The organism is Proteus sp. CD3 (assembly GCF_008808075.1).
Taxonomy (GTDB): domain Bacteria; phylum Pseudomonadota; class Gammaproteobacteria; order Enterobacterales; family Enterobacteriaceae; genus Proteus; species Proteus appendicitidis.
On the sequence record NZ_CP019686.1, the window covers coordinates 3,972,915 to 4,030,585 of the forward strand.

Sequence of the window (57,671 nt, forward strand, 5' to 3'; positions counted from 1 at the left end):
AGAAGGTCATTTAAAAGCCTATACCACGCCACAGCCAGCAGATGCTTACCTTATTGCTGTACCTACACCATTTAAAGGTGAGCATGAGCCTGATTTGGCTTATGTTGAAGCAGCAGCTCGCTCTATCGCACCTGTACTGAAGAAAGGTGATCTTATTATTCTAGAATCAACTTCACCAGTTGGCTCTACTGAAAAAATGGCAGAGTGGTTAGCAGAAGCTCGTCCAGACTTAACATTCCCTCATCAACAAGGTGAAGATGCTGATATCGATGTTGCTTACTGCCCTGAGCGCGTATTACCGGGTCAAGTGATGATTGAACTTATCCGCAATGACCGTGTTGTAGGTGGTATGAACCGTAAATCCTCAGAGCGTGCAAGTGAGTTATACAAGATTTTCCTTGAAGGTGAATGTGTTATCACTAATGCACGTACTGCGGAAATGTGTAAGCTGACTGAAAATAGTTTCCGTGATGTTAATATTGCGTTTGCTAATGAATTATCACTGATCTGTGCTGACCAAGATATTAATGTGTGGGAGCTAATTAGCTTGGCGAATCGCCATCCTCGCGTCAATATCTTACAACCAGGCCCTGGCGTTGGCGGACACTGTATCGCTGTTGACCCTTGGTTTATCGTGTCACAAAATCCAAAACAATCCCGTTTAATTCACACTGCGCGTTTAGTCAATGATGGCAAACCTGTGTGGGTTATCGATCAAGTGAAAGCCGCTGTTGCAGATTGCCTTACTGAAACAGGTAAACGAGCAAACGAAATTAAGATTGCCTGCTTTGGTTTAGCCTTTAAGCCTAATATTGATGACTTACGTGAAAGCCCAGCAATGAATATCACGAAACAAGTCGCTGATTGGCACAGCGGTACGACATTAGCTGTGGAGCCGAATATTCATGAGCTACCAACAAAACTGAAAGGGATCACAGAGTTAGTGTCAACAGAACAAGCACTGAAAGACGCTGATATTGTCTTAATGTTAGTTGATCACCAACAATTTAAGGCGATCCCTGGTAGTAAAGTGACTCAAAAATGGATTGTTGATACTAAAGGAGTATGGCGTTGAAACGCATTCTAGTTACAGGTGGAGCCGGTTTTATCGGCTCTGCTGTTGTTCGACATATTATTGAAAACACCAATGACAGCGTTGTTGTGGTGGATAAACTGACTTATGCCGGTAATTTAGAGTCATTAGCAACAGTGGCAGACAGTGAACGCTATGCCTTTGAGCAAGTCGATATCTGTGATAGAGCGGAGCTTGATCGCTTATTTGCTCAATATCAGCCAGATGTTGTTATGCACTTAGCGGCAGAAAGCCATGTTGACCGCTCTATTGATGGTCCAGCTGCATTTATTGAAACCAATATTGTGGGGACTTACACCTTATTGGAAGCCGCTCGCCATTTTTGGCAAGTTTTACCTGAAGAAAAGAAAACGGCATTTCGTTTTCACCATATCTCAACAGATGAAGTGTATGGCGATTTAGAAGGTACAGACGATTTCTTCACTGAAACCACACCTTATGCGCCAAGTAGCCCATATTCTGCTTCTAAAGCGTCAAGCGACCATTTAGTTCGCGCTTGGTTACGGACTTATGGTTTACCCACTGTAATAACCAATTGTTCAAATAACTATGGTCCTTATCATTTCCCTGAAAAATTAATCCCATTAATTATCTTAAATGCGATTTCAGGAAAACCATTACCTGTTTATGGTAAAGGTGAACAGATCCGTGATTGGCTCTATGTTGAAGATCATGCTCGTGCGCTCTATTTAGTCGCAACAACGGCAACACCGGGTAAAACCTACAATATTGGCGGTCATAATGAGCGTCGTAATATTGATGTTGTTAAAACGATTTGTGCGCTATTAGAAGAGTTATATCCAGCAAAACCGGAAGGCGTTGCTCAATATGTCGATCTCATTACTTATGTGAAAGACAGACCTGGTCATGACTTGCGCTATGCGATTGATGCGGCAAAAATTGAAGCTGAATTAGGCTGGAAACCAGAAGAGACATTTGAGTCTGGCATTCGTAAAACGGTTTTGTGGTATTTAAATAACGAAACTTGGTGGAAACGTGTGCTAGATGGCTCTTATGCTGGTGAACGTTTAGGGCTTGGGAACTGATTAAGTAAAGAAGGATAAATGATGAAAGGTATTATTTTAGCGGGTGGCTCTGGTACACGACTGCATCCGATAACCAAAGGGGTATCGAAGCAGTTATTGCCTATCTATGATAAGCCCATGATCTATTATCCGCTTTCAGTTCTGATGCTTGCTGGTATTCGAGATATTTTGATCATCACAACACCCGATGATATGACCTCATTTCAGCGCTTATTAGGTGATGGTTCTGCATTTGGTATTCGTCTTCAATATAAAATTCAGCCATCTCCTGATGGCTTAGCGCAAGCCTTTATTTTGGGTGAGGAGTTTATTGGTGATGACCATTGCTGTTTAGTTTTAGGCGATAATATCTATTTTGGTCAAGGGTTTAGTCCAAAACTGAAACAAGTTGCACAACGTGAACGTGGTGCAACTGTGTTTGGTTATCAAGTGATGGACCCTGAGCGATTTGGTGTCGTTGAATTTGACGATGATTTTAAAGTGTTATCGATTGAAGAAAAACCAGAGCAACCTAAATCTAATTGGGCGGTAACAGGGCTTTATTTCTACGATAACCGAGTGGTTGATTTTGCCAAACGCGTCAAACCTTCGATTCGTGGAGAATTAGAAATTACGTCGATTAATCAGATGTATCTTGAATGTGGGGAGCTTAACGTTGAATTACTGGGACGTGGTTTTGCGTGGTTAGATACCGGCACTCATGATAGTTTAATTGAAGCCAGTACCTTTGTTCAAACTGTTGAAAAACGCCAAGGATTTAAAGTGGCGTGTCTTGAAGAGATTGCTTGGCGCAATGGTTGGCTCAGTGATGACCAAGTAAGAGAAAGCGCAAAATCACTGTCTAAAACAGGTTATGGCCGCTATCTATTGGATTTATTACATGTCCGTCCTCGCCAATATTAATTATCTTGAGTGGGAAAGCGAGTATTTCTCCCTCAAAACAGGGCGTCTTGAGTTTGATATGCAAGCGCCCGCGTTAACAGACGAACAGCTTGATACTTTTGATGTGGTTCAAGCTAAAGTCGCATCTCATGAGCTTTCGCTCATCGATAAACTCAGCCAATTAGGTTTTCAATTTGCGGAAGGTGAAATTGATTTTAAACTTTCAATTGGCACAGAAAATGCTTGTAAGAAAGCGACGGAATACTGTTTTAGAAAAGCCAATGAAGATGATATCGATTTATTGATGACAACGGCCTCAGAAGTTTTTGTACAAAGTCGTTTTAGAGCGCCTTGGTATCAAGAAGGCGATAGTAGTCGTTTCTATGCATTATGGGCTAAAAAAGCGGTGCTAGGTACGTTCGATGATATCTGCTTACTGACTTATGATGCGGAAAATAATGTAAGTGGTTTCGTTACTTTACGCCAGCTATCTGAAAATGAAGCAAGAGTGGGATTACTCGCAGTAATGCCCAACAGAATAGGACAAGGCATTGGTAAACAACTGATGTCGGCCGCGAAGTTTTGGTGTCAACAACAAGGTATTTCAACCTTATATGTTGCAACACAGATCAGCAATATTGCAGCTTCGCGTTTATACACACACAGTGGAGGCTTAATAGAGAGCACCACTTATTGGTTATACAGGGGATAATATGATTCCGTTTAATAAACCACCGGTTGTCGGCACAGAATTAGAATATATGAAACAGGCTATGGAAAGTGGCAAGCTCTGTGGTGATGGCAATTTCACAAAGAAATGTGAAAAGTGGTTAGAAGAACAATTTCATTGTCATAAAACGCTGTTAACGCCTTCTTGTACAGCATCGCTTGAAATGGCTGCCATCTTATTAGATATCAAGCCTGGCGATGAAGTCATCATGCCAAGTTTTACCTTTGTTTCGACCTCTAATGCGTTTGTATTACGTGGCGCAACGATTGTTTTCGTTGATATTCGTCCAGATACTATGAATATTGATGAAACAAAAATAGAAGCAGCAATCACAAATAAAACGCGCGCGATAGTGCCTGTTCATTATGCGGGAGTTGCATGTGAAATGGGTACCATTATGGCGATTGCGAAAAGACATAATCTATTCGTGATTGAAGATGCTGCACAAGGTGTCATGTCAACTTACAAGGGCAAAGCGCTTGGCACGATTGGTCATATTGGTTGCTATAGCTTCCATGAAACTAAAAACTACTCATCAGGTGGTGAGGGTGGTGCAACGTTAATTAACGATCCTGATTTAATCAATCGCGCAGAAGTTATCCGTGAAAAAGGCACTAATCGTAGCCAATTTTTCCGTGGGCAGGTAGATAAATATACTTGGCGTGATATTGGTTCTAGCTACTTAATGTCAGACTTACAAGCAGCTTATCTGTGGGCGCAACTTGAAGAAGCTGAAAAAATTAATGAGCGTCGTTTAGCATTTTGGCAGATTTATTATGATGCATTGACTCCATTAGCGGAAAAAGGCTTATTGGCGCTTCCAATCGTTCCTGAAGGGTTAGAACACAATGCGCATATGTTCTATATCAAACTGAAAGATATCGAGCAACGTACCGCGTTTAATGACTATATGAAAGAGCATGGTGTCTTAACGGTATTCCACTATGTGTCATTACATACCAGCCCCGCAGGTATGAAGTTTGGTCGCTTTGACGGTGAAGATATTTTCACAACACGAGAAAGTGAGCGTTTAGTGCGTTTGCCTATGTTCTACAACATGACAGAAGAAGAGCAACAGACTGTTATTGGTCATATTCGCGACTTTTTTGCTTAATTATGTCATTAGCCAAAGCATCAATTTGGACAGCCGGATCAACCCTGATAAAAATTGGGGCTGGTCTGCTTGTCGTTAAGTTACTTGCTGTCTCTTTTGGCCCAACAGGGGTCGGGTTAGCGGGTAATTTTCGTCAATTAATCACCGTACTAGGCGTTTTGTCTGGTGCGGGTATTTTTAATGGTGTGACGAAATTAATCGCGCAATATCAAGATGATGGTATTCAACGTAAAAAAGTGTTGGGTACGTCATCATCCATGATTTTGCTGTTTTCCTCATTATTAGCTATTTTATTTCTTCTTTTTTCTGCCCCCATTAGCCAAGTGTTATTTGGTGATGATTATCATCAATATCAGGATATTGTAAGAGCCGTTGCTTTTATTCAAATGGGAATAGCATATAGCAACTATTTTCTTGCCATATTAAAAGGTTATCGTGATGCGGCTGGTAATGCCTTATCGGTGATTGCGGGTAGTATTATTGGTGTTGTTGCTTATTATTTATGCTATTTATTTGCGGGGTATCACGGTGCATTAATTGGACTAGCATTAGTACCTGCACTTATTTTATTTCCTGCTACATTTTTAGTAATAAAGCGTAGACGCTTCGCGTTAAGTGAGCTTAAACCTCATTGGGATAAGGCGATAGCAAGTCATCTTGGTAAGTTTACCATTATGGCAATACTGACATCGATTACATTACCTGTCGCTTATATCATGATGCGTAACTTACTGGCTGAGCGTTATAGCTGGGAAGACGTGGGAATTTGGCAAGGGGTGACCAGTATTTCAGATGCTTATTTGCAATTTATTACTGCATCTTTCTCCGTTTATTTATTGCCAACACTCTCCCGACTCACACAAAAGAGTGATATTACCAAAGAGATCGTTAAGTCACTGAAATTTGTATTACCTGTGGTAGCTGCTGCGAGTTTTATGGTGTGGTTATTACGTGATTTTGCGATTTGGTTACTGTTTTCAGATAAATTTGTCGCTATGCGTGATTTATTTGCATGGCAACTTGTCGGTGATGTTTTAAAAGTAGGCGCTTATGTCTTTGGCTATCTTGTCATTGCAAAAGCAGCACTACGTTTTTATATCCTTACAGAAGTAAGCCAGTTTGCCTTATTAACGCTATTTTCGCGTTGGCTTATTCCTGAGCATGGCGCACTGGGTGCAGCTCAAGCCTATATGGCAACGTATATTATTTACTTCCTTCTCTGTAGTTCTGTTTTCGTGATTTATTGCAGGCGCAAATGACAACTTTGATTTACGTACTAGGTTCAGACATTGTGCATCATAACAACACAATGTTACGGTTTTTTAACGACCACCTCGTGACTGAGGCGGGGTTAACGTATAAACCTCGTTTTATCGTTGCCAGTAAAAATACTTCACTGCAAGAAAGCTACCCAGCTTTAGATATTGAGTGTTTAGCTGATAAAAAGCAGGTTGCACAGAGAGTGGTTACATTAGCAAAAGCCGATACCCACCAGCGATTCCTTTTTTTAGGTCAGTTTAATGCACCTATTTGGTTGGCATTATTGACTGGCAAGATTAAACGTCATCAATTTTGGTGGCATATTTGGGGTGCTGATTTATATCAGGATTCTAAACAGCTAAAATTTAGACTCTTTTACCTTCTGCGTAAACTTGCTCAAAAGCGTGTGGGGAGAGTATTCGGTACACGGGGTGATCTGAATTACTTCGCGCAATTTAACGTTAATATTCCAGCGAGTTTGCTCTATTTCCCAACAAGAATGGATCCTGCGCTGACGGTGACAGAAAAAGCGCCTATTGATGAAAAGCAACTCACCATTATTGTAGGTAATTCAGGGGATAAATCTAACCGTCATATTGAAGCTTTACAGGCGATTGCAGAGCAATATGGAACACGCGCAAAAGTAATTATTCCAATGGGATATCCTGAAAATAATCACGTTTATATTGATGAAGTAGCCCAAGCCGCTAGCCAGTTGCTTCCATATAATCAGGTTGAAATATTACGTGATAAATTGGCATTTGATGATTATCTTACGTTATTGAAAACATGCGATTTAGGCTATTTCATTTTTCATCGTCAACAAGGTATCGGTACACTTTGTTTGCTGATCCAATTTGCGATCCCTTTTGTTATTAGCCGTCAAAACCCATTTTGGCAGGACTTAACTGAGCAAAATGTTCCTGTTTTTTTCTCGGGTGATAAATTAGATGTTGCGCTTATTGAAGAGGCTAAACGTCAATTGCTGATGCTTGACCGCCAAAATATTGCCTTCTTTGCACCTAATTTTACGGATGGCTGGAAAGAGCTAATTGAGATGAGTACAGGAGAGCCGCAATGACATTGGCGGAACTGGGTGGCTTAGCACTCGTTTATTTTATCTCTTTAAGTTTTATTTTATTGCTGACTTATCAAGAGTTTCGTCGGGTTCGTTTTAATTTTAATGTTTTTTTCTCAATGCTCTATTTACTGACATTTTATTTTGGTTTTCCACTGACGTGTATGTTGGTATTCCAATTTGATGTCGCAGTTGTACCCGTTGATTCATTATTATACGCGTTATTAGCCTCTACCAGCTTCTATGCCATCTATTATGTTACTTATAAGGTTAGGCTGAGAAAACCGGCTAGCGGTCCTTCTAGGTCGTTATTTACCATGAATAGGGTAGAAACTAATCTTACGTGGATCTTATTGGCATTAATTGCGTTTGTGACCGTGGGTATTTTCTTTCTACAAAATGGCTTTTTACTCTTTAAGCTCAAAACGTATAGCCAGATTTTCTCCAGCCAAGTCTCGGGTGTTGCGCTTAAGCGCTTTTTCTATTTCTTTATTCCCGCCATGCTGGTGGTTTATTTCTTAAAACCCACTCAACAACGCTGGATTTTCTTCCTTTGTGCGACGGTGGGTTTTGGGATCTTAACTTACATTATCGTGGGTGGAACTCGCGCTAATATTATCATCGCGTTCGCACTGTTTTTGTTTATCGGTATTGTTCGTGGTTGGATAACCTTGTGGATGCTGGTTGCTGCAGGGGTGATGAGTATCGTTGGAATGTTCTGGTTGGCATTAAAACGCTATGGTCTTGATGTGAGTGGTGCCGAGGCATTCTATACTTTCTTGTACCTTACTCGCGATACGTTTTCTCCTTGGGAAAACCTAGCTTTGTTACTTAATAATTATGACAAGATTGAGTTCCAAGGGCTTGCACCGATAATTCGTGATTTTTATGTCTTTATTCCTTCTTGGGTTTGGCCTGAACGCCCTGATGTTGTGCTGAATTCAGCAAATTACTTTACGTGGGAAGTGCTTAATTACCATGCGGGTCTTGCTATTTCACCGACCTTAATTGGCTCGTTGGTTGTGATGGGTGGCGTTGCCTTTATCCCATTAGGCGCTATCGTAGTCGGGTTGATTATTAAATGGTTTGATTGGCTATATCAGCAGGGGCTAAGTGAGAGCAATCGCTATAAGTCCGCTATCTTACAGGCTTTCTGCTTTGGGGCTATTTTTAATATGATTGTTTTAGCACGAGAGGGTGTTGATTCGTTCGTCTCTCGTGTTGTGTTCTTCTGTTTAATTTTTGGTTTATGTTTAGTGGCCGCAAAACTGCTTTATTGGTTATTTGAAAGTGCGGGATTAGTGCGTCATTACGTGACTCGCCAACTACAAAGTGAACCTCGTTTAGAGAAAAAGGAAAAGTAATGGGACCCAATTCAATTCCGAAGTATTCAATCCGCGGACATAATATCTGGGGATTTCGCGATATGGCTCATTTTCTGGATTATCTCTATGAAGGAGCACAAATAAAAAGTGGATCTTTGATTGCCATTAACGCAGAAAAAATTCTCACAGCAGAAACAGACTCAGCACTCAATGAGCTACTCAATGAAGCTGATTATCTTTATGCAGATGGTATTAGTGTGGTGCGAGGTATTCGTCGTAAATATCCTGATGCAAATGTTTCTCGTATTGCCGGTGCCGACCTATGGGAAGCATTAATGGAAAGGGCAGGTAAAGAGGAAACTCCTGTCTTTCTTGTTGGCGGTAAGCCGGAGATCCTTTCTCAAACCGAAGATAAACTAAAAGCACAGTGGAACGTAAATATTGTGGGTAGCCAGAACGGTTACTTCACACCACAAGATAGAGAGGCGTTATTTGAGCGTATAAAAGCCTCTGGTGCGAAGATAGTGACTATTGCCATGGGATCACCTAAGCAAGAGTTATTTATTCGTGCCTGCCGTGAAATTTATCCTGATGCTTTATACATGGGTGTTGGTGGAACGTATGACGTATTCACAGGCCATGTTAAAAGAGCACCGAAAGCATGGCAAAATCTTGGACTAGAGTGGTTATATCGTTTGTTATCACAACCAAGTCGAATTAAGCGTCAATTTAAGCTGTTAAAATTCGTTGGGTATTACTATTCCAATAAATTGTAATAGTAAAGTAATAGCAATAGCGCCTTTTTTTGTTAGGTGAGGCTGATTAAATGATTTATTCATGCTTTTACCTAGCATCTTACTTGTTTAATTATTATACTGATGGGGCGTTTAGCGTGTAAAAACGCTCCATTTATCGACGAAATGCACAAACTATCGTCAAACAAACTTTTTTTTTCAAAAAGCACTAGACAGACAGAGCGTAAATCCGTACTATCCTCTCCCGCAACGGCGTGAAGCGCCCGTAGCTCAGCTGGATAGAGCGCTGCCCTCCGGAGGCAGAGGTCTCAGGTTCGAATCCTGTCGGGCGCGCCATTAAAGCGTGCTAAGAGTTACGGTGAAGAACGTAGTTGTGAGAAGTAATAAGATAGCTGTTATGGTGGCTATAGCTCAGTTGGTAGAGCCCTGGATTGTGATTCCAGTTGTCGTGGGTTCGAGTCCCATTAGCCACCCCATCTTATCTTAGTTATTGTTTATGCGAGGGTGGCGGAATTGGTAGACGCGCTAGCTTCAGGTGTTAGTGTTCTAACGGACGTGGGGGTTCAAGTCCCCCCCTTCGCACCAATAAACAAGATAAGAGCAGTGATACAGACGGCGAGTAGCGCAGCCTGGTAGCGCAACTGGTTTGGGACCAGTGGGTCGGAGGTTCGAATCCTCTCTCGCCGACCAATAAGAAAAAGCCTCGATTATATCGAGGCTTTTTCGTATCTACGATTTACCGTTTTTAAAAACGGCTATACCATTTCTACTTCTACTTCTACTTCTACTTCTACTTCTACTTCTACTTCTACTTCTACTTCTACTTCTACAATTCATTACCCTTATCCATGCTTTTTATTTCTTGTTATATGTTCCAGATAAGAAAACCAAAATGATGTTTTTAACGGAAATGCCATCCTTGTCACTTAAGGGTTATTAATAATTTAATTTATTGCCGAATTTTAATCTTCATAAAAAGATGAGTTAAGTACGTAAAATAACTAACTTTATCTATATGAAATATAAGTCTTTTATTTTATTTGTCGGTAAATGCCAACACTCGCTATTTTTAATGTCTCCAATAGGAGACATCTAATCTATTGATTTCACATGATTAAATAGTTTATGTATTTTTCTTGTCGTGAAAAAGAGACGTATAACAGACCCTATATTTTCTTTTCTATTTAGCAATAGCGTGGTGAAAGCACAAACCATAGCTTCTTTATCATTGAAAATGAGTAAAGCCTGAAAGGAAAACCAAATTTCAATAAGTTATCTTATGCTTTTTAGCGAGAGGTGATTTTTTTCATAAAAAATGAAAAATTGGCACGCTAAATGCAACATGTATATTGTAGATGCTCATTCCACTCCTTATGACAGCATATGACTTCATAAACCTAGGAATGATGCAGAGCCGATTATTCGGTGCCTACGTCCACGTTAACGATGAACATCATTCATCATCAACAGGACGAAACGTTGAGTGAGGCACCATCCGTCTGTAGACCTGATTGTATATTTATACGCCTGTATAGTTTTATACGGGCGTTTTTTTATCTATCAATCACACCTCCATTTTGTATTCACGGCATTATCACGCTATTATCCAGCGCAAGAGTAGATTGGAGATAGCATCAATATGATAAATAAACAAAAAGCATATCTTGCACAAGAAAAACTCTTTCTTATAGAGAAGTTTGGCCCATTATTGTTTTTTTTGATCCCTCTTATCATGCTTATTATTGGAGGAAAATCGTGGGCTAAATATGTGGCTTTTCTTTGTCAGGGGATCGCACTGATTTATATCGTCGTGTTTTCTCAAGCGAGAAAACATTATTTGGCATTTAAGCAAGAAAATGAGAAGGGAATACCCACTCGCTTTTATCGTATCGCTTGGGTGTATGTGTTTTTGACGCTATGTGTAGAAGTGGTGTTGTTATTTCAACGAGGCTTTTAAATCACATCTAAAAACCCTCAATAAGAGGGTTTTTAGATCAGTTGATTAAACGATTTACGATCACGTTCTTATCGAATGTGTTTATTTACTTTTTTTTAGGCTCTTCAAAAATGACAGAGTCTTTTTTCAGTGTCATTAGTAAAGCATCTTTACGCACTTTCGCCGACTCTTCAGATTTTTTCTGTTTATCTAATGCATCAGCAAGCCACGCAAAGTCATGAACATCAGGACGTTGTTTTAACGCATTACGAAATGCTTCTTCAGCTTTAGCCCATTGTCCTTGTTGCATTGCTATCTGACCTAATGTGCTATTGAGTAATGGCGTTGGCCCATGTTGTTTAATTAATGTATTAAGCACTTTCATAATAACATTGGCATCTGTATTTTTTAAACGAGGCAATAGCAAGATCAAGCGCTCATCATATTGGCGTTTAATACCGTCTAAGATGATCGTTTGAGCGGTATCAGGATCGTTGCACTCAATAAGGTGTTCAGCCAAAACGACACGCAATGCATTATCGTGATGGACTTTACGCGGTTGTGCTTTCCACCAATTTTTCAGTCCATCACAGCCATTTTCGGACATCTTCTGTCCCATAATACCGATATAGGCTTTTTGGCGTAATTGCGCTAGTTCATCATCCGAGTGTAATGCAATTTTTTGCATGGAAGGAATGATATCAAGCAGTGCTTGCCAAGCTGCGGTTCGTGTATAAGCGACTTCTGCAAGACGTAATACTTCTGGATGGCGTGGTGCTTGGTTTAATAGCTCATCAACCCCAGTACGCGCCGCATGATTTTCGTTTTGTGCTAATAAAATACGCACTCGGGTGATATCAACAGGAAGCTGATTGGTATCGGCAAGCTCCGCTGCACGTTCAAGGTGTTGCTGAACTCGGAATTCATCACCACGTTGTTGTGCGGCTTCAGCGGCTAACAGGTAGTTTACAACAGGCTGTTCTGCATAATCTGCATTACGGCTCATGAGTTTTTCTACTTCTTTAAAATCACCTTCCGCTAATTTCATTAATGCCATGCCGGTTTGTTTGCGCGCACGATTACGTTTACGGAAAGAAAACCAACTATATGCTTTAGAGCCTGTACCAATAAAACGGCGATAACTCCAACCAATCAGTAACAATGCTAATTGTAGTAAAACAAACATAATAACAAGGCTGGTTACACTGGTTTCAATATCCCAATCATCAGTTTGTATAAGTACATAACCTTGATGGCCTGCCAATAGTGGACCAAAAATAATACCTGCAATAAGCACCACAAAAAGGAGCAGTATTTTTAACATAAGCTTATTCTCCTTGTTGTGTTACTGGTGTATCAACAGTTACGCTATCAGCTGCCGCATCTTTTACGCTTTCAGCTTCTACGGCTTGGGCATCTTGGGCTTCAACAGCTTGTGGCTCTGTATACTCATTCTGTGCCAGTAAATTGCGGATTTGTTTTTCTACACGTTTTTCTAGTAGTGTCTGGCTCTTCAACTCTGATGGCATAGCAAGCGTAATAGGTTGTTTCTCTAATTCAGAAACAGTATCTAAAAATGCGGTTGTACTTGGATCAGAGGTATCAAAATAAGCACGTACCCAAGTAGATACCGCTTCCAGTGATTGCTGATAAGTTTCAGTTTGGTGACGAGGTATGGCTTGAGAAGCAATTAATAAACGTGAGCGGATATTCTCACGTAAATAGATATCTTGATTCGGTGCTAATAAAGGAGCGGCGGCGGTATCACGGCGACGAATGGTAATAAAATCATCCATAAAGCTTTTCCAGCTTTTACTTAGATTTTCTTTCCAATCAGAAAGTGAACCTGAAATGGTTTCATCGCTCTTATCCATTGGGGAGCCATTACGCTCAAGATCAGCTAAACGGAGATTATCAATCTGATTTGCTAACTGGTTTAATTGTAAAATGATGCCATCATTATCAATCTTGGTGAGCGCCGCTAAATTGCTGATATCTTCATTAATCGCACGACGGATCTCAAGTAAACTCGGATCGTTCATTTCCGCTAAGCTACTATCAGCACCTTTTAGTAGACTCACAGCGGTCACAACATCTTGATCATTCCATAACTTACGACCTGCCATTTTTACCATAAAATCAGCTTGTGCTAATAGCCAACTTTTGACGTCTGCACTCGAAATAGCGGCAAAGCGTGTTTGTAGATCTTGAATTTGGCGCTCTGTTGTTTGGCGTTCGTTTTGTAATTTATCGATAGTTTGTTTTTGAGAGTTAAACATACTATCAATATTGTCAAAGCGCTGTTGATAGGTATTTTGGAGTTGTTGTAATTGGGTAAGCTCAGATTTGAGCGATTGATTTTCTACACCCAGCTTTGATGCTTGTTGATTGGTGTAATAGTAAAGGCTACCACCAATTGCCAAAATAACAAGGATAGCAACAGCACTTCCAATTAGACCTGAGCGCTTGTTATTAACAGGTTTGACTTCCTGATAGCGGACATTCTCATCAGCTTTGGCTGCATCTTTTGGCAAGTCATTATCATTTGTATTTTTCTGTTCCGTCATATCGGCGTCTCATTTAGGTTCTATATTAATGCATGAAATAAAGCATCATTATTGGCACTTTCAGCAACGGTGACAGTTTTCCACCCTAATGTTTTTGCTATTGTTGCTAATCGTTCACTGACCACAATTAAATGGCAGTTTAACAGCCATGCTTTTTTAGATTCAGCAACCAGATCAAAGAGTTGTTGTAACATTTCACCGCTAGTGACAACAAGCGTATCAACCTGTGCTTTTTCCCATTGAAGCGCAAAGTCTTCAGGAGAATAATGAATAAATAGGCGTTGGTAACATTCGCATTCATCAACAATTGCGCCTCGTTGACTCAATGTTGTTGCGAGTAAGTCACGACCACCGTTACCTCTAAGCAGTAATATTTGCTTGTTTTTCACCTGATTAAGTTCAGGAAGGTCAAGAAGATCTTCACTGGTTTCTCCTTGCTCAGGGTAGCAAATTGTAAGACTGCTTACATGTTGGAAATCTTTCGCTGTGCTTTGACCTATTCCATAATAGGATAGCGTATCTGGCCATGATTGTTGTAATTGATTTAGCTGCCAGTTTGCGTATGACACCGCATTTTTAGAAAGTAAAAATACACAATCACCCGCCCTTAATCCTTTTAGTTTAGCATCTAATAAAGAGAGTTCACGACCTGCGGTGATCTCTATCAAAGGTGCTTGAAAGGCTGTTTTCCCCGCCTCAATTAAACGCTGGGTTAATGCCTTTCCCGCAGGGTTGGGGCGAGTAACTAAAATACTCATGCCGGTGTGTTGCCTTGATACACTGCCGTTAAAATAGCTCGTGCACCTTTATCTAAAAGTTCTTCAGCCAATGAGATACCCGCGGTTTCAGCATTTTCTGGCGTAACTAAACGCTCGCCACGTAAAATAGTTTCACCATCAGGAGAACCGACTAAAGCACGTAACCAAATTTTGTCATCTTGCCAAATGGCATAGCTTCCAATCGGAACTTGGCAACCGCCTTCAAGACGAGTATTCATTGCACGCTCTGCTTTAACGCAAATTGCGGTGCGTGAGTGATTGAGAGCATCTAATAGCTGGCGAGTTTGATTGTCATCTAAGCGACATTCAATTCCCACCGCACCTTGCCCAACCGCGGGTAAAGATTGCTCAGCAGATAATGGTGTGCGAATACGTTCGTTAAGACCTAGGCGCTTTAAGCCAGCAACGGCAAGAATAATGGCATCATAATCACCATTATCTAATTTCCCTAAGCGAGTACCGACATTACCCCGTAAATCACGAATAATGAGATCTGGGCGCTGTGCTTTTAATTGGCATTGGCGGCGTAAACTGGATGTGCCTACAATACTACCCGCAGGAAGTTCTGCTAAAGAATCATAATGATTAGAGACAAAGGCATCACGAGGATCTTCGCGTTCACAGATAGTCACTAACCCTAAACCTTCAGGGAACTCAATAGGAACATCTTTCATAGAGTGAACGGCAATATCTGCGCGTGATTCAAGTAGAGCAAGTTCTAACTCTTTTACAAATAGCCCTTTGCCACCTACTTTAGCTAAAGGTGTATCTAAAATGATGTCACCTTTAGTGACCATCGGTACTAATTCGACGACTAAACCTGGATGAGCAAGTTGTAGTTGTTCTTTCACATAAAGTGCCTGCCACATAGCAAGAGGGCTTTGGCGGGTAGCAATACGGATGGTACTTTTTGACATAATAGTATTATCTCTTCCGAGCGATTAGCGATATTTTTGTTTAGAAATAAGGCATTGTTTTAACACTTTAAGGCTTCATTTTCCAGTTAAGGCGCTTTGCGTCGTAATAACAATGAAAGAAATGAGGTCATTATCGAAAAAGAAAAAAAGAAAGAGGAAATAAAAAATAAGTAATTTATTAATAGATACTATCGAGTTTAGTTATTTTCAGGATTTTATTCTTTTTATATCTATATAAAAAGTGTGGTTATTTACAAAATTAAAACATTACGTTGGTTTTATTAACATTTGATGCGCGAGAAGTGAAATAAATATTATGTTTAATCTGAACGTATTGATAAAACAACTATTATTTTAAATTTACTTACCTTTCTTATTATTTTCTAATATATAAAAACACGATAAATTTTAACAAAGTTATTATTAAATAAAAGAAAGAGAAATAATAAAAATAAAGAAAAGAATTTAGCCTTAAATTAAATAAATAATTAATAAAGATTGAATATTATTTTAAATATTATTATCGCAACATTAAAAATAAAACTCTTATTTTAAGTGTAAAAATAAAAAATAATCAAAAAGAAGAAATAACTCATGATTATCAATCAGTTGTTTTTATTTTTGCTTTTTTATCTGTTTTTTATGTTTTATCAGAATTTATTTTCAGTTTCATCATTAAGTAAACAGGGGTTTTTGTGGGGTAAAGGGAGGATTGAGAAATTTTTTTCATCATTTTTTCTGTAAATAAAATGATTTATCCTTATGATTATAAAGATATTTATTTGATGGCTTTACACGATTAAGCGCTTAAATACCATTTTTAGATCTTGGTGCTATATTTTGAGTTCCTCTTTACGCCTTGCGCTCAAGGTGTTAAATTGATCACGTTTCCGAGATTTTGTTAGTAAAGTTTTATCTATTAATATTACCTAACTCAACCTTGGTCACTTATAAACTCAGATTCTACTATCTTCTTAGTATTGTTCAGGCGAAACTCTTGTATCTTTATATTGAAACACTGAAGCAACGGCTGGATGCGATTAATCAACTCAGACTGGAACGAGCATTTGCATCGATGTGTGATGTTTTTAAACAGGTCTATGGTTTAATTCCTGTTTTATTGCATTACCACCATCCTGAGTTGCCCGGCTACTTACAAGGAAATGTTCCTCACGGCACATGTTTCTTTGAACCTGATGACATGCAACGTCAATGGGCGAATAAGCTGGTTAACGCATTATGTGATGATCCGATGGATGGATACGCCAATGGAGAGTTGCCAATTACTGGCATCTATTCAATGGGGAGTACTTCTTCTATTGGTCAAAGTCACTGCTCTGATATTGATATTTGGGTCTGCCATCAATCATGGCTGGATCAAGATGAACGTGCGCTTTTACAACGCAAATGCCAATTGATTGAACAATGGGCAGGCGAGTTAGGCATTGATGTTACGTTTTTCCTAATTGATGAAAATAGATTTCGTCACCATGCAAGTGGTAGCTTAGGTGGAGAAGATTGCGGCTCTACCCAACATATTCTTTTACTTGATGAATTTTATCGTACAGCGGTACGCCTAGCAGGTAAGCGCTTGTTATGGACGATGGTGCCTGTTGAAGAAGAACATCATTATGACGAGTATGTTAACTCTCTTTATGCTCAAGGTGTATTAACGCCAAATGAGTGGCTAGATCTCGGGGGATTAGGTGAACTTTCTGCTGAAGAGTACTTTGGCGCAAGTTTATGGCAACTCTATAAAAGTGTCGATTCACCTTATAAAGCCGTACTAAAAAGTATTTTATTAGAAGCCTATTCCGCGGACTACCCTAATGGGAAGTTGCTGGCCTTAGAAATGAAGCAACATCTACACCGTGGCGAAATCGTTAATTACGGTTTAGATGCTTATTGTATGATGCTGGAGCGCGTCACTCGCTATTTGGTTTCTATTAATGATTTAACCCGCCTTGATCTTATCCGTCGCTGTTTCTACCTGAAAGTGTGTGAAAAATTATCTAACGAAAAAACACAAAACGAACCTGAAGGTTGGAGACGACAAGTCTTATCGCAATTGGTTACTCAATGGCAATGGGATAATGAGCGCTTAACAGTACTCGATACGCGTGATAGTTGGAAAATCGAGCGTGTGCGTGATGCACACAATGAGTTATTAGATACGATGATGCAAAGCTATCGCAATCTTATCCGTTTTGCGCGTCGTAATAATTTAAGTGTCAGTGCAAGCCCGCAAGATATCGGTGTTCTAACACGTAAACTTTACGCGGCGTTTGAAGCATTACCCGGTAAAGTCACACTGGTTAATCCACAAATCTCACCTGATTTATCAGAGTCACATTTAACCTTTATTTATGTACCACAAGGTCGAGCAAATCGTAGCGGCTGGTATTTATATAATCGCGCCCCTGATTTTGAAAATATCGTTGGACATCAACCATTAGAATATAACCGCTATTTAAATAAATTAGTGGCATGGTCTTACTTTAATGGGTTGTTAACAAAAGAGTCTCGAGTTTATATTCATCAAGGAGAATCCTCTTGTGATGAAATTAAACTGCATGAATTAGTTAGGGATATGTCGAGCCATTTCCCAATTCGTCTACCTGCACCAACCCCGAAAGCACTGTATAGCCCTTGTGAAATTAGACATCTCGCGATTATTGTCAATTTAGAAACCGATCCAACAGAGAGTTTTTCTGATCAAGTGGTTCACTTTGATTTTAGAAAGCTCGATGTCTTTAGTTTTGGTGAAAAAGAGCAGTGTCTTATTGGTAGCATTGATTTGTTGTATCGTAATTCTTGGAATGAAGTTAGAACCCTTCATTTCAGTGGTACACAATCTATGTTGGAATCGTTAAAAACGATATTAGGCAAAATGCACCAAGATGCAGCTCCACCAGCCTCTGTTGAAGTATTTTGTTATAGCCAACATTTGCGCGGTTTAATTCGTACTCGTGTTCAGCAGTTAGTTTCAGAATGTATTGAATTACGATTATCAACAAATCGTTTAGAGCCGGGGCGTTTTAAAGCGTTACGCATTGCCGGACAAACGTGGGGATTATTCTTTGAACGCCTCAATGTGTCGGTACAAAAATTAGAAAATGCTATCGAATTTTATGGGGCGATTTCATATAACAAGCTTCATGGATTGCCCGTTAAATTAGATAAGGACGCCCGCTATTTACCTGCGGTGATCGATGGTTTTGCTTGTGAAGGGATTATTCAATTCTTCTTTGAAACCACAGAAGATAATAATGTCTTTAATATCTATATCTTAGATGAGGCAAATCGCGTTGAAATCTATTCCCATTGTGAAGGAAGTAAAGAAGAGTTGGTGAAAGATGTTAGCCGTTTCTACTCATCATCCCATGACCGATTCACGTACGGCTCCAGCTTTATTAATTTTAATCTGCCACAGTTTTATCAAATTGTGAAAGTGGAAGGATCAACGCAAGTGTTACCTTTTGCCGGTGGCTCCTTTGGTAAATTATCCGATCTGGGTAGTAAAGAAACGCAACCTGAAATGAATGCTGTTGCCCACGGATTTACAGATTATAAAGCGGTGCAACACTCTTAATTAAGTACCAGCCAATAAATATAAATGGGAGCTTTGATAGCTCCCATTATTGTTATTAACCGTGCTTCTTAGAAAGAAAAAGCTTCCCCACTTTGTTCTGTTATTGCTTGTGCTAGCATGGTTAAAAATTCACCGCCACTTCTATCACAAATCCATTGTTCATCTTTCCAATCAAAGTGATAGCCACCAGAACGTGTCGCTAACCAAACTTGATGAAATGCTTCCTGGCGATTAATAATAATTTTGCTATTATTTTCAAAGGTTAATGTCATTACACCGCCATTGATTTCACAATCAATATCTGCGTCACCTTCATAATTATCAATAGTTTGTTCTATTTCTGACAAGAGTTCGTCAGCTAATTGGTGAAATTCACTGTCGTTCATCTTCATTTCCTATTTGCTTTTCGAGATCTAACTGCGATTATAGAGGATATTAACCAAATAAATGACAGGCAGATTACGAATGAAAACGTATTTACGTTGCACTCTTGCTATAATAACACTGATTTCTCTTTCTGGTTGTGGCTTGAAAGGCCCGCTTTATTTCCCTCCTGAAGATACTCAGGCAAAAATGACACAGTCATCCCAGCCAACCCAGCAAGTTGAGAGCGACTCAACTCAGACCAATTAGTCAATCTTAGAAACGGTAATTTCGTTTCAGGCGGGGGCAAGATGCAATTTTCAAAAATGCATGGTCTTGGCAACGACTTTATGGTGGTCGATGCTGTGACTCAAAATGTTTATTTCTCACCAGAATTAATATGTCGATTAGCGAATCGCCATACTGGTGTTGGATTTGATCAATTATTGGTGGTTGAAGCACCTTATGATCCTGAACTCGATTTCCATTATCGCATTTTTAATGCTGATGGAAGTGAGGTTGCACAGTGTGGTAATGGTGCTCGTTGCTTTGCTCGATTTGTGAGATTAAAAGGTCTTACAAACAAAAGAGAGATAAAAGTCAGTACGCAATCTGGCAGAATGACCTTGCATGTTATGGATAATGACGATGTGTGCGTCAATATGGGCGAGCCTGAATTTGAACCTCAAAAGGTTCCTTTCCGTGCGCAAAAGGCAGAAAAGACCTATATTATCAGGGCAATGGAACGCACTGTATTATGTGGTGTAGTTTCAATGGGAAATCCACATTGCGTTATTCAGGTTGAAGACATTAAAACAGCAGAAGTTGAGTTGTTAGGACCGGTGTTAGAGCAACATGAACGTTTTCCTGAACGTGCTAATATTGGTTTTATGCAAATCGTAGACAGAAGTAACCTTCATTTGCGGGTATTCGAACGTGGTGCTGGTGAAACAAATGCTTGTGGTAGCGGGGCTTGTGCAGCTGTCGCAATTGGTATTTCACAAGGCTTATTAGATAAACGTGTGAAAGTCAATTTACCGGGTGGATCATTGCTAATTGAATGGAAAGGAGAGGGTAACTCTCTTTATATGACTGGGCCTGCGACACATATTTATGATGGGATCATTCAGCTATAATATTATTTTTTGAGAGGCTATCTGTATGACGGATAAAAATGAGCAGTTCTGTTGCCCTGAAACCAACGAACTTAATGATCAACAAGTGATCCATTACCTCAGGGAACATCCTGGTTTTTTTATCCGTAATGCAAGCTATATTGAGCAAATGCAAGTTCCTCATCCCGTCAGAGGAACCGTTTCTTTAGTCGAATGGATAATGTCACGCCAACGTAACCGCATCCATTATCTTGAAGAAGATATGCGTTTGTTGATAGAACAAGCCTCTGAAAATGAAGCACTGTTTAGCCAACTCTTATTATTAATTTCTGAACTATCCAACAGTGCTTCTCTTCACGAAATGCTAGAACGTTTAAACCTTTGGGCTAAGGGATTAGGGCTTTATTCAGTTCAATTACGCCTATTTACCGATCGCTGGCAATTACAGCCACCTTTAGATGCACAAGATCTCCCATTATCTCGTCAAGCATTTGAACATTTCCGTATTCAACGTATGGGTGATGATAACCACTATTTAGGTACATTAAATGGGCAAGAGATAATGCTATTGATGCCTAATGTACGACGCTCTGGTTCCGTAGCGCTTTCATTGTTAGGGCATTATGGTGATTTGGGCGTGATTATTTTTAATAGCCGAGATAACCAACATTTTCAGGAAGGGATGGGAACAGTAATGCTGGATAAGCTTGCCCATATTTTACCAGAATTGTTACTTCGTTGGATCGCAAGGCAATGAATCAACCAATAGATATTCCAGAAACACTCTCTACCGCTATTGAACAATTCCTGCGTTATATTCAAGTTGAGCGCCGATTAAGCCCTGTCACAGTAGAAAATTACCATCGCCAACTGATTACATTAGCGCAAATGATGGTGGCGATGAAAATCACACAATGGATATCGCTTGAAAGCCAACATGTACGCATGTTATTGGCGAAAAGTCATCGTAGTGGGTTACAACCGACTAGCCTTGCTTTGCGCTTTTCGGCGTTACGTAGCTTTCTTGATTGGCAAGTGGCACAAGGAATGTTAGAGGTTAATCCAGCAAAAGGCATTCGCACACCGAAATCGGGTCGTCATCTTCCTAAAAATATGGATGTCGATGAAGTTAGCCAATTGATGAATATCGACTTAAAAGATCCGCTCTCTGTTAGAGATAGAACCATGCTGGAAGTGATGTATGGTGCGGGATTACGTCTATCAGAATTGACTAACTTAAATATTAGCGACATCGACATGAATGAAGGTGAAGTTCGTGTTGTAGGTAAAGGAAGTAAAGAGCGAAAAGTCCCGCTGGGAAGAAAAGCGCTAGAGTGGCTACAAAATTGGTTTCCGATGCGCGAGCTATATGCACCTGAGGATAAAGCTGTCTTTATCTCAACCCAAAGCGGTAAGCGTTTATCCGTACGCAGTGTACAAAAACGGTTTGAACTTTGGGGGATTAAACAAGGACTAAGTAGCCATGTGAATCCTCATAAATTACGCCACTCGTTTGCCACACATTTATTAGAATCCAGTGGTGATTTACGTGCTGTACAAGAGTTATTAGGGCACGCTAATTTATCGACTACTCAAGTTTATACCCACTTAGATTTTCAGCATTTAGCGAAAGTCTATGATGCTGCTCATCCGAGAGCTAAGAGAGAAAAATCATAATGCGCTTTTACAGAACTCTGACGCCAATTGCAGCGATGACTTTTGATTTAGATGACACGCTGTATGACAATGTGCCAGTGATGGACAAAACTGAAAAAGAGACGCTGGATTTTATTCGTCAATATGATCTGCGTTTTAATCATTTCACAGAAAAAGATGTGAATGCCTATAAAAAGCCACTGCTAGAAAGCAATCCTGATATTTTTCATGATATTACACAATGGCGTTGGCTTGCGGCTAGAAATATGTTGTTAGATTACGGTTACAGTGAAGCCAAAGCACAGCAAGGTGCTGATGAAATTATGGCGCACTTTGCTTATTGGCGTAGCCACATTAATGTGCCTAAAAATACCCATCAAGTTCTCACTGAATTGGCGCAAAAAATCCCATTAATTGCGATCACAAATGGTAATGCAAACCCATTAAGTTGTGGTTTAGGGCAGTATTTTTCACATATTTTAAAAGCTGGCCCTGATGGTCGCTCTAAGCCTTATCCTGATATGTTTGATAAAGCTTCCTCACTGTTAAATCTTCCTCATGAGAAAATTCTACATGTGGGTGATCACCTTGTAACCGATGTCGAAGGTGCCGTTAATAGTGGATTACAAGCGTGCTGGATTAACCTTGATAATCGTAGTTTGTTTGAAGAAGGTGAAACCAGAGTAATGCCACATATTGAAATTACAGATTTAAGCAAACTGATAGAATTGGTTTAATGTGATATTCGGTAAGAATGGCACAGATAAACGAGGCTAAAAAAGGCTTTATTTTGCATAGCGCGTAAATTCCTGTTAGTTTGTTGCTTACTCTCTATTTCTGTATATATCCACAGTATTTTCTTCACTAAATGATTGGTAATTATGGACGTCTCATATCTGCTAGAAGGTCTTAACGATAAACAGCGCGAAGCTGTAGCCGCACCTCGTATTAATATGCTGGTGTTAGCTGGCGCAGGCAGTGGTAAAACACGGGTGCTGGTACATCGTATCGCTTGGTTATTATCTGTTGAACAAGCTTCTCCTTTTTCAATTATGGCAGTGACGTTTACCAATAAAGCTGCCGCAGAGATGCGTCATCGTATTGAAGACTTAATTGGTACAAGCCAAGGCGGTATGTGGATTGGCACTTTCCATAGCCTTGCTCATCGTTTATTACGCGCACACTATCTTGATGCAAATTTGCCACAAGACTTCCAAATTATTGACAGTGATGATCAATATCGCCTTATTCGCCGTATTGTTAAGTCAATGAACCTTGATGATAAACAGTGGCCCGCACGTCAAGGCATGTGGTATATCAACGGTAAAAAAGATGAAGGCTTACGTCCTCAGCATATTCAAACCTATGGCAATCCAGTTGAAACCACATGGTTAAAAGTATACCAAGCTTATCAAGAAGCCTGCGATCGCGCAGGGCTTGTGGATTTTGCAGAGCTTTTATTGCGCGCTCATGAACTTTGGTTAAATAAACCACAAATTTTGGAGCACTACCAAAATCGCTTTACCAATATTTTAGTGGATGAGTTCCAAGATACTAACCGCATTCAATATGCGTGGATAAGAATGTTGGCGGGTCAATCTGGTAAAGTGATGATTGTGGGGGATGATGACCAATCCATCTATGGTTGGCGTGGTGCGCAAGTTGAGAATATTCAAAATTTCTTAAATGAATTTCCTGGTGCAGAAACCATTCGATTAGAGCAAAACTATCGTTCGACAAGTAATATCCTAAAAGCGGCGAATGCGTTAATTGCCAATAACAGTGACAGATTAGGTAAAAATCTGTGGACTGAAGGTGCCGAAGGGGAGCCGATTTCGCTTTATTGTGCTTTTAATGATCTGGATGAAGCGCGTTATGTAGTCGGTCGCATTAAGCGCTGGCAAGAAGAAGGCGGTGCACTGACAGATTGTGCCATTTTGTATCGTAGTAATGCGCAATCTCGTGTGATGGAAGAGGCGTTATTACAAGCTGCAATGCCATACCGTATTTATGGTGGTCAACGATTCTTCGAACGCCAAGAAATCAAAGATGCACTTTCTTATATGCGATTAACAGCTAATCGTCATGATGATGCTTCTTTTGAGCGTGTTGTGAATACACCGACACGAGGCATTGGTGATAGAACCTTAGATATTGTTCGCCAAGTGGCAAGAGAGAATCAAATTACCTTATGGGAAAGTGCATTGCAGGTTATTGAACATAAAATGCTTGCAGGACGAGCAACCGCTGCAATTCAACGATTCCTAGAACTGATTGAAACACTCGCTTCTGAAACGGCAGATATGCCATTACATGTACAAACAGACCGAATTATTCGTGATTCAGGTTTGAAAGCGATGTATGAGCAAGAAAAAGGTGAAAAAGCACAAGCTCGTATTGAAAACTTAGAAGAGCTGGTCACTGCGACTCGCCAATTTAGTTATCAAGATGAAGATGAAGACTTAATGCCACTGCAAGCATTCCTTTCACATGCCGCATTAGAATCAGGCGAAAGCCAAGCTGATGCATATCAAGATGCCGTACAGTTAATGACACTTCACTCGGCTAAAGGGCTAGAATTTTCACAAGTCTTTATTGTGGGCGTAGAAGAAGGCATGTTCCCAAGTCAAATGTCGCTAGATGAAGGTGGGCGTTTGGAAGAAGAGCGTCGCTTGGCTTATGTTGGTGTCACTCGAGCAATGAAAAAGTTAACACTCACTTACGCTGAAAACCGCCGTTTATATGGAAAAGAAGTCAGTCATCGTCCTTCTCGTTTTATTGGTGAGTTACCGAAAGAGTGTGTTGAAGAGGTGCGTTTACGCGCCACGGTTTCCCGCCCTGTTAATCATAGCCGTTTAGGGACGCCAATTATCAGCAATGATACTGGCTATTCGCTAGGGCAACGTGTGAAACACCCCAAATTTGGTGATGGCACCATTATCAATATTGAAGGCAGCGGTGAACATTGCCGATTACAAATCGCCTTTAATGGTGAAGGTATTAAATGGCTGGTGGCAGCATTTGCTCGGCTAGAATAATCCTCGATTAGAGCGAATTGGCAAAAAAACGCCAGAAACCCTCGCCCAATGTGGGCGGGGAGCCGTCACCACTGCTTCAATATAAAAAAACACCCTTATTTATTTGATAGATAAGCTACGGTGTTTTTTTTAAGGGATGTTCAAGTTGGTTACTTAATAATCTCGTTATCTATTCTTACTTAACGGGATTAATTGATGAAACTCTCTAGCATATTCTTTCATACCGACTCTTTTGTCGCACCTAGCACACGAATTTCTCCTGTTCCTTTTTCTAGTAATGAATTACTGATCGAAAATACGGAGGAAGTCTTTTGTGATACTTATCATCCCAGTGAACCTATCAACGAATTTGAAGAAGATTTGTATTGTAAGTTATTGAGACATCAGCGTGATTTTGTGCCTCGTATTAATCTCTATTACAGTGTTGTGATTAACCATATTCAATTGATTAATAACGCAATATCAACATCATTTAGGTGTTCATATCGCTATGTAAACGAGATATCAAAGAGTGCGCATTCATTAAAGAAGGACAAGAAGAAAAAACTCTCTTCCGCTTTTACACAAATCAGTAATTTAGCGGAAGAGCGAGTTTTAGAAGGTTAGCTACGTCTTAAACGGCGTTGTGTATAAAGTGCATCAAGCGTAAAGAGGATCAGCGCAACCCAAATAAAGCCGAAGGTGACGAGTCGTTCTGCATCAATTTTTTCGCCATATACCATTGTGGCAAGAATAAACATCAAGGTTGGGCCAATATATTGGAAAAAGCCCAAGGTTGATAAACGCAGATAATGCGCAGCTTCTGTAAAGAGCAGTAATGGTACGGTTGTAATAATACCGGCTGCAATTAACAGGGTATTTAATGACCAGCTATTTTCAAGCATATTGCTAGTCGGAGAATGTGTGAAAAATAAGATATAAATTAATGCCACAGGGAATAGCCATAATGTTTCTACCAACATACCTGTTTGTGCATCGACACCCAATTTTTTACGCAGTAAGCCATAAAGACCAAAAGTCACAGCGAGGCTTAATCCAATCACAGGTACTGAACCAAAGTGCCAGAGTTGAATAAATACACCCGTAAAGGCTAAACCTACCGCTACCCATTGCATACGACGGAAGCGTTCACTCAAGAAAAGCATGCCAAACAGTACGTTAACCAGTGGGTTAATAAAGTAACCAAGGCTGGCTTCTAGCATATAACCGTGGTTAACCGCCCATATATAGGTAAGCCAGTTTGTTGCGATAATGACGGCTGTCAGCGCTAAAAGAAGAATTTTTTTAGGTTGGCGTATTAATTGGCGCAAATAAGGCCAATGACGACTAATAGTCATTAAAATCAACATAAAAAAGAACGACCATAAAATACGGTGCGTTAAAATTTCTTCTGCGGGCACTTCTTGAATGCTTTTAAAATAGACAGGGGCAATACCCCAGATCAAATAGGCGCCTAAGGCACATAAAACGCCTTTCATCGTGTTTTTCTGGCTCATGCTATCTCTGGAATTGATGGAAAGGAAAAGTGTGACGGGGCTATCATACCCAATGACATTATCTAATGTGTCATTAGGCATGTGTTTTTACAAGTAATTAATACTAATCTAAGCATCATCGCGCACAATGAATTTTAGCAAAGGCTTAACCTACAATATAGGTCGCTGTCCCACTCGCAATATGAACTTGTTTTTCATTATGTAATTCAACACGAGCAACAGATACTTTATTACCACTACGTAAAATATGGCTACTTGCCGTAAAACATTCGCCACGTCCCGGTCTTAAGTAATCAACACGTAAATCAATCGTGCCCATGTTAGCGAGTTTTTGTTCGAGTTGCTCTTGGGATATTGGTGCTAAACGTGTTAATGCGTTACCGACACAAACTAACCCGGCACTAACATCAAGCACAGAAGCGATTAGCCCACCATGTAAGATACGCTGAGCAATATTACCAACAAGTTTATCTTGATATCGAAATTGAATTTCCGCGTAGTCTTGTTCAAAGCGGACTAGCTCTAGGCCGATTAATTGATTAAAGGGCATTTTATAAACAAAAACATGACCAATAAGTGTTTGAGCCTCTTCTAATGTTAACAGTTTTCCCATTTTTAGAACCCCTGACATCACGTTATTAAGTTAATACTATGTTAATAATACATGACAAAATCGTAATTGCACATTCGTGCTATAAATATAATGGTGTGAAAATATACGAGATTTAATGGCAATTACGTGTAAAATATGGGCGTTAAAGTGCAATAAAGCACATATATAAGAGCTAATTCTAAAGTAAGTACTAACTTTTATATTATTCAATAATGAAACAGGATAACTAACTATGCGTTACATCCGTTCTTTACTTGCGGTGGTTTTATTCTATCCAGCATGGGGATTTGCATCCGAAATACAAGCATCATCATCTCCTGCACCGCTTGTTCAGGGCAGTATCATTTCTGGTTTATTACAAGAATACGATTCACCTTTTGTTCTTTATCCTTATGAATCCAATTATATTATTTACACTGATACCTCTGATATGAATAAAGAGGCTATTCAAAGTTATGATTGGGGTAATAAGGCTAAAAAAGATGAGGTGAAATTTCAGCTCAGTTTGGCCTTCCCTTTATGGCGCGGCATTGCGGGTGAAAACTCTGTTTTAGCCGCATCGTATACCCAACGCTCTTGGTGGCAATTAAGCAATAAGAAAGAATCTGCCCCTTTTCGAGAGACAAACTATGAACCGCAACTTTTTCTAGGTTGGGCAACAGACTATAAATTTGCGGGTTGGACACTTCGTGAAATAGAAACCGGTTTTAACCACGAATCAAATGGCCGTTCTGATCCTACATCTCGTAGTTGGAACCGTGCTTATGCACGTTTTATGGCGCAAAAAGGCAATTTACAGCTTGATTTAAAACCTTGGTATCGCTTTAGTGAAAGCGCTCACCGTGATGATAATCCAGAAATTAATCGCTATATGGGCTATTACCGTTTAAAAGCAGGCTATCGTTTAGGCGATAGTGTGATCACGGCAACAGGACGTTATAACTGGAACAGTGGCTATGGAGCGGCTGAATTAGGCTGGAGTTACCCAATTACTAAGCATGTACGCTTTTATACCCAAGTATTTAGTGGTTATGGCGAATCAATGATTGATTATAATTTTCGTCAGACACGGGTCGGTGTTGGCGTGATGCTTAATGATATGCTGTAATTTTCTCCGTTCTGGGGTAGCATAGCGCTATAAATGATGATGGCACCTGCACATTGGTGCCTTTTCTTTTACTCCTCATCATAGTTTTTATCAGCAGCTTTTCAGAGGAACGGCGTGTCCACAGCAGAAGTTCTTAATTCAATGCCATCAGCACAGGCTATTTTGCGAGAAACCTTTGGTTATCAGCAATTTCGCCCTGGTCAGCAAGAAATCATCCATACCATTACAACTGGGAGAGACTGTCTCGTTGTGATGCCAACAGGGGGTGGTAAATCCCTTTGTTATCAAATTCCCGCATTATTGCTTGATGGGCTAACTGTGGTTGTTTCGCCACTTATCTCACTGATGAAAGATCAGGTCGATCAACTTTGCCTGCATGGTATTGAAGCCGCTTATTTAAATTCAACCCAAACGCGTGAAGAGCAGTTTGATGTTCAAATACGTTGTCAAAAGGGTGAAATAAAACTGCTGTATATTGCCCCTGAACGTTTAATGATGGAGAGTTTTCTTCATCAATTAGTGCAATGGAAACCCGCATTACTCGCTGTTGATGAAGCACACTGTATTTCACAGTGGGGACATGATTTTCGTCCTGAGTACCGCGGTATAGGGTTATTAAGACAATATCTTCCTGATGTTCCCATTATTGCACTGACGGCAACGGCGGATAATACAACACGTTACGATATTATTAATCAGCTAGTGTTGCGTGATCCTTTAATTCATATCAGCAGTTTCGATAGGCCAAATATCCGCTACACTTTAGTAGAGAAATACAAACCGCTTGATCAACTTTGGTTATTTATTCGCGGTCAGAAAGGAAAGTCCGGCATTATTTACTGTAATAGCCGCAGTAAAGTCGAAGAAACCGCAGAGCGCCTGAGTAAACGAGGGTTAAGCATTGCGGGTTATCACGCAGGAATGGAAATTGCACAACGAGCTAAAGTACAAGAAGCTTTCCAGCGTGATGATTTACAAATTGTCGTTGCCACGGTTGCATTTGGTATGGGGATTAATAAACCCAATGTTCGGTTTGTGGTTCATTTTGATATTCCGCGAAATATTGAATCTTATTACCAAGAAACAGGGCGTGCAGGGCGAGATGGATTGCCTGCAGAAGCAGTATTATTTTACGATCCTGCCGATATGGCGTGGTTGCGTCGTTGTTTAGATGAAAAACCAGAAAGCGATCAAAAAGCAATTGAAATGCATAAGCTTAATGCGATGGGCGCATTTGCTGAAGCTCAAACATGCCGACGCTTAGTGTTACTAAATTACTTCGATGAACATCGACAAAATGCCTGTGGTAACTGCGATATTTGCCTTGATCCTCCTAAGCAATATGATGGTTTAGTGGATGCACAAAAGGCATTGTCCTGTATTTATCGTACTGGTCAGCACTTTGGTATTGGTTATATTGTTGAGATTTTAAAAGGTGCGAATAATCAGCGTATTCGAGATTCTGGACACGATACATTACCTGTCTATGGTATTGGGAAAGCGCAAAGCCATGAACATTGGGTGAGTGTGATCCGCCAGCTTATTCATTTAGGTATGGTGACACAAAATATTGTTCATCGCTCTGCATTACAACTGACAGAGATGGCGAGACCCATCTTACGTGGTGAAGTGCCATTACAATTAGCCGTACCTCGATTACTAAGCCCGACAAAAAGCCGTAATCAACAAACAAAAAATACGCATAGACAGTACGATAGAAAATTATTTGCGAAACTACGTAAATTGCGTAAGTCTATTGCTGATGAAGAAAACATCCCGCCATTTGTCGTCTTTAATGATGTCACATTGATTGAAATGGCAGAGCAATGCCCCGTTTACCCTGATGAATTATTATTAATAAACGGGGTTGGACAACGAAAATTAGAACGATTTGGGCCAGCGTTTATGACACTCATTCGTGACCATATTGAGGGCTTCGAATAACGCCAATAAGGAGAACCAATGACAACCACTCTGTTTAAATATTCGTGGTTATCGCGTGAAAAGCAGTTTTCTGCATTCACGAACGGCGCCTTATTGGATTTTTGGGGGCAACGGGAAGAAGGGGCGTTTGTTGGCGTGGATGGTGCAAAAATTCGCTATGTTCATTGGCGTTCACCATCGCACAATAAAGCACTGGTTATTGCTTCAGGCCGTAGTGAAAGCTATGTAAAGTATCCTGAAGTTGCATTTGATTTCTTTCACTCAGGCTATGATGTCTTTCTTCTCGATCATCGAGGACAAGGTCTTTCAGACAGACTATTAGAAGATACGCAAAAAGGGCATGTAGAGAAATTCAGTGATTATATCGATGATTTCTCAACGTTTGTCGATACGATAGTGTTGCCTTTTCAATATCAGCATTATTTTGCATTAGCTCATTCCATGGGCGGTGCTATTTTAGCGGGATATCTTCTAAAGCAAACTCATGTATTTAAAGCAGCGGCATTAAGTGCGCCGATGTTTGGTATTAGATTACCTATTCCTCGCTGGGTGGCTAATTTTTTGGTTAACCGAGCAGAACAAAGTCAATCTGAAAGAAATAACTACGCGGTATCAACAGGTAAATGGTTTCCACTGCCCTTTATCCTTAATGTGTTAACACATAGCCATGAGCGATATCGCCGGTATTTACGTTATTATGCTGATTTTCCAGAACTACGATTAGGCGGCCCAACTTATCATTGGATGGGAGAAAGTCTAAAAATGGGAGATTGGTTAATTGAACATGCGGGAGAGATTAGTACCCCTCTATTAGTGCTCGAAGCAGAGCAAGATAAGGTGGTAGATAATCAAGAGCTAAGGGCTTTCTGTGAACGTTATAGTCAGTCCAGAACAAGAGAAGAAAAACAAAAATTGCCACTGGTGATTGAGGGTGCGCATCATGAAATCTTGTTCGAAATAGATAAGCTACGCTCACAAGCATTAAATGAAATCTGTGAGTTTTATGATAAGCATTTATTTTAATCAGGAATGTGTATGTATTCGATAGTCGCTTCAGATCTTGATGGCACACTGTTATCACCTAATCATGTATTAACTCCCTATACGCAAGAAACCCTACACCTACTTATTAATAAAGGTGTGCATTTTGTATTCGCAACAGGTCGTCATCATGTTGATGTTGCTCAAATTCGTGATGGATTAGGCATTAATGCCTATATGATAACCTCTAATGGCGCACGAGTACATAACACTCATGGCGACCTTATTTTTAGCCAAGATCTGGAGCCTGAAATTGCTTATGACTTGGCTCTTATGGTTTTTGATCACCCTGAAATTGAAACTAATATTTATGCTGGCGACTACTGGTACGTTAATAAAGAAATGCCAGGAGCTTGTGAGTTTTTCCGCGAATCGGCTTTCAATTATGAATTATTTTGTAAAACCGGATTTCCGACCACCAATGTCTGTAAGGTGTTCTTCACTTCTGAAGATCATGAGTTATTGCTGACACTGGAAAGTGAAATTAATCAGCGTTGGGGTGATAAGGTCAATGTGAGTTTCTCACTGCGTAATTGCTTAGAAGTGATGGCTGGTGGCGTATCTAAAGGTGAAGCGCTTGAAAAAGTGGCTAAATTGATGCAACACACTGCCAAAGATGCGGTTGCATTTGGTGACGGTATGAATGACAAAGAGATGCTACAAACAGCTGGTAAAGGTTGCATTATGGAAAATGCGCATCAGACATTAAAAGATTTACTCCCAAATATGGAAGTGATCGGCACTAATGCTGATGAAGCCGTGCCTCATTATTTACGTAAATTATATCAGGTGTGATCCCTTCGAAAAAAGAAAAGGCGAACAACGTAATATTGTTCGCCTTTTTTTGAACTGACCAAGCTCAATTTAGTGATATTGCAAAGTAAATTGCAATGTACCGTTTGCTTTACCCGCAGTCGTGGTATCCGTGGTTTGAATATAGCCTGCTTCTAATGGAATAGCATAATGACCTGCGCTGTTATTCTTTTCACTGACAGTCATTAACTGACCTAATTTTATCGGTTGATTTTGATATTTAACCTGAATGCCATAGCCTTTGGCTGTATTGCTATCGGTGGGATTACTTAAACCAATGGTTCCTGCGGTTTGTTGCTCATCGGGCACACCATCAAATCGAATTTTGATTGGTGACACAGGATCACAACTCAAATCAATATTAAAATTTTTGATGCTCTCTGCACTGACAGAACCCACACCATTAAAGCTTGATTTAGGAACTGCACCGAGTGGAACATTAATGTTGTTATTCACAACATCACAGCCACTAGAAATAATGTTTAAAGACGATAGATTAATTCTAGGTTCAGTTTTTCCTACATAGTCACTGGTGATAAAACCATTATTGTAGATAATAAGCATAGCGACCCATGAAGCAGGGATCGTTTGTGATGTCACATTATCGCGTAATTTATAAAGCTTCATTTCTAATGAAACAGAATAATTGCCACTGGTCGCATTGGTTGAGCAAATAAGGCGATTACTGTAGTTACCATCAATGTTTTGCTGACCATCGACATAAGCTGTGCCACTGCAACTCCCGCTAATGATGCCACGCAAGGTATAACCCACACCACTACTGTTAAGCTCTTTGACATAAGCGCCATTGACTCTCGGGCTTGATGCGTTAAAAGAGCCTGGTAAATAAATACCAGGTCTTACTGCACCTCCAGAAAGGTTCCACCATGTCCATGCATTCATCGTTCCTAACGGAATGGTGGCGATCTCTGTTAAAATCGGCGCTGAACGTGAGACATAAATAGGCGCTGAATAGGTGACGGTTTTAGTGGTAAGGTCTGCCCTAAACTCTGCAAATGTGCTTGATGTATACAAAATAGCAGACAGACAACCAAGAGTTATATATTTATTCATTGTGCTCACCTATCTGCATTCAAGTTGTAAAAATTGGATTTTCTCTAAGGCAAGATCCACATTTAACGGTGTTTGACACTGTTCAACAGCACTGTTGCCCCACTTAGCTCGTAACTGGCTGTATTCTGGTACGCCATTTAAGAAAACTTCACCATCATTGGCCACAATGCCACTTGAAAGTACGTGGTCGTCTTTATAAATCTCAACTTGAGTACCAAATGGCAGCGGTGTTCCGTTGTAGTGTAAGTTTGCAAGCACACGAGCGCCTTTTCTTGCTTTGAAATCGGCTAAGACAATTGCACCTTTGGTTGGAATAACGGTTGTCGATGTTAATTCAACATCGTTATTACCTGTTAAAGAAGCTGGATCAACAGTGACTTTATTACGTTCATAACGTGAAACATTAGGAATAACGGCATAACCTTGCGCATTGGTATAAAGGCTTTGTGCGCTGCTGACTTTTAAGTGATCAACATCTTCTGCTTTAATTAAAATGGCAGAATCGTAAATGGTACGAGATGGCGTGATCCCACCTTGATGCACCAAAAGTGCGCCCGTCGCGCCCCAATTCATTGATTGATAGCGTTTGTCGTAACTGTAACCCGCACTGATCTCACCTCCAGAAGCACTGTAGTTACCATTAACGGAGCCGCTGTATTCTTGACGAGAATGGTTGTAGTTCTGTGAAATATCATATTGCAGATTGTTATCTTCCAACTGAGTACCACTTAAACTCACTGAACTAATAGAATCACCTTGTTTACTGGTGTTATAGCGATAACTTAACCAGTTGTTATTCTGTCCAATATTAAATGGAAGACTAAAATTAATAGATAAAATCTGATCGGTTAATCCACTTTCTTGACGCTTGTTATAGGCATAAGAGACGCTATAACTTAATGCACGATAATTTGAGTTAAAACTCACATTAACATTGCGATCAACTCTGTCTTGATACCAATAATATTGTTGATAACCATTTAATGAGAGATAACCCATATCGCCTAAAGATTGTGATACAGATAACTGGAACTGTTTTTTCTTACGATAAAGATGAGAAAAACGCTCGTTAGCTGTGGAGAAATCGTAATAATCTTTTGTTGAATAGCGATACGAAGCCAGTGAAAAACCCGTTTTAGTATCAGGTAAATACTTAGAATATTGAATACGATAAGATTGCCCTTGGGCTTCATCGTCATTTATTAACGTTGTTCTTGCGTGAGTAATATCTGCAGAAACGGCACCTAAATAGCCCAGATTAACCCCAGTACCTAACGCATAAGCTTGATAATCAGCCGAGATTAAGGTGCCGCCATAAAGGGATAAATTGTAAGGAAGCCCATAAATAGCTGAGGTTTGAAAGAAGTTAGGTTTTCTTGCCGCCGTATCGGCATGATATTTACCGATATCGACACTGTATTTTAAGTTACCCGCGCGCTGCATCATCGGCACCGCAGAAAAAGGTTGTGAAAAAGTACGGGTTGTTCCATCGGCTTCTTCGATCGTAACTTGTAAATCACCGCTATAAGACGTGGGATATAAATCTGAAATGGCAAACTCCCCCGGTGGAACGGAGGTCTGATAGATGATGCTGTTATTTTGTCGAACGGTGACAACGGCATTACTTTGCGCGATACCTCTAACGATGGGAGCAAATCCACGTTGGCTTTGTGGCAACATACTTTCATCAGAAGCCAATTTGATTCCACGATAAGGAATACTCTCTAATACATCATTATCAGAAGCGGTTTCACCGATAGTTAAACGACTTTTTAAACTACGAATATCTCGCTCAACATAAGTCTGCAAGCTATTCCATTGAGATGAGTTATCACTATTTTTATTGTAGTTGCTGTGGTTACGTAAACGCCAAGCACCAACGTTAACGCCACTACGTAATCCTAAGAAAATAGAGTTACTATTATTTTGGTCACGATACCAATACTGATTTTGACGATAAGTGTAATTCACAAAAGCAGCATTGATGCCATCGTTCCACTGTGCTGGTGGAATATAGCCTTGCCCATAATTGTATAAAGCAATTTGTGGTATAGAAAACGACAAGCGTGCTCGTGAAAAATCATACTCATACTTTGCATTCGGAATAATGCTAGCAATATCGGTAACTGTTGATGTGTTTGCTTGTTGGCTAAATTGCGATGTTGCAGACTCTTTCACTCCCCAATTTAATAAATCTTGTTTGGTTAGCTCAGGCGTCAACACCTTTTTTTCTTCATTAAAAATAAAACGGACTTGGCGATTGTCGATTAATTTATTATTGAGATAAATATCAACAGAGTAGACACCAGGAAGCTGTCCTCCTGTAAAAGAAAAGTAATCAAGGTTATTAATATCTGCAACCTGATTTTCTATGCCTAAATTGAGTGCATCAGGATTAAATTGCTCTTCAGCAGTCACCTGATAAGGAAATAAAATAGAGGCTATCGCTATGGCAAGCACACAGTGGCGATAGAGATTATCAGTAGGAAATACCGATAATCGTTTTGTAGATAACGCGATGATGGATAAAGTCATAACTCTACACTCTTAATTTAATACTTTATCTACAGTTGCACCGTAGTCATTAATAAACTGCACAATGACTTTCTGAGAAGTAGAACTCTCTTTAAGTAACACCACTTCTTGATAAGGGTTGATTAAAGGGTCGTAAGGGTAGCGTTTGTCATCAAGAAAAATATGTTTAATCGTGAGGTGATAAGGTGTTTTGTTCTTAAGCACCAAGCCTTGGCTTTGTTTTGATAATTCGACGTTATTAAAATTAAGTGGCTCAATATCATGAGAGCGTAAAAAGAGCTTAAATTGAGAGTTAATGACGAGTTGTAATTGATTTTCAGGGCTTTTTTCAACAGGTGGAATTGATTTTATATTAAGCCAATAGACGACTTCTGTATTTGAATTTAAGGGTTCACCAGTATAGGAAATACGTGCAGTTCCTGTGCCATCAGGTTCAATACGAAAAAGCGGTGGTGTTGCAATAAAAGGCGTTTTTTCTGTGCCTTGAAAAGCAGAAACCCAACTTTGGATAAGATAAGGCTTTTCTTTATCCGTATTTAGAATAGGAATGCTTATTTCACGAGCGTTATCGTTATAAACAAACCGAGTTCCCCCCACACTGACTCCAGCAGCATGGCTTACCGTTATGAGAGAAAATAATAAAAATAGGGTTAGAAAAATATTCTTTTTCATAAATGGCGCCACAAAGTTAAGGGAAATAAGAGGGTAATAAGTATTACCCTCATTTTTTATTATTTATATTGGATGCTATAAACCGCAGATCCATTTGCGGGACCTGGTGTTGCTTGGGCTGTTGCTTTGTAGCGTGCAACATAATCTAAGTTAATTTCAGTCCCTTTGATTTCGACTTCTTTCGAATCGTCATATAGGTTTATTTGAGATACGGCATCTTTTTCAAAAAGAGCGATACCCACATTTGTCGCGCCACCAGAGACTTGGTCAATCGCTAAAATATCGCTATCAATTGCATCTCGAGTTCCGCCAAAACGGACAGCGACAGTGGTATCTATAGGGCAATCAATAAGTTTAATCGTAAAGTCTTTAAGCCCTGCAACTTCACCTTTAGTTGCTAAACTTTTTGATGACACTTTTCCTAAATCTACGGTTAGATTTTTAGAAGAGCTATCCACAGTACAGGCTTGATCTGTTATTTCTCCGGTAAAGTTAATAGTGCCCGATGCAAAAGCAGCAGGTGCAGAAAGTAGAGAGAGACTCATCCCTAATAAATAGAGAGATTTATTTAATTTGCTCATGACCGGTCCTATATAAAAAGTAGTTATTTTTACTTTTTAATTTATTTATAAGTATAGATTTAAGTATTGGTTTATTCGCATAAGAAATATGCCAATAAAATATAACATCACAAAAAATTTAAGTTAATAAAGATTTACATGAGTTTTTTTTGTTTTTATATCGAATTATTTAATGTTCGTTTTTAAAATTAAAAATAATGTTTAATTAATCACTAATTAAATTTTGGTGTGGATTATTTATTAAAGATAATAGCTTTGCTATGTCTCCTGTTGAAAATGAATTTTTATTCAAATAAAGATAGAACTTATATTCTTTATCTTCATTATGTGTATTTAATTGTTTGATCGTATTTTTATTCAACTCTTCCTGAACAACCGTTAATGGAAGTCGAGAATAACCAAGACCTTGCTTAACAAAACTGATTGCCGTTTCCACAGAGCCAACATGAATAACTTGGTTATTATGATCAGCATTGGAGCTATCAGCGAGTAAGGAAATATAGGTATGTTGTTGTAATTCCTTAGATAATTCATCATCTTGAAGATGTTGTAAAACACTGTTCGGGTGTGTTACTAATACTGTTTTAATGCTTTCTAAATCAATGGGTTGTAATGATTTTACATTATAATGTGTTATCACCAAGTCTTGATCTTTTTGCGCTAAAATATCTGATTTACTCAGCGCTGTTTTATGAATATTGATATCATAGTGTTTATTCTCTTTAATAAATTGCGATATTTTATTCCAGAAAAGACCTGAAATATATAAAGGGTCGATAAGGATATTTATCTTTAACTTATTGTTAAATATTAAATTTTTAGCCTCTTTTTCTAATGAAATTGCTCTTTCAGTAATTTCTCTAGAGAGTTCAAGTAACAATTTACCTTCGTGAGTAAGTACCGCTCGTCTTTTCTCTAAAGAGAGTATTTCAATGCCTAAAGTTTGCTCTAATTTATTGATAGTATAGCTAATTGATGATTGTGTTCTATGTAATGCATCTGCGGCCTGAGCAAAGCCACCGTAGTCAACGACAGCTTGTAAGGTAATCCACTGATCGAGAGTCGTTCGGGATTTTTCCATAATGGAACCTTCTTATTATTGTTTATTTAATACTCATTAAAAATGAAGCTAGCAATATATCTTAGCATTGTTAATAGGTAGTAATACTCATTTTTAAACCAAGTTTAAAAAATATTAACATTATAAGCCGTAATGTTATTTATTAATGTTCAGTACAAATAACAAAAATAAATATTTATTTTTCTATTTAAATTATTTTGTTTGATAAATTAGATATGGATGGCTTTTACTCTTTTTTCTCAATATTACCCTATATAACTAAAAAGTGTTATTTATAGTGAGAATTAAGATTTTATATTTGTATTATTATTCGTTTTTGTTTATTTTTTTATTTATATTTTTAATTTTATTAAATTACAATCTTAAATTAATTTATATTCTTATTTTTTGTGTTTTAAAATTAAAGTAAATTTATTTTTAACATTTCTTTTACTTTTTGTGTTTTATTTTTTCTTATTTTTTTTAGTATAAAAACTTAAAATAATAAATATTCTATCTTTTGCTCAAGGTGATTAAAGCAAGAAAAAGACGATTGCTTTTGATGATAAACACTATGCAATAATCCAAATTGGATTGTATTTGGTTTTAAATGTGGATATATGAGATATTTTGTTATGTAAAACTATTGGAGTTTTAAATACCGATGTTAAGTTTTGTACGCTATAAATGTCTTAGCTTATTTAACTTAGGGAAAGGAAATAATCAGCTAGAGATAATAATTTAAAAGTTAAAAGCTAACAAAAAGCAATTTTTACTCACTCAAGGAGTTAATGTAGGTATAAAAACGTAAAAATATGATTTTGATCAATAATTGGTGGCTGATTTTAGTTAAGCGTCCGATTTCGTGGATAGAACCCTAAAATAATAAGGGTAAGACAAAACATATTTCACCTTAAGGTAAATTAAATGCCTTATCCAAAATGGCATTTTATTCTCTGGTTAAATGGGAGGGGGGTTAGGAAAATAGACTGCAATAAAAACATTCACCTGAAAGAGCCGCATTCTCTTTATGATGTTCACTTTATTATCTTCATCTTGCCATTAAGTGATAGATAGTTTCTTTTTGTTATTACTTATCAATTTTATTAAACAAAAAAGCAAAAAATAATCTTCCTTTTTTCTAGAAGTCAGAGAATAGGACAGAAATACGGATTAAATTTATACAATCAATGAACTATAAGAGGCGTAGATACACAGAATAGGGTGAAAAAAGTTTTAGCGTAGAGGGTAAAAGAATGAGAAAGAAAAGAATAAAGCCATTATCTTTCGTTTTTTCGAGAAGATAATGGCTTTTTTCAAATTAATTGAAGCAGAGCTTATAATCCGCCTACTTCTCTTGGTGTTGCTCGCATTGAGCTACGAATTGTATTGCCCATCATATCCACTCTGGCTTGGAATGGTGGGAACGGTAATGGGATGCCGTGCTCTGCAAAGGCTAAGAGAATATTTTGGTGGATCTCGTGTCTTGCTGGCATTCTGTGCCCCATCTCTGCGGCATAAACACGTAATTCAAAAATCTGAATACCTTGCTGTAAATCGACCAGATAAACCTCTGGTGCTGGGTTTTCTAAAATCATCGTAGAGCGTTTTGAGGCTTCTAATAACACATTTGTCACTTGCTCACTGTTACAGTCTGCTGGAGCAGGGATGGTCATTACGATACGAGTGACGGAATCTGAGAGTGACCAGTTAATAAATTGCTCTGTAATAAAAGCTTTGTTCGGTACGATAATTTCTTTTCTATCCCAGTCGGTTAAGGTCGTTGCCCGAGTGTTGATCTTAGAAATATTTCCGGTCAAATTCCGAATAGTGACGGTATCGCCAATACGGATTGGTTTTTCAAATAAGATCATCAAACCTGAAATGATGTTGGCAAAAATTTCTTGTAAGCCAAAACCTAACCCAACACCCATTGCTGCCACTAGCCACTGTAATTTTGACCACTCAATCCCTAATAAAGAGAAACCCACAATACTCCCAATTAAGGTGATGGTGTATTTGGTCATCGTGGTAATGGCGTAACCTGTACCCGGTGTTAAATCAAGATGCTGTAAAATGGCCAACTCAAGTAAAGCAGGGAGATTTCGTACTAATTGGGTTGTAATAATAATGACAAGGATTGCCACTAAAATAGAACCCATCGTAATAGGTTGTACCGTGTTAACACCGTTTACCGATGAGGTGACGTCCCAAAGTCGGATATTATCAACGAAAGAGAACGCGGTGTTTAATTCAGACCATAATAAGATCATCGAGACTAATGCAATCATCGTTAGAATAGAGCGAACTAAACCAATGGATTGCGCACTGATAGCATCAAGGTCTATTTCTTGAGCTTCAATTTCAAGCCCTACTGTGCTCTCACCACTGCTCCCAACAATCGTATTTTCATCTTCACCTTTTGCACGCTGAGCCAGAATTTCTGCACGCTTTTGTTTAGCTCGTTCAAAGGCTAATTTTCGGCGCTGAATAAGCATCCATCGCTGAATAATGTGGTAGATAATTAGTAGAGCAAACCAAATGGCGACAGACATTTCTAAACGACCGAGTAAGATAATCGATGTAGAAAGGTAACCTAAGACGGCGGCTAAACCTGCAATAACCGGGGCAAGCAGTAAGAACCACCATAAAATGGTATTGATAAGGTTATCGCCAGATCCATGTTTATCAAGATAAAGTGGGACGTGAGCTTTTTTAAGGCTAGATGTAATAAAGCTTAGGGCGATACAGAGCAGTAAGAAACAGAAGCGGCCAACCGTTGGTGCAAATTCTCTATCGCTATAATATTCAAAGGTAACTAATGACATCATCAGCGGAACGATGACAAAAATAGAAAGCTGGTAAAAGCGCATCGCTTTTTTAACACGGCTCTCTTTCCATTTAAATTGAGCAATAAATAGGCCGTTATGACGTGCAAAGGTTGCACTTATCATAAATAGCCACAGCACAGGTGCTGCTGCTGTGACGCCATATCCAATAGCTCCCGCCATTGGATAACGCCATTCAACACTTTGTAAGCCATAACCTACGGCAGACCATAACAGCGGTAATGGCAACGCAATTAAAATAGACCAAAAGACCGTGCGTATCGTCAGTGAAAAGTGATCTTGTGTGACTTTACCAATACGGTTGCTGACTCTTTCAAGAAATGCGTTGTAGTGTTTTCGAGTGCGTAGGCTAAAGCCCACAATTGATAAAGTGACAAATAGGAACAGGAACGTATCCTGATTTTTAAGCATGCTGACAGCAGCATGACCTAATTGTGAGAAGGTATCTAGCGAAAGCAATCGAGTGATATCTTTGACTAATAAAACCGGATAATTAAATTTGATGGGGCTGATATCAGCAACCCAGAACATATAACGGTTTGTGGCGTCTTTTGTCTCTTTTAATGCATCCGCTAATTGTGTTGTTGCCACTTTTAGTTTTGTTAACTCAAGAATTTGAGAGTCATAACCGGATAGCAACGAATTCAATAATTCATGGCGTGCTTGAATAAGAGAATCAAAAATATATTGCTGAGCTTCAGGCAATTTAGAGCCATCTGCGGTTTCTGGTGGCTGGATCTTACTTAAGTTTTCCAGCATATCTTCATAGCCTAAACGCTCGACACGTAACTGAATAATATCTCTATCAAGTTCTTGTGAACGAGGCATTTCAGGTAAGCGGGAAAGCTGTGTTCTTAATGCTTCACCTAATGCTGTGGAGCCACTTAACCACTGTGCTTGTTCTCGAATAGTGGTAAGCGTTTGACGAACTTGTTGTGTCTGCTGTGTGGTAATGCGTTGTTTTTCTGATAACTCACTCATTTCCTGTGTTTGTTTATTCAGGATCTGAGAAAGTTCACGGTTAGTTTGGATCTGTTTTGTCAGAAATTCAGGAAGCTCGCCACCTTTCTCCGCCAGCATTTCTGTTTTTTCTAATGCCAGATCAGCCACTTCTTGGCGCTTTATATTTAATAAGCTGCGCAATTGTTGTAGTTGCACATCAAGGCGCTGATAGCGTTTTTTAAATAATTCTAAGCGAAGGCGAGCAATTTCTTGGCGGTTATTAGCCGAAAGTTGTGCCATTTCAAGCTCATTAACCATCGCTTTACGTGCGGTGACTTCAGCTTGTGTTAGCTTATTTTGTGCTTCTGTTAACGGTGTTGTTGACGCACTGGCAGCGGCGAGTCTTGCTGTTGCATCGCTGAGTAAACGGCGTGCTTCAGAAAGCTGCTGCGGTAATAGGTTTAAAGATTCGCTAATTTCTCGGCTTTTATCTTGCTCTTGTTGTTGAAGCCTTGCTTGTTCCATTAATTGGCTACTGATCTGAATAATTTTCTGTTCTAAATCAGGAATGCTAATTTTTTCAGGGATAGTCGGAACAGCATGGCTTTCTTCAAGCAGTTTGGTTCTTAGCTCTTGCGTAATTTGAGGGTAATCATCAATCGTTTTTTGATAGTTATCTGCGTTTGTTTGCGCTTTATCACCATCATTAATCCAGTTGATAGTGCCTTGTAGCGCCTGAACTGCCTCAATATCTTGAGGATTGGTGCTTCCTTCAAGTTGTTTAATATCTTGACGTAATTTTTCTACATCCGCTGATATTGCAGATGTGCTTAACGAAAGCGTCAAAAAGAGCGAGAAGAAAAGACTGATTATCAGGCGCACAAAGGTTACTCCGAATTACGTGTTATTCACTGATGGCATTATTGTCATTACCAGCGACATTGATGATGGAACCCAATTGTTCCCCCATTAATGTAACGGAGCCATTCATAAGATCTTTATTCAGTTGAACGGTATTTTCTGGGAAAAGATTGATGACCGTTGAGCCTAACTTAAATCGGCCCATTTCTTCCCCTTTTTTCAAGAATATCGCACCTGCTTTATCGGCTTGCGGATATGTCCAACGTTTAATAATACCTTCACGAGGTGGTGTTACCATGCCACACCAAACCGTTTCAATACTACCAACAATTGTTGCACCCACTAGAATTTGTATCATGGGGCCAAATTGAGTTTCAAAGAGGCAGATAATACGTTCATTACGTGCAAATAAGTTAGGAACATTAGCCGCGGTTAATGGATTAACAGAGAAGAGATCGCCTGGAACATAAATCATCTCTTTTAATAAACCATCACAAGGCATGTGAACACGGTGGTAATCACGGGGTGAAAGATATGTCGTAATAAACTGACCATTACGGAACTTATCTGCCAACATAAAATTACCCGCAAGTAACGCTTCAAGGGTGTAATGATGCCCTTTAGCTTGCAGAATTTGATCGTCTTGAATAAGACCGAGTTGGCTTACTGCGCCATCAGCAGGCAATGCAAGTTGGTCATCACCTTCGATAATAGGGCGAGCGCCATCTTTTAATGCACGAATAAAGAAATCGTTGAATGAAGAATAAGCTTGGAACTGGCTATCTTTTGCTTCATTCATATCGACTTTATATGCTTTAGCAAAGGCCTTGATCGCAAATTGGGTAATTACACCCGCTTTTTTGTTTGCAAACCAACCTGCTAGCTGTGTGAGCCATAATTTAGGCAATAAATACTGTAGTTTAATTTTTAGCTTGTCCAAAATGGCAACCTCTGGGATTGAACGATAAAAAATAGACAAAAGGGGTCTATTGTACCCACCCTTAATAGGGTTGTCAGTGAATCAATTATTAAGAGTCTAAATTAATGTTCTTACGAACCTTCACCTGACTCATACTTTCTAAAATACGATGGTAATTTTCAAAGCGTGTTTCTGCAATTTCGTTGTTTCTCACTGCTTTACTAATTAAGCAACCCGGATCATCCAAGTGTTTGCAATCGCGGAATTTACACCCTCCCAAATAAGGTCTAAATTCAATAAATCCTTTTGTTACTTGTTCTGGTGTTAAATGCCATAGACCAAATTCACGCACACCCGGCGAGTCAATGACATCTCCTCCTTGCGGGAAATGGTAAAGGCGTGATGCGGTGGTGGTATGCTGACCTAAACCTGAATTATCAGAAACCTGATTAACCAGAATGCTTTCTTCCATTGGTGGTAATAACGTATTGAGTAAGCTTGATTTTCCGACACCAGATTGCCCAGCAAAAATGGAGATACGGCCAATCAACTCTTGTGTTAATGCATCAAGACCTTCTTTGGTGTAGCTAGAAACTTCAAGAACACGATAACCAATATTTTTATAAGTTTGCATCCATTCGCTGACAGTCTTGCGGCTTTCCTCGTCTAACATATCGATTTTATTGAGTACAATCAGAGGCTCTACGTTTAACGTTTCACAGGCTACAAGGTAACGGTCGATAATATTTAAAGAGAGTTCAGGCAAAATAGCCGAAACGATAATAATTTGATCAATATTAGCCGCGATAGGTTTAATACCATCATAATAGTCAGGACGAGTAAGTACTGACGTTCGTTCGTGTACCGCTTCTACAATACCGTTTACGCGGACATTTTCTTGTGTTTGTAGCGCAGGACGCCAAACAACTTTATCACCCGTTACCAGTGATGAAATTGTGCGTCGAATATTGCATCGTGCAATGGTGCCGTCAGCAGCTTCGATATCTGCATGTTGACCAAAACGGCTGATCACTAAGCCTTCGGTCGCTTCGCCTAATTGCGTATCGTCTAATTCAACGTGGTTTTTTTTCTCTTTGCTCTGCAAACGCTTTTTATGATTTTCTTGTACTCGGCGTTGCTGGCCTTTAGATAATTTACGTTTTGTCACCGATCCTCACTTGTATTATTCGGTTAGATGTTCTTCTGTCGTGCTTATTGAGTAAACGCGCTATGATAAACGCTAAAATATCATGTCTCACACTTAGAAACAGCTAGGATATATTATGTCAAAAAGCGAGAACAATCTGATCTGGATAGATCTGGAAATGACAGGTCTTGATCCTGAATGTGACCGTATCATCGAAATAGCCACTATCGTGACAGATCCTCAACTTAATATTTTAGCAGAAGGCCCTGTTATTGCAGTCCATCAATCTGATGAACAATTAAGTTTAATGGATGAATGGAATACACGTACTCATACAGGTAGTGGTTTAGTTGAGCGTGTAAAAGCCAGTTCATATGATGATAATTCAGCACAAAAAGCGACAATTGAATTCCTAGAAAAATGGGTACCAAAAGGCGTATCACCTATCTGTGGTAATAGTGTGGGGCAAGATAGACGTTTTCTATACCGTTACATGCCCGAACTAGAGCAATATTTTCACTACCGTTATCTTGATGTGAGTACATTAAAAGAATTAGCACGTCGTTGGAAACCTGAAATTTTAGAAGGTTTTGAGAAAAAAAATACTCATCAGGCACTGGATGATATTCGTGAATCCATTGCAGAGCTTGATTATTATCGTAAAACCTTTATTAAAGAGTAAAAAGTGTGCATTCATGATTGATATTGCATCATTGTGATGATTTTATCGGCATGTAATCAAAAAAACGTATTTTTTTGTTGATAAGGGCTTGCGGTTAAGCATTTTTCTCGTATAATGCGCTTCCCGTACCGATGAAGAATTTCGTTTGTACGGGTGTAAGAAAGACGCGGGAATAGCTCAGTTGGTAGAGCACAACCTTGCCAAGGTTGGGGTCGCGAGTTCGAGTCTCGTTTCCCGCTCCAATCTTTCTTAGACAGTTATGAGTAGTGTTATGCGACGCGGGAATAGCTCAGTTGGTAGAGCACAACCTTGCCAAGGTTGGGGTCGCGAGTTCGAGTCTCGTTTCCCGCTCCAAATCTTTCACTCATCATTGTCAAAACTTACCAAATGCGGGAATAGCTCAGTTGGTAGAGCACAACCTTGCCAAGGTTGGGGTCGCGAGTTCGAGTCTCGTTTCCCGCTCCAAGTTTTTCTCTTCTAGTTTTGTTCTTCTAATCAAAAATCAATACGTTATCCTAATAGTCTACGGCTAAGTAGCGCTTTCATATCTCGTCTACCATCAGTAATGACATAAATAATAATTTGCCGAAATTTATGAATACCTAAAGTTTGTAACTCATAAGGTACAGTTCCCTTCATTGGAAAGTTAGTTAAATTGTCTGCTACTGCTAGTAACTCATCTAATACATAATCTGTATTTTCTGGGCAGTCATGTTCAGAAATATAGTTGTGAATGTTTTCTAAATCTGCCTCGGCATCTTTAGTAACTACGACCTTGTATGATGCCATTCTTTCTACTTCCTTTTATTTTTTAAACGCTGAACAACACTTTTTATATCACTGACTTCGCCTGATTCAACTTGTTGTTGACCTAATGCTAATATTTTCAGTAAAGCTAACGTTTATTGAGTTTCTTCATAAGATTCAATATCTTGGATGACTGCCTTAGCTTCGCCATTTTGAGTAATAATCATAGGGGAGCCTGATTCGGTAAGTTTTACCATTACTTCAGCCATATTGGCCTTTAAATAGCTAATTGGTTTAATTTGTTCGGAATAACGCATATTCACCTCTCCATAAATTAAGTCTTAATTTAGACCAAAAAAAGACTATGTTCGCTAGTCTAATAATGTATAGTCTAAAATATAACCAAAAAATCTTTATTTTTTCTCTCGCTTTTTTAAATATCGGCTACACTATTTTAGGGTGTAGGTTAGGGGCTTTTACTTAATACTCATAAAGAGAGTGTATGTGGGATAATTGTTCAAAAAAGAAAATGTTATTACTACATGTAAGATCAAGCTATTTTTTTGTGATCTATCTTTGATCTTTGCTTGCATTTCTATTTTGACAGCACTAGAATGTGCGCCTTTCCTCATTTAGAGGGGAAACTAAAGGCAAGATCATTTTTTAGGTTTTAGACCTTTATTCTGTTAAACATACATTGAATAGTATTTTAGAAAAAGAAAAGGGTTTCTTAGGCTTTTCTTTAAAAAAACGTGATATATATTCTACTATTCTTAAAATCTTCCCAAATCAATTTATCCACAGTGAGATGCTAATAACCACCGCATCTAAGCACTATTTATTTTTTTACTGCACAGAGTTATCCACAAGCACGTGTCATTAAGTGACAAGGATATTATTCTCTTCAATAAATTAATTGGATTTTATATCTAATTGATAACTAAGTTTATTTTAATTTTTTTAAATTTTGAGTCTTAGTTCGCTTGAATTTTTTGTTCATGTTGATAGGCAAGGGATTTTTATTTTATTCACAGAGGAAATTAATGATTACGCGTAATGCGCTTATTCTGTTAAAAATTAAGCATCACGAGGTAAACCTTTAGTTATCGCCCTTACTAAACGTTTTTGTTGTGAAGTTTGTATTTTTACTTCTTTTTCATTTCTCTTCGCTGTCTGTTGTGTAATCGCCCAGTTTAAATGTTCATCTAAAACATCACTCAGTCCAAAGCGTTCTTGCAAGGCAAGTATAATTTTATCTTGATAAGGTGCATTTCCTAACGCCACGCTAATATTTCTAAGCCAACGTAAATAGCCAATACGACGGATCGGTGAGCCTTCAGTGATACGCAGAAATTTATCTTCACTCCATTGAAAGAGATCGAGTAATTCTGGGGTATGAAGCGCTCTTCTTGGTGAGAAATCTTCTTCGTCAGTCAGTGATGAAAAACGATTCCAAGGACAAATAAGCTGGCAATCATCACAACCATAAATACGATTGCCCATAAGAGGGCGAAATTCTTCAGGAATAGCACCATCGAGTTCGATAGTGAGATAAGAAATACAGCGACGAGCATCAATAGTATAAGGTTCAACAATGGCACCTGTCGGACAGGTTGTCATACAGGCGACACATTTACCGCACTGTTCTTCAACTGGGCTATCAGTAGGTAATGGCAAATCAATCAGTAATTCACCAAGAAAAAACCAAGAACCTGCTTGATTGTTAATAACAAGTGAGTGTTTACCAACCCAGCCAAGTCCTGCCTTAACAGCCAATGGGCGTTCCATGATAGGTGCTGAATCAACGAAAGGTCGAAAGTTGACTATCCCTTGATATTCAAATTGCTGACAATATTGTGAAATTTTTTCGCCAAGTTTTTTAAGACGCTGCCTTAATACTTTGTGATAATCCCGACCAAGCGCATAACGGCTGATATAACCTTGTTCTGGATTATTTAAGGTTCGTGCAAAAGCCGCATCGGTGGGGAGATAATTCATTCTGACGCTGATAACGCGTAATGTACCCGGAACCAGTTCATGAGGTCTGGCTCGTGTCATTCCATACTTTTCCATCCAGGCCATTTCACCATGATATTGCTTATCTAGCCACGCTTGCAGGCGAGGTTCTTCAAGTGATAAGTCAGTATCACATATCCCTGTTTGTTGAAAACCTAGCTCAGATCCCCATAATTTAATATTTTGAGCGAGGAGATTAAGATCGAGTGATGACATGAATAAACCGAATCAGTAGGTAAGAGGTGAGTCCTAAGAGCGCGCAGTGTATCATAGTGAGGCTGTAGGAAAAATCCTCGCAATAAATAGATTTATGGTATGGTTATTTGATAGTGATTTCGATAACTATTTGCCTTAAGAAAACATATAAAGCTTAGTATTTGATATTCTCCAACGATCTCTCTTTATTAAGCCGTTATAACTTAACAATAGATTATATAAATATGAAAGAATGGGTTGTTACATTAGAAGATGAAGCGGCAACAGTTGAACTAGGGCGTACTGTTGCAATGGCGACGGAGCATAGCGGATTGATCATTTATTTATATGGCGATCTTGGTGCTGGAAAAACAACCTTTAGCCGAGGATTTTTACAAGCTCTTGGTCATCAAGGGCATGTTAAAAGCCCTACATATACATTAGTAGAACCTTATATGCTTTCGCCAAATCCCGTTTATCATTTTGATCTTTATCGTTTAGCTTCCGCTGAAGAACTGGAATTTATGGGAATACGCGACTATTTTGAGCAAGATGCGTTATGCCTGATTGAATGGCCATCTCAAGGCGAAGGCTTTTTACCTAACGCAGATTTAGAACTTCATTTAAGCTACGAAGATGAAGGTCGAAAAGCGCGTTTTGTTGCCCTTTCATCAAGAGGGAACACTGTTTTATCCCGTATTCAGTCCGCATAAAGGAATATTGATTATGTCGAGTCTCATCACTACTGTGAGTCAAAGTCAGCGCTATGTTGTTGCCTTTCTGTTGGTTGTTTTGTCTTTATTTTTTGTGCAAATAGCACAAGCCGCTACTGTGACAGAAGTAAAAGCAGAAAACGGTATTTCAGCAACAACTCTCACATTTACTTTTAGTGATGGGAAGCCGAGTTATCGATATTACTCATTAAAAAGCCCTGACCGTTTAGTGATGGATTTTAAACAGGGTACAAAAATCACGGGATTACCGGCAACATTAGGCAATGGGCAGTTAGTTCATAAAATTCGCTCAACACAATCAAAAGATAGCCAATACCAAAGTATGGTCGTGGAGCTTGCTCAGCCTGTTGTGGTGACTGAAAGTTTGATGAGTGTAAGTGGTGGCTATAAGTTAGTGCTTACTATCAAAGCTATGAATGCTCGACAAAATAGCAATGCCCAATCGACAGTAAGTGTTGTTGCGTTATCACCGACTGCAACAGCAACGACATCACATTCAAGTGCAAATACAAATCGGGAAATGGCGCCTTTAATGACTAAGCCAGTAACCGAGGTTACGCCTGTTGTTCCTATTGCAAAACCACGCACCACACCTTCAAAACCGCAAGCAGGCTCTCGCCAAATTATTATTGCGATAGATGCTGGTCATGGCGGGCAAGATCCCGGTGCGATTGGCCAGAAAGGTAATCGTGAAAAAGACGTAACGCTAAGTGTGGCAAGAAAGTTAGAAGCTCGCTTACGTAATGATCCTATGTTTAAGCCTGTTCTAACACGCAGCGGCGATTATTTTATCTCAGTTGCGGGGCGTTCTGAAGTCGCCCGTAAGCAAAGTGCAAATATGTTAGTGTCTATTCATGCAGACTCAGCACCCAATCGTAGTGCAAGAGGCGCTTCTGTATGGGTGCTTTCTAATCGTCGTGCAAACAGTGAATTAGGTAAGTGGCTTGAGCAAAGCGAGAAACAATCTGAATTACTCGGTGGTGCTGGTGATGCATTAGACGGGGCTGATCCTTATTTAAGCCAAACAGTACTCGATTTACAGTTTGGCAATTCACAGCGAGTGGGTTATGACGTTGCCGTTGCTGTATTGTCTGAACTAAGAAAAGTGGGTTCACTACATAAGAAAACACCAGAGCATGCAAGCTTAGGTGTTTTACGTTCACCCGATATCCCTTCAATTTTAGTTGAAACAGGCTTTATCAGTCATGCGTCAGAAGAGCAGTTACTGATTTCTGATGCTTATCAAGAGAAACTTGCGGCATCTATTCACGCTGGTTTAAGAAATTACTTTCTGGCTCACCCGTTACAAAACGCGCCTAATTGATTGAGTAGAATGGAATAAAGGTAATGGCGATAAATTTATTACCTCCTCAGCTTGCAAACCAAATTGCCGCAGGGGAAGTTGTTGAAAGACCCGCCTCTGTTGTTAAAGAGTTGCTGGAAAATAGTTTAGACGCAGGTGCGACCTCAATTGAGATTGATATCGATAAAGGCGGTGCCAAGCTAATTCGCATTCGTGATAATGGATGCGGTATCAATCGTGATGATTTGAAGTTAGCACTTGCTCGCCATGCAACTAGCAAAATATCAAGTCTTGACGATCTCGAAGCCATAATGAGTATGGGCTTTCGTGGAGAAGCATTAGCGAGCATTAGCTCAGTTTCTCGTTTAACGCTGACATCGCGTACTCAAGATCAAGAAGAAGCATGGCAAGCTTATGCCGAAGGCAGAGATATGGCTGTGATGCTTAAGCCTGCGGCTCATCCTGTGGGAAGTACAGTTGAAGTCCTTGATCTGTTTTATAATACGCCAGCAAGACGTAAATTTTTACGTACTGAAAAAACAGAGTTTGCACATATTGATGAAGTGGTACGCCGCATTGCGTTATCGCGCTTTGATGTCTCCATCAATCTTACTCATAACGGTAAACGTGTTCGGCAATACCGTGCAGTGAAGGACGAAAGCCAGCAAAATCGCCGTTTGAGTGCGATTTGTGGTAATAATTTTGTCCATCAATCAATGCTGCTATCGTGGGAACATGGCGATTTAGCAATAAAAGGTTGGGTAGAACATCCTTTATCAGCGGTGCAAAGTAGTGAAATTCAGTATTGTTATGTGAATGGACGAATGATGCGTGATAGATTGATTAATCATGCTATTCGTCAAGCTTACGAAGGATATTTGCAAGGAGAGCAGCAACCTTCTTACATCTTGTATTTAAGTGTTGATCCTCACCAAGTCGATGTTAACGTCCATCCTGCTAAACATGAAGTTCGTTTCCATGAATCTCGTTTAGTTCATGATTTTATCTATCAAGGTGTGCTGAGTGTTTTACGACAAGCAACACAAGAGCCTTTATCACTGACTTCAGATAACGAAGAAGAACACGAAACAGCGTTAAATTTTCCTGAAAATCGTCAAGTTGCAGGTGAAAACGTATTTTCTCAGCCTTATCAAGCATCAATCGCTCAAACTCCGACAAATACATCATCTTCACACCAATACAGTGAACGAGAGCACAACAGTAACTCACCGCAAAAGCCCGCTTCTCAATTTGCAGATCGCCGTCAGTTTGGTGAAAGCTATCAACGGACACAAGGCGCGCTTTATCAAAAAATGATGCAAGAAAGTGTCTCTACATCAAAAGATAAAGAAAAAATACCATTATTTCCTGATCGCGCCCCATTGAATTTAGGTGAAATCGTTCATACAACTAATAATATCGAAGAAGATACTATTTCGGTGATGCCTCGTTCCGTCAATGCGAAAGATGGACAAACTGATTATACTTTTGGGCGAGTATTGGCAATTTATCAGTATAAATATGCGTTAATAGAATCTTCACAAGGTCTTGGGCTGTTATCATTGGAAGAAGCAGATTTTCTGTTAAAATGTGCGCAATTACTGCCTAAAGATGAAACATTGAAGCCGCAACCTTTGCTAGTGCCTTTAAAGGTAGCATTGAGTAAAGAGGAGATTAGCGTATTCAATCAGTTTCAATCGCTGATCAGTCATTTCGGGATCGTTATCGAAATTTCTCACGGTAAAGCAACAATACATGCTGTGTCGTTACCTTTACGCCAGCAAAATTTACCCGCGTTACTGACAGCATTATTAGCCTATTTGTCAGCAGAGCAATCTTGTACCGAGCAACAACTTGGACAATGGTTTGCAAAACAATTAGGCGCAGAGCAAGCACAGTGGTCGCAAGCTCAAGCAGTAGGATTATTGGCTGATATTGAAAGACTTTGTCCGCAATATGTCAGACAGCCAGCAAAAAACTTATTACAATTAATAGAATTACAACCGGTGGTAGCGGCATTAAATAATGAGCGAAGTAAACACGCAAATAAAACCTAAAGCAATTTTCCTAATGGGGCCTACAGCGTCAGGTAAAACGGCATTAGCAATTTCACTAAGACAAAAGCTGCCTGTAGATATTATTAGTGTGGATTCTGCGCTTATCTATCGTGGTATGGATATTGGTACTGCAAAGCCAGATGCGACAGAGCAATCGCTTGCGCCACATCGATTAATTGATATTCTAGACCCCGCATTACCCTATTCCGCGGCTGATTTCCGACGTGATGCATTAAATGCCATGAAAGAAATTACCGCAGCTGGGCGAATTCCACTATTAGTGGGCGGGACTATGCTATATTTTAAAGCGTTACTTGAAGGTTTATCGCCTTTACCCAGCGCCAATCCAGATGTTCGTGCTGAAATAGAAAATAAAGCAGCAGAGCAAGGATGGGAGGCAATACATAAAGAGTTAGCATTAGTTGATCCTGTTGCAGCACAACGGATCCATCCTAATGATCCTCAACGGCTTTCTCGTGCGCTAGAAGTTTACCTGATTTCAGGTAAGACAATGACGGAATTGACAAAAATATCAGGCGAGTCTTTGCCCTATGATGTTTATCAATTTGCGATTGCTCCGAAAGATAGAAATGTTCTTCACCAACGCATTGAAGCTCGTTTTAAACAGATGTTAACGTGTGGATTTGAAGATGAAGTAAAATCATTATATGAACGGGGTGATCTGCATGAAGATCTACCTTCTGTACGTTGTGTCGGTTATCGCCAGATGTGGTCATATTTATCCGGCGAAATAGATTATGATGAGATGGTTTATCGAGGGATCTGCGCTACCCGGCAATTAGCGAAGCGACAAATCACTTGGTTAAGAGGTTGGAATGATATTCACTGGCTTGATAGTGAAGATCCGAAACAATCTCTTGACACTGTTTTGCAGGTAGTTAGTGCATAGATGGTAGGTTTGTGTAAAATTGATAGTTGCCAAAGCGCAATTTTTGAGTAGTTCATTTTTCGAACCAATTGGGTTCTAATATAAAACAACAAAATAAGGAAAACATAGAATGGCTAAGGGGCAATCTTTGCAAGATCCTTTCCTGAACGCATTACGTCGTGAAAGGGTTCCCGTTTCTATCTATTTGGTAAACGGCATTAAATTGCAGGGTCAGATCGAATCTTTTGACCAATTTGTTATTTTGCTGAAAAACACAGTAAGTCAGATGGTATACAAACATGCTATCTCTACCGTGGTACCTTCGCGTCCTGTTTCTCATCATAGCAACACAGGCACGAACCAAACTGGTACAGGCTACAATGGTGGCGCTGCTCAGCAGGATGATGTTGCAGAATAATAATCCAATATTATTCTTGATATAAGAAAAACATAGGTAGGGAGACTTTACCTATGTTTTTTCCTGTTTTTATAAAGTCCAAGAGGTTTCGCCTTTGTTTGATCGTTATGAAGGTGGCGAATTAGCCGTTTTAGTGCACGTCTTCTTTTCTCAAGAAAAGAACGTTGATGATTTGCAAGAATTTGAATCTTTGGTGACATCTGCGGGTGTTAAACCAGTTCAGATTATTACAGGAAATCGTAAAGCACCTCACCCTAAATATTATGTGGGTGAAGGTAAGGCAGAAGAAATTGCCGAGGCTGTAAAAGCAAGTGGTGCAGATGTTGTTTTATTTAATCATGCATTGACACCTGCACAAGAACGAAATCTGGAAAGACTTTGTGAATGCCGAGTGGTTGATCGCACGGGAGTTATCCTTGATATCTTTGCTCAAAGAGCAAGAACCCATGAAGGAAAGCTACAGGTAGAACTCGCCCAGTTACGTCACTTATCAACTCGTTTAGTCAGAGGGTGGACTCACCTTGAAAGACAAAAAGGGGGGATTGGGTTACGAGGACCAGGCGAAACTCAGCTAGAAACAGACCGCCGCTTACTCCGAGGTAAAATTAGTCAAATTCTAATGCGATTGGGTAGGGTTGAGCGTCAGCGTGAACAAGGACGGCAAGCGCGGAGTAAAGCTGATATACCAACATTATCCCTTGTTGGTTATACGAATGCAGGGAAATCGAGTTTATTTAATCACATTACCTGTTCTGATGTGTATGCAGCAGATCAGCTCTTTGCAACATTAGATCCGACGCTAAGACGTATTCAAGTTGATGATGTTGGAACCGTTGTATTAGCCGATACTGTTGGATTTATTCGACATTTACCTCACGATCTTGTTGCTGCTTTTAAAGCGACTTTGCAAGAAACACGAGAAGCGACCTTACTTCTTCATGTTATTGATGCAGCAGATAGCCGTTTTGAGGAAAATATTCATGCAGTTGAAAGTGTATTAGAAGAGATTGATGCTCAAGAAATACCAACACTGCATGTTATGAACAAAATTGATCTTCTTGAAGACTTCACTCCAAGAATTGATCGAAATGAAGAAAACTTACCCGTTAGGGTTTGGGTTTCTGCACAAACAGGCGAAGGTATTCCTCTGTTGTATCAGGCGTTGACAGAACGTCTTTCAGGTGAGATCGCACACTTTGAATTACGTTTACCGCCAGAAAATACAGGGCGCTTACGTAGTCGTTTTTATCAATTACAGTCGATAGAACGTGAATGGATTGAAAAAGACGGTAAAGTTGGGCTAATCATACGTATGCCTATGGTAGACTGGCGCCGCCTTTGCAAGCAGGAACCAAATTTATTGGATTACGTGGTCTGAAATTCGGCCATAATAATGAACATTAACTGAGAGCTGGCGACGAAATCGGCTCTTAAGCCTGATAAATCTAATCATAATAATGGAGCTAGAACATGGCGTGGAATCAGCCCGGTAACAACGGACAAGACCGCGACCCGTGGGGTAACCGAAACAGCGGCAATAATAATGGCGATGGTAACGGTAACTCCAACGGCAATCAAGGAGGTCGGAATCGCGGAGCATCAGATCTCGATGATATGTTCCGTAAACTGAGTGAAAAGCTTGGTGGTTTCGGCGGTAAAAAAGGTGGAAACTCCTCTTCTGGGCAAAATGGCGGTCCTCGTAGCAATGCTGGAAATCTGTTGATTTCTCTTGCATTAGGTGCGGTTGTCGTGGTTTGGGCTGCAAGTGGTTTTTATACCATCAAAGAGGCAGAACAAGGCGTAGTGACTCGTTTTGGTAAATTTTACCAAATCGTTGAACCTGGTCTGAACTGGAAACCGACTTTCATTGATGAAGTTCAGCCTGTTAACGTAAAAACTATCCGTGATTTAACCACGGGTGGCATGATGTTAACGTCAGATGAAAACATGGTTCAAGTTGAGATAAACGTGCAGTATGTTGTCTCCGATCCAGAAACATTCCTGTTTAACCTGACAACACCAATTAACAGCTTAGGTCAGGCAACTGACAGCGCAGTACGTGGCGTTATTGGTCGTTCAGAAATGGAAAAAATTCTGACTTCTAACCGTTCAGAAATTCGTGACCAAACACGTCAAGAATTAGAAGAGACTATCCGTCCTTATAACATGGGTATCTCGATTGTGGACGTCAACTTCCAAGTTGCTCGCCCACCAGAAGCGGTAAAAGCGGCATTCGATGACGTAATCGCTGCCCGTGAAGAAGAACAAAAAACAATTCGTCAAGCTGAAGCTTATAAAAACGAAGTGTTACCATTAGCAAAAGGTAACGCGCAACGTATGATTGAAGAAGCGACTGCTTATAAAACCAGTGTGGTGATGAAAGCAGAAGGTGAGGTAGCAAGTTTTGCTAAAATCTTACCTGAATATCGTGCTGCTCCTGAAATTACTCGCGAGCGTCTTTACATTGAAACGATGGAAAAAGTGCTATCAAAAACACGTAAAGTTATTGCTAATGATAAAGGTAACAGCATGTTAGTGCTGCCTTTAGAGCAAATGTTACGTCAGCAATCTCAATCTACACCATCGAATACGCTTGAAGCGCCAGCTCGTGTAACGGCACCTGCTCCAGCTGCAAATCCAGCACCAGCACAAAAACCAGCAACAACGACTTATGGTAATGGTGGATATGGTAGTAATAATGGCGGTTATGGTCAGCCTTACGGCAATAATCAAGGAGGACAATAATCATGCGTAAAGTTATCGCTGTTGTTGCAGTTATTATTTTAGCGTTGTTGTACTCTTCTGTATTTGTCGTTCAACAGTATGAGCGTGGCATTATTTTACGCTTTGCGAAAGTTGTACGTGATGCTGAAAATAAACCTGTGGTTTATGAGCCAGGTCTTCACTTTAAAATTCCATTTATTGAGAATGTGAAAAAACTGGATGCGCGTATTCAAACTATGAATATCCAGCAAGACCGTTTCTTATCAGGCGAGAATAAAGACTTATTAGTCGATTCTTATCTGAAATGGCGTATCAGTGATTTCAGTACTTACTATCTGGCAACAGGTGGTGGTAATACAACGCAAGCGGAAACATTACTGCGTCGTAAATTCAGTGACCGCTTACGTTCTGAGATTGGTCGTATGAGCGTAAACCAAATTATTACGGATTCTCGTGGTCGTTTAACCATTGATGTTCGTAATGCACTGAATGAAGGTACTCCATCTCGTGATTCAAGTGCTGCTGATGATGCTATTGCTATTGCTGCGAAGAAAGTCGCTGAAGAAACCAAAGGTCAAGCGCCAGCTATCAATATGAACAGTATGGCGGCATTAGGTATTGAAGTGATTGATGTTCGAATCAAGCAAATCAACCTACCGATGGAAGTTTCTGAAGCGATTTATCAGCGTATGCGTGCAGAGCGTGAAGCTGTTGCGCGTCGTCACCGTTCACAAGGTCAAGAGCAAGCTGTGAAAATTCGTGCAGCTGCGGACAAGACCGTAACAGAGACACTTGCTGAGTCTGAGCGTGAATCATTACGTCTTCGCGGTGAAGGTGATGCTCAAGCGACTAAACTGTTTGCTGATGCATTCAACCAAGATCCAGACTTCTACGCCTTCATTCGTAGCTTACGTGCTTATGAGAAGAGCTTTAACCAAGATGGTAATGACGTCATGGTGTTAAGCCCAGATAGCGATTTCTTACGCTATATGAAAGCACCAACAA

At 39.6% G+C, this 57,671-nt stretch carries 49 protein-coding genes and 7 tRNA genes (2 of these 56 cut by a window edge); 38 read left to right on the plus strand and 18 right to left on the minus strand.

Features of this window, described 5'->3' with window-relative positions; all coding sequences use genetic code 11:
* The 14 genes from wecC to BTA34_RS17885 form a co-directional block, all read left to right on the plus strand.
* Positions 1-1,075, plus strand: the 3' portion of a protein-coding gene (wecC, locus tag BTA34_RS17820) for a UDP-N-acetyl-D-mannosamine dehydrogenase (RefSeq protein ID WP_151436651.1). Its footprint begins 188 nt before the window's first position; 1,075 of the gene's 1,263 nt are visible here — the last part of the coding sequence; the start codon falls outside the window, past its left edge; the stop codon is at positions 1,073-1,075.
* Positions 1,072-2,139, plus strand: a complete 1,068-nt coding sequence (gene rffG, locus BTA34_RS17825; protein ID WP_151436652.1) for a dTDP-glucose 4,6-dehydratase — start codon at positions 1,072-1,074, stop codon at positions 2,137-2,139. Before wecC ends, rffG begins: the two co-directional genes overlap by 4 nt.
* Before the next feature lie 21 nt (positions 2,140-2,160).
* The gene (gene rfbA / locus BTA34_RS17830) at positions 2,161-3,042 is read left to right on the plus strand and encodes a glucose-1-phosphate thymidylyltransferase RfbA (RefSeq protein ID WP_151436653.1); all 882 of its coding nucleotides are present in this window, start codon (positions 2,161-2,163) and stop codon (positions 3,040-3,042) included.
* Positions 3,020-3,733 (plus strand): dTDP-4-amino-4,6-dideoxy-D-galactose acyltransferase, encoded by a 714-nt coding sequence (rffC, locus tag BTA34_RS17835; RefSeq protein WP_151436654.1) that lies wholly within the window; start codon positions 3,020-3,022, stop codon positions 3,731-3,733. Before rfbA ends, rffC begins: the two co-directional genes overlap by 23 nt.
* Position 3,734: 1 nt before the next feature.
* A complete protein-coding gene (gene rffA / locus BTA34_RS17840; protein WP_151436655.1) occupies positions 3,735-4,865 on the plus strand; it encodes a dTDP-4-amino-4,6-dideoxygalactose transaminase in 1,131 nt (376 codons plus the stop codon).
* 2 nt (positions 4,866-4,867) lie between these two features.
* Positions 4,868-6,124, plus strand: a complete 1,257-nt coding sequence (wzxE, locus tag BTA34_RS17845; RefSeq protein WP_151436656.1) for a lipid III flippase WzxE — start codon at positions 4,868-4,870, stop codon at positions 6,122-6,124.
* Complete coding sequence (locus BTA34_RS17850; protein WP_151436657.1) at positions 6,121-7,206, plus strand: TDP-N-acetylfucosamine:lipid II N-acetylfucosaminyltransferase; 1,086 nt, start codon at positions 6,121-6,123, stop codon at positions 7,204-7,206. The genes wzxE and BTA34_RS17850 overlap by 4 nt, the downstream gene beginning before the upstream one ends.
* Positions 7,203-8,567, plus strand: coding sequence for an ECA oligosaccharide polymerase (wzyE, locus tag BTA34_RS17855; RefSeq protein ID WP_151436658.1), 1,365 nt, complete (start codon positions 7,203-7,205; stop codon positions 8,565-8,567). Before BTA34_RS17850 ends, wzyE begins: the two co-directional genes overlap by 4 nt.
* Positions 8,567-9,304, plus strand: a complete 738-nt coding sequence (gene wecG, locus BTA34_RS17860; RefSeq protein ID WP_151436659.1) for a lipopolysaccharide N-acetylmannosaminouronosyltransferase — start codon at positions 8,567-8,569, stop codon at positions 9,302-9,304. The genes wzyE and wecG overlap by 1 nt, the downstream gene beginning before the upstream one ends.
* Before the next feature lie 238 nt (positions 9,305-9,542).
* Positions 9,543-9,619, plus strand: a tRNA-Arg gene (locus BTA34_RS17865).
* Positions 9,620-9,683: 64 nt separating this feature from the next.
* Positions 9,684-9,759 (plus strand) — tRNA-His (locus BTA34_RS17870).
* 22 nt (positions 9,760-9,781) lie between these two features.
* Positions 9,782-9,868 (plus strand) — tRNA-Leu (locus BTA34_RS17875).
* 28 nt (positions 9,869-9,896) lie between these two features.
* Positions 9,897-9,973, plus strand: a tRNA-Pro gene (locus tag BTA34_RS17880).
* A 949-nt stretch (positions 9,974-10,922) separates the two neighbouring features.
* Positions 10,923-11,240, plus strand: coding sequence for a hypothetical protein (locus tag BTA34_RS17885; RefSeq protein ID WP_151436660.1), 318 nt, complete (start codon positions 10,923-10,925; stop codon positions 11,238-11,240).
* A gap of 85 nt (positions 11,241-11,325) precedes the next feature.
* On the opposite strand, the gene hemY is transcribed toward BTA34_RS17885, so the two are convergent.
* Genes hemY through hemC form a run of 4 tightly spaced genes read right to left on the minus strand, consistent with a single transcriptional unit; the run spans position 11,326 to position 15,482 of the window.
* Complete coding sequence (gene hemY / locus BTA34_RS17890; protein WP_151436661.1) at positions 11,326-12,543, minus strand: protoheme IX biogenesis protein HemY; 1,218 nt, start codon at positions 12,541-12,543, stop codon at positions 11,326-11,328.
* Positions 12,544-12,547: 4 nt separating this feature from the next.
* Complete coding sequence (hemX, locus tag BTA34_RS17895; RefSeq protein ID WP_151436662.1) at positions 12,548-13,786, minus strand: uroporphyrinogen-III C-methyltransferase; 1,239 nt, start codon at positions 13,784-13,786, stop codon at positions 12,548-12,550.
* Positions 13,787-13,806: 20 nt separating this feature from the next.
* Positions 13,807-14,544, minus strand: a complete 738-nt coding sequence (hemD, locus tag BTA34_RS17900) for a uroporphyrinogen-III synthase (RefSeq protein ID WP_151436663.1) — start codon at positions 14,542-14,544, stop codon at positions 13,807-13,809.
* On the minus strand, positions 14,541-15,482 hold the full coding sequence (hemC, locus tag BTA34_RS17905) for a hydroxymethylbilane synthase (protein ID WP_151436664.1): 942 nt from the start codon (positions 15,480-15,482) through the stop codon (positions 14,541-14,543). Before hemC ends, hemD begins: the two co-directional genes overlap by 4 nt.
* 997 nt (positions 15,483-16,479) lie before the next feature.
* Here hemC and BTA34_RS17910 point away from each other — a divergent pair.
* Positions 16,480-19,074 (plus strand): class I adenylate cyclase, encoded by a 2,595-nt coding sequence (locus BTA34_RS17910; protein ID WP_151436665.1) that lies wholly within the window; start codon positions 16,480-16,482, stop codon positions 19,072-19,074.
* 68 nt (positions 19,075-19,142) lie between these two features.
* Here the strand turns inward: BTA34_RS17910 and cyaY are convergent, their stop codons facing one another.
* Entirely contained in the window at positions 19,143-19,460 is a 318-nt protein-coding gene (gene cyaY, locus BTA34_RS17915) for an iron donor protein CyaY (RefSeq protein ID WP_088494024.1), read from the minus strand.
* Positions 19,461-19,539: 79 nt separating this feature from the next.
* Here cyaY and lptM point away from each other — a divergent pair, with 79 nt between their 5' ends.
* From lptM to BTA34_RS17950, 7 genes are all read left to right on the plus strand, one after another.
* On the plus strand, positions 19,540-19,707 hold the full coding sequence (gene lptM, locus BTA34_RS17920; RefSeq protein WP_151436666.1) for an LPS translocon maturation chaperone LptM: 168 nt from the start codon (positions 19,540-19,542) through the stop codon (positions 19,705-19,707).
* Positions 19,708-19,748: 41 nt separating this feature from the next.
* Positions 19,749-20,573, plus strand: coding sequence for a diaminopimelate epimerase (gene dapF, locus BTA34_RS17925; RefSeq protein WP_109372725.1), 825 nt, complete (start codon positions 19,749-19,751; stop codon positions 20,571-20,573).
* Positions 20,574-20,598: 25 nt separating this feature from the next.
* Positions 20,599-21,309 (plus strand): DUF484 domain-containing protein, encoded by a 711-nt coding sequence (locus tag BTA34_RS17930; RefSeq protein ID WP_151436667.1) that lies wholly within the window; start codon positions 20,599-20,601, stop codon positions 21,307-21,309.
* The gene (gene xerC / locus BTA34_RS17935; RefSeq protein ID WP_151436668.1) at positions 21,306-22,229 is read left to right on the plus strand and encodes a tyrosine recombinase XerC; all 924 of its coding nucleotides are present in this window, start codon (positions 21,306-21,308) and stop codon (positions 22,227-22,229) included. The genes BTA34_RS17930 and xerC overlap by 4 nt, the downstream gene beginning before the upstream one ends.
* Positions 22,229-22,945: a 5-amino-6-(5-phospho-D-ribitylamino)uracil phosphatase YigB gene (gene yigB, locus BTA34_RS17940; protein WP_151436669.1), complete on the plus strand. Its 717-nt coding sequence runs from the start codon at positions 22,229-22,231 to the stop codon at positions 22,943-22,945. The genes xerC and yigB overlap by 1 nt, the downstream gene beginning before the upstream one ends.
* Positions 22,946-23,089: 144 nt before the next feature.
* Positions 23,090-25,246 (plus strand): DNA helicase II, encoded by a 2,157-nt coding sequence (uvrD, locus tag BTA34_RS17945; RefSeq protein WP_151436670.1) that lies wholly within the window; start codon positions 23,090-23,092, stop codon positions 25,244-25,246.
* A gap of 195 nt (positions 25,247-25,441) precedes the next feature.
* Positions 25,442-25,852, plus strand: a complete 411-nt coding sequence (locus tag BTA34_RS17950; protein WP_151436671.1) for a hypothetical protein — start codon at positions 25,442-25,444, stop codon at positions 25,850-25,852.
* Here the strand turns inward: BTA34_RS17950 and rarD are convergent.
* Both rarD and BTA34_RS17960 read right to left on the minus strand, forming a co-directional pair.
* A complete protein-coding gene (gene rarD, locus BTA34_RS17955) occupies positions 25,849-26,742 on the minus strand; it encodes an EamA family transporter RarD (protein WP_151436672.1) in 894 nt (297 codons plus the stop codon). The genes BTA34_RS17950 and rarD overlap by 4 nt on opposite strands.
* Positions 26,743-26,887: 145 nt before the next feature.
* A complete protein-coding gene (locus BTA34_RS17960; protein WP_151436673.1) occupies positions 26,888-27,355 on the minus strand; it encodes a thioesterase family protein in 468 nt (155 codons plus the stop codon).
* 232 nt (positions 27,356-27,587) lie between these two features.
* Here BTA34_RS17960 and pldA point away from each other — a divergent pair, with 232 nt between their 5' ends.
* The 4 genes from pldA to yigL all read left to right on the plus strand — a co-directional run bounded on the left by pldA (position 27,588) and on the right by yigL (position 32,243).
* Positions 27,588-28,463 carry a phospholipase A gene (gene pldA, locus BTA34_RS17965; protein WP_151436674.1) on the plus strand — a complete coding sequence of 292 codons (876 nt, stop codon included), beginning with the start codon at positions 27,588-27,590 and terminating at the stop codon, positions 28,461-28,463.
* A 114-nt stretch (positions 28,464-28,577) separates the two neighbouring features.
* Complete coding sequence (recQ, locus tag BTA34_RS17970) at positions 28,578-30,407, plus strand: ATP-dependent DNA helicase RecQ (RefSeq protein WP_151436675.1); 1,830 nt, start codon at positions 28,578-28,580, stop codon at positions 30,405-30,407.
* Positions 30,408-30,425: 18 nt separating this feature from the next.
* Positions 30,426-31,430, plus strand: a complete 1,005-nt coding sequence (gene pldB / locus BTA34_RS17975; RefSeq protein WP_151436676.1) for a lysophospholipase L2 — start codon at positions 30,426-30,428, stop codon at positions 31,428-31,430.
* Between the two features lie 12 nt (positions 31,431-31,442).
* Entirely contained in the window at positions 31,443-32,243 is an 801-nt protein-coding gene (yigL, locus tag BTA34_RS17980) for a sugar/pyridoxal phosphate phosphatase YigL (RefSeq protein WP_151436677.1), read from the plus strand.
* Between the two features lie 69 nt (positions 32,244-32,312).
* Here yigL and BTA34_RS17985 read toward each other — a convergent pair whose 3' ends face one another.
* The 8 genes from BTA34_RS17985 to rsgA form a co-directional block, all read right to left on the minus strand.
* Positions 32,313-33,335 (minus strand): fimbrial protein, encoded by a 1,023-nt coding sequence (locus tag BTA34_RS17985; RefSeq protein WP_151436678.1) that lies wholly within the window; start codon positions 33,333-33,335, stop codon positions 32,313-32,315.
* 9 nt (positions 33,336-33,344) lie between these two features.
* Entirely contained in the window at positions 33,345-35,870 is a 2,526-nt protein-coding gene (locus BTA34_RS17990) for a fimbria/pilus outer membrane usher protein (RefSeq protein ID WP_151436679.1), read from the minus strand.
* Between the two features lie 12 nt (positions 35,871-35,882).
* The gene (locus tag BTA34_RS17995; RefSeq protein ID WP_151436680.1) at positions 35,883-36,542 is read right to left on the minus strand and encodes a molecular chaperone; all 660 of its coding nucleotides are present in this window, start codon (positions 36,540-36,542) and stop codon (positions 35,883-35,885) included.
* 59 nt (positions 36,543-36,601) lie between these two features.
* On the minus strand, positions 36,602-37,123 hold the full coding sequence (locus tag BTA34_RS18000; protein ID WP_151436681.1) for a fimbrial protein: 522 nt from the start codon (positions 37,121-37,123) through the stop codon (positions 36,602-36,604).
* Positions 37,124-37,328: 205 nt separating this feature from the next.
* Positions 37,329-38,204, minus strand: coding sequence for a LysR family transcriptional regulator (locus BTA34_RS18005; protein ID WP_151436682.1), 876 nt, complete (start codon positions 38,202-38,204; stop codon positions 37,329-37,331).
* A 1,316-nt stretch (positions 38,205-39,520) separates the two neighbouring features.
* Positions 39,521-42,856, minus strand: a complete 3,336-nt coding sequence (mscM, locus tag BTA34_RS18010; protein ID WP_151436683.1) for a miniconductance mechanosensitive channel MscM — start codon at positions 42,854-42,856, stop codon at positions 39,521-39,523.
* 22 nt (positions 42,857-42,878) lie between these two features.
* On the minus strand, positions 42,879-43,775 hold the full coding sequence (asd, locus tag BTA34_RS18015) for an archaetidylserine decarboxylase (protein ID WP_151436684.1): 897 nt from the start codon (positions 43,773-43,775) through the stop codon (positions 42,879-42,881).
* 88 nt (positions 43,776-43,863) lie between these two features.
* On the minus strand, positions 43,864-44,922 hold the full coding sequence (gene rsgA / locus BTA34_RS18020) for a small ribosomal subunit biogenesis GTPase RsgA (RefSeq protein ID WP_151436685.1): 1,059 nt from the start codon (positions 44,920-44,922) through the stop codon (positions 43,864-43,866).
* Between the two features lie 115 nt (positions 44,923-45,037).
* Here rsgA and orn point away from each other — a divergent pair, with 115 nt between their 5' ends.
* The 4 genes from orn (at position 45,038) to BTA34_RS18040 (ending at position 46,048) form a co-directional block, all read left to right on the plus strand.
* Positions 45,038-45,583 carry an oligoribonuclease gene (orn, locus tag BTA34_RS18025; RefSeq protein WP_151436686.1) on the plus strand — a complete coding sequence of 182 codons (546 nt, stop codon included), beginning with the start codon at positions 45,038-45,040 and terminating at the stop codon, positions 45,581-45,583.
* Positions 45,584-45,749: 166 nt separating this feature from the next.
* Positions 45,750-45,825: transfer RNA gene (locus BTA34_RS18030), tRNA-Gly, on the plus strand.
* Positions 45,826-45,861: 36 nt separating this feature from the next.
* Positions 45,862-45,937, plus strand: a tRNA-Gly gene (locus tag BTA34_RS18035).
* A gap of 35 nt (positions 45,938-45,972) precedes the next feature.
* Positions 45,973-46,048 (plus strand) — tRNA-Gly (locus tag BTA34_RS18040).
* Positions 46,049-46,093: 45 nt separating this feature from the next.
* Here BTA34_RS18040 and BTA34_RS18045 read toward each other — a convergent pair.
* The 3 genes from BTA34_RS18045 to queG form a co-directional block, all read right to left on the minus strand.
* The gene (locus BTA34_RS18045) at positions 46,094-46,372 is read right to left on the minus strand and encodes a type II toxin-antitoxin system RelE/ParE family toxin (protein ID WP_151436687.1); all 279 of its coding nucleotides are present in this window, start codon (positions 46,370-46,372) and stop codon (positions 46,094-46,096) included.
* Between the two features lie 113 nt (positions 46,373-46,485).
* The gene (locus tag BTA34_RS18470; RefSeq protein ID WP_265576129.1) at positions 46,486-46,647 is read right to left on the minus strand and encodes a type II toxin-antitoxin system Phd/YefM family antitoxin; all 162 of its coding nucleotides are present in this window, start codon (positions 46,645-46,647) and stop codon (positions 46,486-46,488) included.
* A 760-nt stretch (positions 46,648-47,407) separates the two neighbouring features.
* Positions 47,408-48,562 (minus strand): tRNA epoxyqueuosine(34) reductase QueG, encoded by a 1,155-nt coding sequence (gene queG, locus BTA34_RS18055; protein ID WP_151436688.1) that lies wholly within the window; start codon positions 48,560-48,562, stop codon positions 47,408-47,410.
* A 224-nt stretch (positions 48,563-48,786) separates the two neighbouring features.
* Here queG and tsaE point away from each other — a divergent pair, with 224 nt between their 5' ends.
* The 8 genes from tsaE to hflC all read left to right on the plus strand — a co-directional run.
* Positions 48,787-49,254: a tRNA (adenosine(37)-N6)-threonylcarbamoyltransferase complex ATPase subunit type 1 TsaE gene (gene tsaE / locus BTA34_RS18060; protein ID WP_151436689.1), complete on the plus strand. Its 468-nt coding sequence runs from the start codon at positions 48,787-48,789 to the stop codon at positions 49,252-49,254.
* A gap of 13 nt (positions 49,255-49,267) precedes the next feature.
* The gene (locus BTA34_RS18065; protein WP_151436690.1) at positions 49,268-50,599 is read left to right on the plus strand and encodes an N-acetylmuramoyl-L-alanine amidase; all 1,332 of its coding nucleotides are present in this window, start codon (positions 49,268-49,270) and stop codon (positions 50,597-50,599) included.
* Positions 50,600-50,622: 23 nt separating this feature from the next.
* Complete coding sequence (gene mutL / locus BTA34_RS18070; RefSeq protein WP_151436691.1) at positions 50,623-52,635, plus strand: DNA mismatch repair endonuclease MutL; 2,013 nt, start codon at positions 50,623-50,625, stop codon at positions 52,633-52,635.
* Positions 52,604-53,545 carry a tRNA (adenosine(37)-N6)-dimethylallyltransferase MiaA gene (miaA, locus tag BTA34_RS18075; protein WP_151436692.1) on the plus strand — a complete coding sequence of 314 codons (942 nt, stop codon included), beginning with the start codon at positions 52,604-52,606 and terminating at the stop codon, positions 53,543-53,545. The genes mutL and miaA overlap by 32 nt, the downstream gene beginning before the upstream one ends.
* A 109-nt stretch (positions 53,546-53,654) precedes the next feature.
* Positions 53,655-53,942, plus strand: a complete 288-nt coding sequence (gene hfq / locus BTA34_RS18080) for an RNA chaperone Hfq (protein WP_075672788.1) — start codon at positions 53,655-53,657, stop codon at positions 53,940-53,942.
* Between the two features lie 94 nt (positions 53,943-54,036).
* The gene (gene hflX, locus BTA34_RS18085) at positions 54,037-55,320 is read left to right on the plus strand and encodes a ribosome rescue GTPase HflX (protein WP_088495974.1); all 1,284 of its coding nucleotides are present in this window, start codon (positions 54,037-54,039) and stop codon (positions 55,318-55,320) included.
* 92 nt (positions 55,321-55,412) lie between these two features.
* Entirely contained in the window at positions 55,413-56,687 is a 1,275-nt protein-coding gene (gene hflK / locus BTA34_RS18090; protein ID WP_151436693.1) for an FtsH protease activity modulator HflK, read from the plus strand.
* A gap of 2 nt (positions 56,688-56,689) precedes the next feature.
* Positions 56,690-57,671, plus strand: partial view of a protease modulator HflC gene (hflC, locus tag BTA34_RS18095; RefSeq protein WP_075672791.1) — the 5' portion only. It continues 23 nt past the right edge of the window; 982 of the gene's 1,005 nt are visible here — the first part of the coding sequence; it begins with the start codon at positions 56,690-56,692; the stop codon falls past the right edge of the window.

Bases quoted from the DNA above. Each gene is read 5' to 3' on its own strand.
- rfbA (WP_151436653.1), top strand. From the start codon at position 2,161: ATGAAAGGTATTATTTTAGCGGGTGGCTCTGGTACACGACTGCATCCG.
- rffC (WP_151436654.1), top strand. From the start codon at position 3,020: ATGTCCGTCCTCGCCAATATTAATTATCTTGAGTGGGAAAGCGAGTAT.
- rffA (WP_151436655.1), top strand. From the start codon at position 3,735: ATGATTCCGTTTAATAAACCACCGGTTGTCGGCACAGAATTAGAATAT.
- wzxE (WP_151436656.1), top strand. From the start codon at position 4,868: ATGTCATTAGCCAAAGCATCAATTTGGACAGCCGGATCAACCCTGATA.
- BTA34_RS17850 (WP_151436657.1), top strand. From the start codon at position 6,121: ATGACAACTTTGATTTACGTACTAGGTTCAGACATTGTGCATCATAAC.
- wzyE (WP_151436658.1), top strand. From the start codon at position 7,203: ATGACATTGGCGGAACTGGGTGGCTTAGCACTCGTTTATTTTATCTCT.
- wecG (WP_151436659.1), top strand. From the start codon at position 8,567: ATGGGACCCAATTCAATTCCGAAGTATTCAATCCGCGGACATAATATC.
- BTA34_RS17885 (WP_151436660.1), top strand. From the start codon at position 10,923: ATGATAAATAAACAAAAAGCATATCTTGCACAAGAAAAACTCTTTCTT.
- hemY (WP_151436661.1), bottom strand. From the start codon at position 12,543: ATGTTAAAAATACTGCTCCTTTTTGTGGTGCTTATTGCAGGTATTATT.
- hemX (WP_151436662.1), bottom strand. From the start codon at position 13,786: ATGACGGAACAGAAAAATACAAATGATAATGACTTGCCAAAAGATGCA.
- hemD (WP_151436663.1), bottom strand. From the start codon at position 14,544: ATGAGTATTTTAGTTACTCGCCCCAACCCTGCGGGAAAGGCATTAACC.
- hemC (WP_151436664.1), bottom strand. From the start codon at position 15,482: ATGTCAAAAAGTACCATCCGTATTGCTACCCGCCAAAGCCCTCTTGCT.
- cyaY (WP_088494024.1), bottom strand. From the start codon at position 19,460: ATGAACGACAGTGAATTTCACCAATTAGCTGACGAACTCTTGTCAGAA.
- lptM (WP_151436666.1), top strand. From the start codon at position 19,540: ATGAAAACGTATTTACGTTGCACTCTTGCTATAATAACACTGATTTCT.
- dapF (WP_109372725.1), top strand. From the start codon at position 19,749: ATGCAATTTTCAAAAATGCATGGTCTTGGCAACGACTTTATGGTGGTC.
- BTA34_RS17930 (WP_151436667.1), top strand. From the start codon at position 20,599: ATGACGGATAAAAATGAGCAGTTCTGTTGCCCTGAAACCAACGAACTT.
- xerC (WP_151436668.1), top strand. From the start codon at position 21,306: ATGAATCAACCAATAGATATTCCAGAAACACTCTCTACCGCTATTGAA.
- yigB (WP_151436669.1), top strand. From the start codon at position 22,229: ATGCGCTTTTACAGAACTCTGACGCCAATTGCAGCGATGACTTTTGAT.
- uvrD (WP_151436670.1), top strand. From the start codon at position 23,090: ATGGACGTCTCATATCTGCTAGAAGGTCTTAACGATAAACAGCGCGAA.
- BTA34_RS17950 (WP_151436671.1), top strand. From the start codon at position 25,442: ATGAAACTCTCTAGCATATTCTTTCATACCGACTCTTTTGTCGCACCT.
- rarD (WP_151436672.1), bottom strand. From the start codon at position 26,742: ATGAGCCAGAAAAACACGATGAAAGGCGTTTTATGTGCCTTAGGCGCC.
- BTA34_RS17960 (WP_151436673.1), bottom strand. From the start codon at position 27,355: ATGGGAAAACTGTTAACATTAGAAGAGGCTCAAACACTTATTGGTCAT.
- pldA (WP_151436674.1), top strand. From the start codon at position 27,588: ATGCGTTACATCCGTTCTTTACTTGCGGTGGTTTTATTCTATCCAGCA.
- pldB (WP_151436676.1), top strand. From the start codon at position 30,426: ATGACAACCACTCTGTTTAAATATTCGTGGTTATCGCGTGAAAAGCAG.
- yigL (WP_151436677.1), top strand. From the start codon at position 31,443: ATGTATTCGATAGTCGCTTCAGATCTTGATGGCACACTGTTATCACCT.
- BTA34_RS17985 (WP_151436678.1), bottom strand. From the start codon at position 33,335: ATGAATAAATATATAACTCTTGGTTGTCTGTCTGCTATTTTGTATACA.
- BTA34_RS17990 (WP_151436679.1), bottom strand. From the start codon at position 35,870: ATGACTTTATCCATCATCGCGTTATCTACAAAACGATTATCGGTATTT.
- BTA34_RS17995 (WP_151436680.1), bottom strand. From the start codon at position 36,542: ATGAAAAAGAATATTTTTCTAACCCTATTTTTATTATTTTCTCTCATA.
- BTA34_RS18000 (WP_151436681.1), bottom strand. From the start codon at position 37,123: ATGAGCAAATTAAATAAATCTCTCTATTTATTAGGGATGAGTCTCTCT.
- BTA34_RS18005 (WP_151436682.1), bottom strand. From the start codon at position 38,204: ATGGAAAAATCCCGAACGACTCTCGATCAGTGGATTACCTTACAAGCT.
- orn (WP_151436686.1), top strand. From the start codon at position 45,038: ATGTCAAAAAGCGAGAACAATCTGATCTGGATAGATCTGGAAATGACA.
- BTA34_RS18045 (WP_151436687.1), bottom strand. From the start codon at position 46,372: ATGGCATCATACAAGGTCGTAGTTACTAAAGATGCCGAGGCAGATTTA.
- BTA34_RS18470 (WP_265576129.1), bottom strand. From the start codon at position 46,647: ATGCGTTATTCCGAACAAATTAAACCAATTAGCTATTTAAAGGCCAAT.
- queG (WP_151436688.1), bottom strand. From the start codon at position 48,562: ATGTCATCACTCGATCTTAATCTCCTCGCTCAAAATATTAAATTATGG.
- tsaE (WP_151436689.1), top strand. From the start codon at position 48,787: ATGAAAGAATGGGTTGTTACATTAGAAGATGAAGCGGCAACAGTTGAA.
- BTA34_RS18065 (WP_151436690.1), top strand. From the start codon at position 49,268: ATGTCGAGTCTCATCACTACTGTGAGTCAAAGTCAGCGCTATGTTGTT.
- mutL (WP_151436691.1), top strand. From the start codon at position 50,623: ATGGCGATAAATTTATTACCTCCTCAGCTTGCAAACCAAATTGCCGCA.
- miaA (WP_151436692.1), top strand. From the start codon at position 52,604: ATGAGCGAAGTAAACACGCAAATAAAACCTAAAGCAATTTTCCTAATG.
- hfq (WP_075672788.1), top strand. From the start codon at position 53,655: ATGGCTAAGGGGCAATCTTTGCAAGATCCTTTCCTGAACGCATTACGT.
- hflK (WP_151436693.1), top strand. From the start codon at position 55,413: ATGGCGTGGAATCAGCCCGGTAACAACGGACAAGACCGCGACCCGTGG.